Source organism: Streptomyces sp. NPDC003943, from assembly GCF_053605265.1.
This window is the reverse complement of record NZ_JBSGIW010000078.1, coordinates 1-41,559: the sequence shown is the minus strand read 5'-3', so window position 1 is coordinate 41,559 and position 41,559 is coordinate 1. Positions and strand designations below refer to the sequence as shown.

The window sequence follows — 41,559 nt, the reverse complement described above, 5'->3', positions numbered from 1 at the left end:
GGCGACACCACCAAGGACGTCACGGTCTTCAAGGACACCCTGACCGAGGCGCTGAACGCGGTGTCGCCCGGCCCCTCGCCCGGTGTCCGAACGGTTCAGGACACCGGCCTCAAGCCCAGGTGCTCGCGCAGCGTCGTCCCCGTGTACGCCGTCCGGTATGCCCCCCGCTCCTGGAGCTCCGGCACGAGCAGCTCGACGATGTCGTCGAGGCCGTCCGGGATCAGATACGGCGTGATGTTGAAGCCGTCGACGGCGCCGTGCCGGGCGAAGTGGGTGAACTTGTCGGCGAGTCCGGACGGGGTGCCGACGTGCCCGCGCTGCGGACCCAGCTCGATCACCGTCTCCCGCAGCGACCAGCCGTTCGCCTCCGCCCTGGCCCGCCACTCGGCGACCACGGCCCGCGGGTCGCGGACCCGCGCCGAGCCGAACGCGCCGGTGTTCTCCACGATCACCGGATCCTCGGCGGGCAGCGGCCCGTCGGCGTCCCGCCCCGACAGGTCCAGGTTCCACAGCCGGCCCGCGATGGCGAGCGCGGTGGCGGGCGTGACCTGTTCGAGGCGGATCCAGCGGGCCTTCTCCTCGGCCTCCTTCTCCGTCGCGCCGATGATGATCTCCGTGCCCGGCAGGATGCGCAGCGCGTCCTCCGGCCGCCCGGCCGCGCGCAGCCGCCGCCGGATGTCCTCGGCGAACGCGAGCGCGTCGTCGAAGTCCTGGCCGTGTGCGGAGAAGATGACGTCCGCGTTGCGCGCCGCGAAGTCCCGGCCCGCGGGCGAGTCGCCCGCCTGGAAGATCACCGGATGCCCCTGCGGGCTGCGCGGCTGCGTCGGCGTCAGCTCCACGTCGAACTGCGGGCCCGCGGCCCGCACCTGACCGATCGTGCCCGGCACGGACCAGGTGCGGGCGTCGGCCGACTCGGCCGTCGCCCCGTCCGCCCAGCCGTCCCAGATCGCCCGGGCCAGCCGGAGGAACTCCTCGGCGCGGGTGTAGCGGTCGGCGTGGTCGAGGAAGCCGCCGCGGCGGAAGTTGGCCCCGGTCCAGGCGTTGTCCGTGGTGACGACGTTCCAGCCGGCCCGGCCGCCGGAGAGCAGATCGAGGCTCGCGAAGCGGCGGGCCAGGTCGCCCGGCTCGTTGAAGGTCGTGTTGGACGTCGAGACGAGGCCGATCCGGTGGGTGACCGCGGCGAGCGCGGACAGCTGCACCAGCGCGTCCGGCCGCCCGGCCACGTCCAGCTCGTGCACCCGGCCGTCCGTCTCGCGCAGCCGCAGCCCGTCACCGAGGAAGAACGCGTCGAACAGCCCGCGCTCGGCGGTCTGCGCGATCCGGCGGAAGGAGGCCGGATCGATCTGCGAGCCGCTCTCCGGGTGCGACCAGACGGTCCAGTGGTTGACGCCCTGGAAGAACACCCCGAAGTGCAGCCGGGCGTCGGGGCGGGGCACGTCCTGCGGGTCGGTGCGCGTCATCGGTTCCCCTCCAGGGAGGCGGTGGCGGTGCCGGCGGCGGTGGCGAAGCGGCTGTCGGGGCGGGGGAGTCCGAGGGCGGTGCGGAGCGTGGCGCCGGGCAGCGGACGCGCCGCCACCCGTCGTACGAACAGCTCGGGCAGCACCAGGCGCGAGAGGACCGCCAGGTCCTCGTCCAGGACCAGCGGACGCAGCCGCACCCCGTCGACCAGGCCGCTCAGCTCCTCGAGGAGCGCGACCAGTCCCCGCGCCGGGCCGGTGTAGCGCAGCCTGCCCGGTGGCCTGCCGGGCGCCGTGTCCCACGAGGCGTACCGCTCCAGGTCCGCGATCCGGTCCGCCGCCGACTCGGCGGGCGTGTCCAGGGCCACCTCGATCTCGGCGAACGCGAGCGGAGCGCCCGAGGCGGCCGCCGCCTCGCCGAGCAGGGCGGGGGAGGCGCCCTCCACCAGGGCGACGTCGACGAGTTCCGGGGGCACGAGCCCGGCGGGCGCGAGCACCACGGGCCTGCCCTGCGGCGGGCGGGGCACGATCGCCGGGCCCTTCACGCTGTACGTCTCGCCCTCGAAGTCCACGTAGTGCAGCCGCTCGCCGTCCAGATAGCGGCTCGTCGCCACGGACCGGATGACGGCGTCGTCCTCCCACGAGTCCCACAGGTCACGCACCACGCGCACGCCGTCGACCGCCTCCCGGCGCAGCGCCGCCTGGCCCTCCACCCGGGGCCGTCCCCAGGCCCGGGCGGCCTCGGCCGTCTCCTCGACGCCCACGACCCAGCCGGCCCGGCCGACCGAGACGTGGTCGAGCGAGGCGAGCCGGGTCGAGACGTGGAACGGTTCGGCGTAGGTGGTCGCCACGACCGGCGCGACGCCGATCACGCTGGTGGACGCGGCGATGTACGCGGCCCGCTCGACGGCCCCGAGCCGCCCCGCCGGGCCGCCCGAGGCGGCGGAGCCGGGCGGCAGGATGTCGTCGTCGAGCGTGACCAGGGTGAAGCCGGAGTTCTCCGCGACGGCCGCGGTCCTCGCGACCCGACGCGGTGTCAGCAGGGCATCGGGCGCGTGCGCGGCACGGCGCCAGGCGGCCGGATGGGCACCGTCGCCGTCGATCTCGACGGCCAGGTGCAGGGGCGGATGAGGCATGGGAGTCCTTCCGAGAGGCTGAGGCGACAGGGCGGGCCGTCACCGGGCCGGTCCGGAGGCACGTCTCCGTGTCGCCACCTCCGCATGCGCAGGGCGACATGAGGGCATGACGGCACGCGGCCATGGCGAGGAGGCGATACGGAGGGAGCTCAGCGGGAGCGCGGCACACGACGGCCCGAGACGGCGGCGCGGCGGCCGAAGGGGAACGGCTCGCGCGGCGGTCGGGCGGTGATCAGCGGTGTGCGGAAGGACAGATGGCGGAGGCGGTGCGGCAGAAGTCCACGTGCCGCCGGCAGCTCAGCAGGGCCCCGGCCCGCACGGCACGACGGCCACGGCGCTGCGCGGCGCTCGGTGCGTGCACGGTGGCCTCCACGGGTCCGGAAGGGAACCGCCCCAGCTTAGGCAGGGGCGGTTCAGCGATGTCAAGGGAGGTCCGAGGAACGGCACGACGAAGTGCACGTGTCCCGGGGCGGGTTGGGGAGCGCGCGCAGTCCCAGACGCCGTCAGGGATGGGTGCGGTGCCGGGCTCCGCCCCCGTCAGGGGCCGTGAGGCGGGTCTCAGCCACCGCCGCAGGCGGGCCGGTACCCGGCTCAGCTCCGGTACGGCGTGTTCGCCTGCGCCCAGTCCGCGAGCGCCCGCGCGCACTCCGCGACCGACTCGCGCCAGCTGCGGCCCGCGCCCTCGCCGGCGTCGTCACTGACGTGCTTGACCATGCGCAGCGGGACCCCGGCGAGCGCGGCAGCCGAGGCGAGCGCGTAGCCCTCCATGTCGACGAGGGCGGCGCGGGCGGCGAGGCGCTCGCGGGACGCCTCGTCGGCGATGAACGCGTCGCCGGTGGCGAGGACGGCCTCGCCGCCGCCGGCCAGGGTGAGCGGCGCGCCGTAGGTCTCGCCGGTGAGGGTGGCGAGGAGCTGCCCGTCGAAGTCGTGCTGGACCACGGTGCCGATCAGATGCGTGCCGGTCCAGCCGGGGCGCAGCGCGCCCGCCGTGCCGAGGTTGACGACCTCGGAGGGCCGCGGCCCGCGGGCGAGGGCGGTCGCGAGCACGGTCGCCGCGTTGACCTTGCCCATGCCGGTGAGCAGCACGGGCAGGTCGGTGTCGAGGTGCTGGGCCTCCTCCTTGACCGCGAGGACGAGGAGCGGGCGGCCGGTCGTTATCTCACCGATGAGTTCCATGCGAGCCACGGTACCCGCTGCCGCTCACACGGGGAGCAGCCGTCCGACCAGGTCGGCGAGCTGGCGGGCGTTCCGGCAGGGGCGCATGTCGACGAGTTCCGCGTAGGCGTGGGCGACGGAGTCGCCGGTGGACCAGAGCGCGGGCTGTTCCGGGTTCAGCCAGTACACCCGGCGGGCCCCGTCCGCGATCCGCTTCAGGGCCGGCAGGTTCGGGTCGCTGCGGTTGGTACGGGCGTCGCCGAGGACGAAGACGACGGTGCGGGGGCCCAGCGCGTCCGCGTACCGCTCGGCGAACTCGCCGAGGGCCGTCCCGTAGTCGCTCTGCCCGTGCCAGCCGGTCAGCTCCGCCTCCGCGAGGATCCGCTCGCCGAGCCCGGCCGGGTCCGCGCGGCCCCGGGCCACCAGGTCCGTCACCTCGTCGACCCGGTTGACGAAGGCGAACACCCGCACCCGGCTGAACTGGTCGTGCAGCGCCTGCACGAGCAGCATCGTGAAGTGCGCGAAGCCCGCCACCGAGCCCGACACGTCGCACAGCAGCACCAGCTCGGGCCGCCCGGGACGCCGCTGCCTCAGTACCGGCCGCATCGGCACGCCGCCGGTCGACAGGGAACGCCGCAGGGTGCGCCGCAGATCGATCTCGCCGCGCGCGGCCCGGCGGCGGCGCGCGGCGAGCCGGGTCGCGAGCCGCCGCGCCAGCGGCCGTACCGTACGCCGCAGCTCGTCCAGCTGGGCCCGGCCGGCGAGCAGGAAGTCGACCCGGTCCGGGGTCGCCTCCACGGCCCGCCGCGCCACCCGGTCGCGGCCCTGCCGCTGGGCGACCCGGCGGCGCGCCTCGGTCCGCACCCGTTCCCGGAAGTCCTCGATGCGCCGCCGGATCTCGTCGTCCGCGAGCCGGTCGGCGAACTCCGCCTCGCCCACGTCCTGACCCGTCTCCTGCCGCAGCGCCGTCCGGATCCGGGCGAGCAGGGTCTCGGGGCGCAGCCGGGACAGCGTCTGGTACGAGGACCAGCCGTCCGAGCCGGGCGTCGCGCCGTAGCCGCCGAGCATCCCCACGGCCTCGCCGGCCAGCCGGGTGAGCCCGGTGTCGTCGCCCGCGGCGAGCGCGGCGGCGAGCCGGTCCCGCAGCTCCCCGAGCTCCGCCGCCGGGTCGCCCGCCCCGGGGCCGGGCTCCTGCTCGCGCCCCTCGACGAGCGGAAAGTACAGGTCGAAGACCCGGTCGAACACCTTCCGCTGGCCCTCGCCGTGCAGCAGCGTCGCCGCGAGCGCCTCCCGCATCCGCTCCCGGTCCTCGAAGCCCACCGCCGTGAGCGCGAGCCCGGCGTCGACGGTCTCGCCGGTGCCGATGCCGAAGCCGTGCGCCCGCAGGGCCTGGACGAGGCCGGTGACCCGGTCGGTGATCCTTTCGGGATGCGGTTCCCGGCCGGCGGTCACACCGCGTCCAGGTCGAGCTTGGCGGCCGCCTTCTGGATGTCCTCCTGGTGCTTCAGGATCACGCCGAGGCTCCGCCGCACGACCTCCTCCGAGAGCGCGCCGGCGCCGAGCGCGAGGAGGGTGCGGGCCCAGTCGACGGTCTCCGCGACCGAGGGCGCCTTGCGCAGGTCCATGGCCCGCAGCGCGCCCACCACCCGGACCACCGAGGCCGCCAGCGCCTCGTCGATCCCGGGCACCTTGCCGCGTACGATCCGGCGCTCCAGCTCCTCCTCCGGGAAGCCGATGTGCAGGAAGAGACAGCGGCGGCGCAGGGCCTCGGAAAGCTCGCGGCTGGCGTTCGAGGTGAGCACGACGAAGGGGCGGCGGGTCGCCGTGATCGTGCCGAGCTCGGGCACGGTCACCTGGAAGTCGCTCAGGACCTCCAGGAGCAGCCCCTCGACCTCCACGTCGGCCTTGTCCAGCTCGTCGACGAGCAGCACGGTCGGCTCGTCGGAGCGGATGGCGGTCAGCAGCGGCCGCGCGAGCAGGAACTCCTCGCCGAAGATGTCCGTGCGGGTCTCGTCCCAGCTCTCGCCGCGGCCCGCGGTGATCCGCAGCAGCTGCTTGGCGTGGTTCCACTCGTACAGCGCCCGGGACTCGTCGACGCCCTCGTAGCACTGCAGCCGTACGAGGCGGGCCCCGGCGACCCGGGCGACGGCCTTCGCCAGCTCGGTCTTGCCGACCCCGGCGGGTCCCTCGACGAGCAGCGGCTTGCCCAGCCGGTCGGCGAGGAAGACGGCGGTGGCGACGGCGGGCGAGGCCAGATAGCCGGTGGCGGCGAGGCGTGCGGCGACGTCGTCGACGGAGCTGAAGTACCCGGTCGTCATGGCTGTTCCCCCGGAGTGCGAGCAATGGTTACCGGCCAGTAGTCGCAGCGTAGCGTCCGGCGCGTCATCATGCGACGGCCTTGCTCCCGCCGCTGGTCAGGGGGCGCCGCGCGCGGTGCGGGCGGGCCGCTGATGGAATGGGGGAGAGGCGGAACGGTGGTGGAGGTGCGGTGTCGGAACGAGCAGGGGAACGGTTCCTGCCGGCGGGGGAGCCGGCGGGGGAGTACGAGGCCGTCCTCGCCCGGCTCGACGCTCTGGAGCACGCCGCCACCGAGATAGGGACCCGGCTCGACGAGCGGGTCATCTGCGCCGAACTGGCCGGATTCCTGGTCCGCCGAGTCGCCGGGGCCGCCGCCGTCGACCTCCACCCCCAGGACGGCGCGCCGGCCACTCCCGGACCCGCCGCCGTGGCCGGAGACCCGGCCCTGCTGAAGGACACGGCGGATGCGGCCGCCGAGGGCGCGGGCACCGAGGGCGCGGCCGCTGAGGGCGCGGGACCTGAGGGTGCGGGCACTGCGGGCGCGGGTGCTGAAGGCCCGGGCGCCGTCGGCCGCGGCGCCCCGCCCGCCGCCGCCGTCCTCGCCGTGCCGCTCCTCGCCGCCACCGGGGAGGAGCTGGGCCGCGTCCGGGTGGCGCGGGCCGGCGAGGGCTTCTCCGGGCACGACACGGCCGTGGTCGCCCATGCCGCCCGGCTCGCCGCCGTCCACCTCCGCCACGCCCGCCGGCTCGCCGCCACCGAGGCCACCGCCCTGCACCTGCAGCGCGCCCTGGTCGCCGAACCGGGCCGCCCGCACCCCAACCTGGAGATCGCCGGCCGTTATCTGCCGGCCGGGCCGCGCACCCTCGTCGGCGGTGACTGGTTCGAGACCGTACGGCTCCACTTCGGCCGCAGCCTCCTCGTCGTCGGCGACGTCATGGGCCACGGTCTGGACGCCGCCGTCGACATGAACGCCTACCGCGGCGCCCTGCGCGAGGTCGCCGCCACCGACCTGCCGCCGCACCGGGTGCTGCGCCAGCTGGACGCCGTCGTCGCCGAGGACGAGGCCAGGCGCCCCGCCACCTGCCTGCTGATCCAGGTCGACCCGGCCCGCGCCACCGCCACCTTCGCCAGCGCCGGCCACCTCCCGCCCGTCGTCTTCGCCGCCGACGGCTCCGCCGAACTGGTCGACCTCCCCGTCGGTCCGCCGCTCGGCACCGGCCTCGGCGGCTACGAGCCGGCCGTCCGCACCCTCACCCCCGCCGACACCCTGCTGCTCTTCACCGACGGCCTGGTCGAACGGCGCGGCGAGGACATCGACGCCTCCCTCGCCCGGCTCGCCGCGCTCCGCCTGCCGGCCGGCTCCGGCCCGGAAGCGGTCGTCGACGAGGTGCTGCGCCGGCTCGACGCGCACACCGCGGAGGACGACGTCGCCGTGCTCGCCGCCCGGGTCCGCGAACGCCCCGAATCCTGAGGCGAGTAGACGGTTTTCGGCCCCGGCGGATTTCTTTCGGCCGGACGCTTGTGCCGGTCCGCGCGGCGCGGCACTCTCCTCGGTATGAACACAGCCAGGCACGCCAGTGAACGCCTGATGAGCTGGCCCTCGCTGATCGCCGACCGCACGCCGTGCGGCGCCGAGCTCGGACTGCGCACCGCGACGCAGGAGATCGTGCACTTCCACGGCGAGCACGAGGCCGAAGTCCACCTCACCCGTGCCATGATCGCCCGGCTCCGGCCGGCCCTCCTCGGCTCCAGCGCGCTCCGACTGCGCGCCGGCTCCGGCTGGGTGACGGTCCGTCTGGACACCGGATCGGACATCGACCTCCTGGCGACCCTCGTGAGCGCCGCCCTCCAAGCCACCGGGGCCCCGTACCCCGGCGACGACACCGCCCCCGACCACTGCACCCACACCGGGCGCCCGTACGCCCGCTTCTGACACCTCACCCGACACCGGACACCCGGACACCGGACACCCGGACACCCGGACACCGGACACCCGGACACCGGACACCCGGACACCGGACGCCCGGGCACCAGACACCGGAGCCACGGAACCGGCGCCTCGAAACCGGAGCTCCGGAACCGGCGCCTCGAAACCGGAGGTCCGGAACCGGCGCCTCGAAACCGGAGGTCCGGAACCGGCGCCTCGGAGCCGGAGCTCCGGAACCCGGCCTCTTCCGGCCCGGCCCCACCCGTTCGGCGGCACGCCGGACGGGTTCGGCCGGTGAGCGGGGTACCCCACGAGGCATGCCCCCCACTTCCGGTGCGCCGCACGACGATGTCCCCAGCGAGCACGGCCATTGGTTTCCCCGGCAGTACGCCCGCGTCCTCGCCTCACCCGTCGGGCTGGTGTGGAACCGCGGGCGCGAGATGGAGCTCATGCACCGCGCCATGGGGTTCGCCGCGCTCAGCCTGCTCACCCTCATCCCGCTCCTCATCGTCGTCGCCGCCGCCGACCTCGCCAGCGGCCACGGCTTCGCCCGCTGGCTCATCGAGGGCCTCGGCGTCTCCGAGGTCTCCCGGGAAGAGGTCGAACGGCTCTTCGGGCAGCCGGGGGCGGCCCTGGAGCGCACCACCGCGTTCGGTCTCGCCGCGCTCGCCGCCTTCGGCGTGACCTTCGGCTCGGCCGTCCAGACCGGCTACGAACGCGTCTGGGACCTGCCCACCGCGCGCTGGCACACCATGTGGCGCCACGTCGTCTGGCTCGCCGTCCTGGTCGCCGCGCTCCTGCTCTTCGTCGCCGCCCCCACCCCGGAGCAGTCGTCCACCGGCGAAACCGTCCTGGTCGCCGCCGCCGACCTCACCGGCACCTTCGTCTTCTTCTGGTGGTCGCAGCGCTTCCTGCTGTGCGGCCGGATCCGCTGGCGGGCCCTGCTCCCCGGCGCCGTCCTCACCTCGCTCGGCCTGCTCGGCCTGCGGGTCTTCTCGCAGTACGTCTTCTCCCCGCTCATCGCCTCCAACGCGGTGACATACGGACAGTTCGGCACCGTCCTCGTGCTCCAGTCCTGGCTCGTCGGCGTCGGCTTCGTCGTCTACGGCAGCGCCCTCGTCGGCCGTCTGGTCCACGAAATCCTCCTGCTGCGCCGCCTCAACCGCGAGCCGCCCGGCTCGGAACAGCCCTGAGCCCCCATGGGTCCAGAGGCGATGCCCGTGATCACACGATCCGGTGATGACCGGGCTCAGGGCCCGGCCGGGGCGCTCCGACCGCTTGGATGGGCGGTGATCCATTCGCCTGCCGAGAGAGAGCCGCCCATGGCGAACACCTGGCTGCCGCCCGCCGAGTTCATCGCGACGCTGCCGAGAGCGACCGCGTACGCCTGCCTCTACTTCACCGACACCCACGGCCGCCCCCTCCAGCTGCGCGCGGCCTTCGAGCCCGGGGTGTGGCAGTGGCCCGGCGGGAACATGGACCCGGGGGAGACGCCCTGGGAGACGGCCGTCCGGGAGTGCCGGGAGGAGACCGGCCTGGTGTACGAGGGCGAACCGCGGCTGCTCGCGGCCCACTTCGTCACCGACCGTGGCGAGCAGTGGCCGGCCAACCACATCGGGTTCATCTTCGACGGCGGCGAACTGTCCGACGAGCAGATCGCCGCCGTGGTCCTCGACCCGGCCGAACACACCGAGTACCGGCTGCGGACCCTTGCCGAGTGGGAGGCGGAGATGAAGCCGCGCTCCTTCCGCCGCCTCGCCGAGGTCGACCGGGCCCGCAGGACCGGAGCCACCCTGTACCTGGAGTCCGGCCACGACTGGTGAGCCGGGTCCGGCCGGGGATACGGCGAGGGGCGGTGACCGTCGCCGGACGGTCGCCGCCCCGGGGCGGGGCCCCCGCGGAATCACCGCTGGCAGTGGGGCATCGGGTGGACCGGGTGGGCGATGTCGAGCACGAAGCGCTCGGGGGAGTGCAGCACGAAGGACTTGTAGACGGGCTTGGTGTGGAAGGCCGCTCCAAAGGTGACCACGCCCTCGAAGTCGCCGGTGAGGGCGACGCCCCTGAGCGCGGGCAGATGGATCCTGACCAGCCGGGGTCCCTGGTAGACGGACTGGCCGGCGGCGTTGTGGGCGGTGGCGGGCGAGAGCTTGATCTCCAGGAAGAACCTCCCGGGGAGCGGGACCCGGTTGCCCGAGCCGTCGTAACGCAGCACCTTCACGGGCTTGACGGTGACCGGGGGCATCTTGCCCCGGACGTCGACGACGAGCCGGTCGAAGGTGGGGTGACCGCCCCAGCGGACGTCGACGACCTGGGCCGTGGCCGGCGGGGTCGTCGTACGGGGCGGTGCGGCGGTGGCGCCGGTGGGGACGGTGGCCCCGATCCCGGCGGCGAGGAGGATGCCGGCGGCCGTGGCCGCGAGGCTCTGACGGTGGAGCATGACGTCCCCCGGCTTTCTTCTGCGACGGGGACAGTGGTGTCACTGGGAGAGACATCCGCCTCAACTATACGGTTCCTCCCGTTCTGTGTTTTTCTTCCGATTCGTTCGTGTACGGGTGTATGGCCGCGGGCGGACGAGGTGGGGCGTACGGGAAAGGGCGCGGGCGCCCCCGTAACCTCGGCGCTCCTCGGCAGTTGACCAGGCCATGAAGAAGCGCAGCATGCTCGCCATCGCCTCCCTCGCCGCCGGTGTCGTCACCGCCCTCGTCAGCCCCACTCCGCACGCCTCCGCCGCGGAGAGCAGCAGCCCGGTCGACGGGATCACCGGCCTGCTCCAGGAGGACCAGGGCGCCGGCGCCCTTCTGCACGGGACCGTCGAGAAGGCCGGTGACACCGTCCAGACCCTGCACACCGGCGGCCTGATCTGACCGCTCACGCGGCGTGCTTCCGCGCCCCCCACCGTCCGGCCTGAAGGGCGGCGCGGGGCGCGTTCACGCCGCCGCCACCCGAGAGGCGGTGGCCCGTGCGCGCGCAGTACCTGGGAAATGACAGGATGTCCCCATGAGCGAGAACGTTTACTTCGACATCACCATCGACAAGCAGCCCGCGGGCCGGATCGTCTTCAAGCTGTACGACGACGTCGTCCCGCAGACCGCCCGCAACTTCCGCGAGCTGTGCACCGGCCAGAACGGCTTCGGTTACGCCGGCTCCCCGTTCCACCGTGTCATCCCCCAGTTCATGCTGCAGGGCGGTGACTTCACCAACGAGAACGGCACCGGCGGCAAGAGCATCTACGGCGAGAAGTTCGCCGACGAGAACTTCGAGCGGAAGCACGACCGTCCGGGTCTGCTCTCGATGGCGAACGCGGGCAAGAACACCAACGGCTCCCAGTTCTTCATCACGACCGTCGTGACCCCGTGGCTCGACGGCAAGCACGTCGTCTTCGGCGAGGTCGTCGAGGGCATGGACGTCGTCACGAAGATCGAGGGCCTCGGCACCCCGTCCGGCCGCACCAAGGGTGACATCCGCGTCGCCAAGTCCGGCATCGTCGAGGGCTGACCCACTCGACCACCCGCCCCCGTGCCGCACCGGCCCGGGGGCGGTCGCACGCCGTCAGGCGAGCGCCTCGGCCAGCGCCCGGGCGAAGCCGTCCGGGTTGTCGATCGTCAGGTTGTGACCGGCAGCCGGGACCACGAGCACGGGTATGCCCTCCGCCGCCACCTTCTCGGCATCGGCGTCCGGCAGACTCGCCTCGCCCACCAGGAACGCCCGTGGCCGCTGCAGCGCCGTGAACAGGTCACCCGCCGCCGGCACCGAACCCTGCACCAGCGCCACGGCGCTGCGGTGCACGGCCAGCGGATCCGCGAGCCGCAGCCGCGCCGCGTAGTCCGCCCGCCGCTGCGAGGCGAGCATCGCCGCGAAGCCCTCGCGCACGAAGGACTGCTCGTCCTGCGCGGCGACCGGGGAGGAGAACATCCCCCCGCCCGGATACAGGTTGGGCTCGGCCACCACCAGCCGGTCCACCAGATCCGGGCGCGCGGCGGCGAGATGGACCGCGACGGCCCCGCCCATCGAGTGCCCCACCAGCTCCACCCCGCTCAGGCCCTCGTGGTCGAGGATCCGGGCCACGACCGCCGCCTGGGACTCCATCCGGTAGTCGAAGCCGCCCGGCCGGTCGCTCAGCCCGAAACCCAGCAGATCGACCAGGATCGAGCGCCGCCGGGCCAGCGCCGGGTGCACCGCGATGTGCGCGAAGTCCGATGTGCCGGTGCAGCCCAGACCGTGCACGAACACCCGCGCCGGCCCCTCGTCGGCGCCCTGGGTGCCCGGCAGATCGAGCCATCGCACGCAGGCCCCCACCTCCGCCAGATACAGCTCCCGCATGATCCCGCCTCCCGTCGTCACCCCGCAGGGCCGGCTCCCCACCGGCACCGACCACCGTACGAGCCACCACTGACAACGCCCCGGAACAGGCCGGACAGGCCGGACAGGACTCAGGCGAAGGCGGCCGCGTTGCGCTCCGCCCACGCCGCGAACGGCCGCCCGGCGCGGCCGAGCACCCGGGCCACGTCCGGGCTCACCCGCTGCTCCTCCGCGCTCGGCTCGCCCAGGACCGACAGCATCCCGTCCACGGCCGGCTCCGGCAGGAACCGCACCAGATGGGCGCGCGCCTCCGCCCGGGTCTGCGCCACGAACCGCACCGGCGCGTCCACCGCCCGCGCGAGCGCCGCCGCCTGCTCACGGGGGCTCACCGCCGCCGGGCCGGTCAGCACGTACGTACGCCCCTGATGCCCGTCCTCGCGGAGCGCGGCGGCGGCCACGTCCGCGATGTCCGCCGGGTCGACGACCGGCAGCGCCACATCGGCGAAGGGCGCGGCGACCGTCCGGGCGGCGCGCACCGACTCGGACCAGAGGAAGGCGTTGGAGGCGAAACCGGACGGCCGCAGAATCGTCCACTCCAGGCCCGACTCCCGTACCGCCGTCTCGAAAGCGCGCAGCGGGGCGTGCGACGGCGAGTCCGGGCGGGTGGCGATGAGTTGCGAGGACTGCAGGACGATCCGGCGCACCCCTGCCGTCACGGCGGCGGCGACGATCGCGCGCGGATCCAGCTCCGCACCGACCCCGGCGACCAGCAGGTACACGGCGTCGGCACCCGCGAACGCGGCGGCCGCCTCCGACGGCCGGGCCAGGTCGGCGGCCCGGTGCCGTACGCCCTCGGGCAGCGGCGCCGTGCCCGCCCGGCGGCTCACCGCCGTCACGTCCTCGCCGGCCTCCGCGAGAGCCGCCACGAGCAGCTGTCCGACGTTCCCGGTCGCTCCGGTGACCACGATCATGATGGGTTCCTTCCAAGAAGATTCAGGAAGTGACCCGGCGGGGCGGAAAGCTCCCGCCGCGGTCACATCACTCATCCTGGAAGGCGAACCGGCCATCTCTTGGCCACTTTTCCGAGCCTGTCCGGAAGCGCTGGGCTCAGCCGTCGTCCTCGCCGTAACGGCGCTCGAACTTCGCGATCCGTCCCTCGGTGTCCACCGTCCGCGCCTTGCCCGTGTAGAAGGGGTGGCTCTCCGACGAGATCTCGACGTCCACGACCGGGTACGTCTCGCCGTCGTCCCACTCGATCGTCTGCTCGCTCGTCGCCGTGGACCGGGTCAGAAAGGCGAACCCGGCCGACCGGTCACGGAACACCACGGGCCGGTACTCCGGCTGCTTGTCCTGCTGCACATCTCCTCCTCGAACGGCCTGCCGGCGATCCCCCGGTGCTGCCAGCCTCCCCGCGCACCGTCCGAGCGACCACGCCGCACATCCGACCGGGTGACGGCGACGGCCCGCCGGACGTCACGGTCGGTGGCCGCGCTGTTCCCAGCGCGCCGCGAGCAGCAGTGCGATGTCGTCCGGGCGGTCCGGGGCCTGCCGGGCCTCGCGCATCAGCCGGTCGGCGGTCTCCGCGAGGGCGGCCGTGCCGGTCGCGGCGAAGCTGCGGCGCAGCCGCTCGATGCCCTCGTCGATGTCGGTGCCGGGCCGTTCCACCAGGCCGTCCGTGAACAGCGCGAGGACCTCGCCCGGCCCGAGCCGCAGCCGGGTCACCGGATAGGTGGCGGTGTCGTCGACCCCGAGGACCACGCCGCCCGCCAGTTCCACCACCTCCGCCGTGCCGTCCGACCGGCGCAGCAGCGGCTGTGGATGCCCGGCCCTGGCCGCCTGCGCCTCGCCGGTCGCCGGGTCGAGGGCGATGTAGCAGCAGCTCGCGAACTGGCCCGGGTCCAGGTCGATGAGCAGCCGGTTGGTGCCCCGCACCACGTCCTCCGGCGGGTGCCCGCCGAGGGCGAACGCCCGCACGGCGCTGCGCAACTGACCCATGGTCGCCGCCGCGGCCACCCCATGGCCCTGGACGTCGCCGATGACCAGGGCCAGGTGCCCGGGGAACGTCTCGATCACGTCGTACCAGTCACCGCCCACGTCCATGCCCTGCGTGCCCGGCAGATAGCGGCCGACGGTCTCGACGCCCTCGTACACCGGCAGCCGGTGCGGGAGCAGCGCGTCCTGCAGCCCGCGGGCGAGCGCGGACTCGGAGTCGTACCGCTGTGCCCGCTCCAGGGCCTGGGCGATCAGGCCCGCGAGCGCGGTGAGCACCGTTCGCTCCTCGGCGGTGAAGCCGCGCGGTTCGTCGAAACCGAGGATGCAGGTGCCCACCGGCCGGCCCGAGGCGATCAGCGGCAGGAACGCCCGGGCGCCCGACTGCGCGTCGAGGGGCATCCCCGGATAGGCCGTGCCGAGCTGCTCCATCGACTCGAAGAACAGCGGCCGTCCGGTCGTCAGCGTCTCCACGCCGGGTACGTGCGCGTCCAGGCCGACACCGTCGAACGGCTCCAGGAAGCCCTTCGGGAAACCGGTCTCCCACGCCATGTAGAGGTGCCGCTCGCTCAGGAGATAGATCGCCAGCTGTCGGCCGCCGAAGGCCGGCAGGAGCTCATCGGTGACCACCGCGGACACCTGGCGGGCCGTCACCGCCTCGGAGAGGGCGATCGCCAGCGCCACCGGACGGTAGATCGCCGCCGCCCGGCCCTCCGGGGAGGAGAGCCCGTCGCCCTCACCGATCGGCGTGACCCGGAGCGGCCCGGCCGGGTCGCTCTCCGGCTCCATGACCAGCGTCACCCCGTCGTGCCCCGGATAGAGCGAGAGCGACAGCCACTCGCCGCGCCCCGGGTGGGCCAGGAAATGGATGGGCTGGTCCGAGAGCAGCGCCCCGCGCAGCTGCTCCTCGTGGTACGGGTGGGCGAACCACGGCAGGGCCTCCCACAGCGGCAGCCCGGCCAGCGCCCCGCGCGGCCGCCCGAGCAGCGCCTCGGTGCGCTCGTTGACGTACGTGATCCGGCCCAGCCGGTCGATGGCGAGGATCGCCCGCGGCAGCCGGTCGGTGGCGTCCGAGCCGACGAGCCCGCTGCCGAGGTCGACGAGCGAACCGGTGATCACGTTCTCGTCCCGGCCGCTGCGCAGCGGGCGCGCCGTGACCTCCAGGAGGTGCAGCCCGCCGTCCGGCCCCTTCAAGCGGATCCGGCGCGCCGCCGGGCCGCCCGAGTCGGCGGCCTGCCGGGCGAGCGCCCACAGGGCGTACGCGTCCTCCGGCACGAGCCGGGCGGTCAGCGCCTCCACGGTCCACGGGAACGGCGTGGGCTCGCCGAGGATCTCCCGCAGCCCCGCGTCCGCGTTGACCGTGCCGGTGGCCAGGTTCCAGTCGAAGTAGCCGATCCGCACGGGCGGGGCGATACGGGCCGGGAGCTGTACGGAGACCGGCTCGCCCGGCCACTCCACCAGCGTGCCGTGTCCGGCCAGTCCACCGAGGGTGACTCCGAGCCGCCGCGCCTCCTGCGTCATCCGGGCCCGGTCCCGCGCGTCGACCGGTACTCCGGGCGTCGGGGCGCGCAGCACCACGAGGACCCCGAACCGCTCGCGGCCGCCGACGACCGGCGTGTAGAGGGAGGCGAAGGGGAACGGCAGGCTCGCCACGAGCTGCGGAAACAGCCGCATGGCCTCCTCGACGTCCCCCAGGTGCACCGGCTGCCCCGAGCGGTGGGCCTCCGCCACCGGGAACGGGCGGTTGACGTGCATCCGCCACCACGGGCGGAACAGCGGCGCCGGCAGCCCCGCGAGCACCGCGAGGCGCAGCAGCCCCGGTGTCCCGGACTGCAGGTAGACCCCGCCCGCGTAGCCGCCGGCCGCCTCGACCGCGCGCAGCACCGACTCCGCGAGCACCACCGTCAGGGCGTCCGCCGCGGGCCCGTCGGCACCACCGCCCCGGGGCGGCGGCCCGGGCCCGGCCGACGGGGCGGGGCCTGCCGCGCCGTACGACGTCACACAGCCAGGATGCGCCCGCCCGGAAGCCTCACGCATCCGGAAACGGCGGCTCCCGAACCACTCTCCGGGGGCATTGACCCCGGCCGCCGCCGCTCGCGAGACTCGGGCCCTACGGATCTCACGACCAGGGGGCACGATGACCGGCCGGGTTCTTCCCTACGACGTGGAGGGCAGCGGTCCGAGCCGCGCCCTGGTGCTGCACAACTGGTTCGGCGACCGCACGAGCTTCGCGCCGCTGCGCGAACACCTTGACGGGTCCGCCGGGACCTACGCCTTCCTGGACTGCCGCGGTTACGGCGAGGCGATCGACGCCGACGGCGCGTACACCATGGAGGAGGTCGCCGCCGACGCCCTCGCCGTCGCCGACGACCTCGGCTGGGACACCTTCTCCGTCGTCGGCCACTCCATGGGCGGCAAGGCCGCCCAGCTGATGCTGCTCGACGCGCCCGAGCGGGTGCGCTCGGTCGTCGGGATCTCCCCGGTCTCCGCCGCCGGCTTCCCCCTCGACGCCGACACCTGGGAGCTGTTCGCGGGCGCCGCCGAGAACCACGGCAACCGCCGCGCCATCATCGACAACACCACCGGCGGCCGCTACGACGACGCCTGGCTCTCCGCCCTGGTGGACCGCTCGGTGACCCGCTCCTCCGCCACCGCCTTCCGCGCCTACCTCGACTCCTGGTCGCGCACCGACTTCCACGAGCGCGTCCGCGACAACCCGGCCCCCGTCCTGCTCGTCGTCGGCGCACACGACCCGGCCCTCGGCGCGGACGCCATGGAGTCCACCTGGCTGCGCTGGTACCCCAACGCCCGCCTCACGGTCCTCCCGGACGCGGGCCACTACGCCCCGGAGGAGACCCCGAAGGCACTGGCGGACGCGATCGAGGGCTTCCTGGCGGCCTGAAGGGCGAGCGCCGCACGCGCGTACAGGAGGACGGAACCCGGCCGAAGTTACCCGTCGGTTTCTCGTGACTTCCCAAGAACCCGCCAGTAGAACATGTTCCCATTCACTCCAGAGTGAGGAACATCACGTGAGTGACAGATCCTTTCCGGCCTCGGCATCCAGAGGTCTGACACGTCGTCGGTTCGTCACGGGAACCGGTTCTCTGCTGGGCGGTCTCGCGCTCGCCGGCCACGCCGGCACGGCGAGCGCGGACACCACCGCCACCACCCCCGCCGGGCTCTGCGCGCCCATTCCGGACGGGGCGCGGGTGCCCGCGCTCGTCGTCGGGACCGGGTACGGCGGGTCCGTGGCGGCGCTGCGGCTCGCGCAGGCCGGGGTGGACGTGCACATGATCGAGATGGGGATGGCCTGGGACACGGCCGGGTCCGACGGGAAGATCTTCGCCAACACCACCAGGCCCGACTACCGCTCGTTCTGGCTGCGCACCCGCACCAAGCAGCCGATCAGCCAGTTCCTCGGCTATCCGCTCGACAAGGACGTGCCCCTCTACACCGGCATCCTCGACGCCGAGGACTTCGCCGGCATCACCGTCTACCAGGGCCGGGGCGTCGGCGGCGGATCGCTCGTCAACGGCGGCATGGCCGTCACCCCGCGCCAGGAGGTGTTCCCGAGCCTGCTGCCGACCGTGGATCCCGGCGAGATGTACCGGGTCTACTATCCGCGCGCCAACGCGGGCCTCGGTGTCACCTCCGTCGACCGGACGTGGTGGGAGAACGCCGACTGCTACCAGTACGCGCGGGTCGGCCGCAAGCACGCCGAGCGCTCCGGCTTCCCCTTCGTCTTCGTGCCCAACGTCTACGACTGGGACTACATGAAGCAGGAGGCCCTCGGGGCCGTGCCGAAGTCCGCCCTGGACGCCGAGGTCATCTACGGCAACAACCACGGCAAGAAGAGCCTGCAGAAGACCTATCTCGCGCGGTGCGCCGAGACCGGCCGGGTCGCCGTCTCGCCGCTGCACAAGGTCACCGGCGTCACGCCGGCGGCCGGCGGCGGCTACACCGTCACCATCGACCGCCTCGACACCACCGGGACCGTCGCCGAGACGAAGAGCGTCACCGCCGACCGGGTGTTCTTCGCCGCCGGCAGCGTCGGCACCAGCAAGCTGCTCACCCGGCTCAGGGCCACCGGCGCGCTGCCCGCGCTCAACGACCGGGTCGGCAAGAACTGGGGCGACAACGGCAACGTCATGTGCGGCCGGGCCAACCACATGTGGGACCCCACCGGCACGCTCCAGTCCTCGATGCCCACCGCGGGCATCGACAACTGGGACCGCGGCGGCGCCTTCGCCGAGGTCGCCCCGCTGCCCACCGGCATCGAGACCTACGCGTCCTTCTACCTCTCCATCACCCGCACCCCGCACCGCGCAGAGTTCAGCTGGAACCCGACCACCGGACGCGTGGACCTCGGCTGGGACCGGGCCTGGAAGCAGACCTCCATCGACGCGGCGAAGACCATCTTCGACACCATCAACGCCAAGGAGGGGACGATCTACCGGACCGACCTCTTCGGGGCCTACAAGATCTGGGGCGACCATCTCACGTACCACCCGCTCGGCGGCGCCGTCCTCGGCGAGGCCACCGACAACTACGGCCGGCTGTACGGATACGACGGGCTGTACGTCATCGACGGCGCTCTCATCCCGGGCAGCACCAGCGTCAACCCGTTCGTCACGATCACGGCGCTCGCCGAACGCAACATCGAGCAGATCATCGCCACCGACCTCTGAGGGCGGACGGACGGGGTACGACGGGGGCCGGCCGGGAGATCCCGGCCGGCCCCTCTGTCGGTACGGTTCAGTGCGTCGGCAGCACGCACACCGTGTCGAGCCCGAGCACCCGGTTGAGCCGGCCGAACGCCAGCCACGAGCCCAGGCTCATCGTCAGCTCCACGATCTCCACCTGGCTGTACGCGGCCGTCATCCGCGCCCAGAACTCCTCGTCCAGGTTGTGGTGGTCCAGCGCGTACCGCTCCGCGTACTCCGCCGCCAGCCGGGTCCGCTCGTCGAAGACCTCCGTCGTACGCCACTGGAGGACCGCGTCCGCGAACGCCGCCTCGACCTTCTCGCCGTCCCGGTCCGTGCGCCAGTCCAGACAGAACCGGCATCCGTTGATCTGCGCGATCCGCAGCCGCGCCGCCTCGAACTCGCGCAGCCCGAGCGTCGTATGGGCGTACACGGACAGCGAGAAGTTCGCCGCCGCCATCCCGATCCCGGGCACCATGTCGCCCCACACGTACCCGATCGGCTCCTGCCCCTCGGGAATGTCGATGATCACCGCGGTCTCCTTCCCAGCTTCCCCACCGCCGGGCGCAACGGCACGTCCAGCGCGTCGTACAGCCCCGGCTCCGCCTCCACCAGCCAGTCGACGGCCCCCACGAGACGGCCCACGGCGGTCGCGTTCCCGCCCGCGGACCGGTTCTCGCCCTCGTCCGACGCCTCGACCGTGACCTCGATCCGCGGCCGGCCCTCGACGATCACCCGGTGCGCCCCCGAACCGTCCGGCGGCACCGGCCAGTCCGGGGCGCAGTCCGGATGGATCCGGGTGACGTGCTCGATCACCAGGCGCGGCTCGCCGTCGACGATCCCCTGCACCTCGAAGCGCACCGCGCCCTGGGTCCCCGCCGCGAACTCGCCCATCGTCCGGGTCCGCACGGTCGCCGCCAGCGGCCGCCGCTCGAGCGTCTCGCGGATCTCGTCGAGCTCGACGCCGAGCGCCCGGGCCATCAGCCGCAGCTGGCCGCCCCACACCATGGTCGGCACGGAGGGCAGCAGCATCGGCGGCTCGTACTCCATGGGCTGCCCCATGCCGACCAGGAGGCGCACCGACTCCTCCTGCTCGTACGTCGAGTAGTCGAAGATCTCCTGGCAGCGGATGGCCTCCACGGTGGAGCCCAGCCCACTGACCAGGAGCGGCAGCACGTCGTTGCCCCAGCCCGGGTCCACGCCCGAGGCGAACAGCGAGCCGCCGCCTTCCTTGACCGCCGCCAGGACGGGCTCGCGGAACTCGGGCGGCGCGCTCCGGTGGTCGTACAGCGGATAGAGCGCGGGCGTCACCACGACGGCCCCGGCCCGTACCGCCCGTACGACGTCGGCCAGCGCCTCGTCGGGGCGCAGGTCGCCGGACGCCGCGTACACCACGGCCCGCGGCGCCCGGGCCAGGACGGTGGCCACGTCGTCCTCGGCGACGACGCCGAGCCGGCGCCCGAGCCCGGCGAGCTCGCCCGCGTCCCGGCCGACCTTGGCGGGGTTCGCGACGAGGACGGCCGAGAGTTCGAGCGCCGGATGGGCGTCGACGGCCCGGATGGCCGCGCGCCCGACATTTCCGGTTCCCCACACCACGGTCGGAATCATGCGCGGAGGGTAGCGCCGGGGCGGTGAGGTTCCCAGAGGTGTGACGCGGCAGATCTGACGGATCGTCAGTCACGTGGTCCGTCATGCAGACAGGCAGGGTCGGGCCGGCCGTCGTCTCACGGTGGCCCGGCGTACCCCCTCGGGTCCTCCTGCTCGAGCCGCCGCAGTGCCGACGCCGCCCGCTCGGCCGGGGGAGCCCCGTCCTCGGGCAGCCGCCAGACGAACTGCGACCCCGGCTCGTCCGACCCGGCCGAACCCGCGCCCGCGCCCGTGTCCCTGAACCACACGCCCGTCGCGTCCGGGTCCCGGTAGTCGGCACCCGCCCAGTCGAACCGCACCCCCCAGCGGGCGAGCAGCTCCGGGCGCTCCCGCAGCGCCGCGGCGATCAGCCGGCCGGTCGTGCGGGCCGGCCACGACCAGCGGTCGTCGCCGGCTGCCCGGGCGACCTCGGCGTCGTAGGCGGCGGCGTCGAAGCGGTACGCGGGAAGCCCGGGTGCCGGCGCGCCGGACGGGAGCCGGCCGGGGTGACGCCAGTCGCGCCACACCACCTCATCGCCCTCCCGGGCCACCGTCACCCACAGCGCGCCGCAGCAGCCCTCGGTGCACCACGCCTCCGCGAGCTGCACCTCTCGCGGCTCCTCGGAGGCGCGCAACGCGCCCCTGTCGAGGAAGTACTCGGGCGGATTGCCCGAGCCGCGCCCGAAGACCGCCGGCACCAGCGGACGGCCGTCGACGAGGAAACGGGTCTCGACGCTTTCCGTGACGTCGGCCGGGTCGCGCGAGAGGATCTCGATCCGGAGCCGGGTGGGCGGCTCCGGTGCCCGGAAGACCCGCTCGGTGGTGTAGCGCAGCCAGGCCGCGCGACGCCGCACGGCCGGCGGCGCGTCCGCGGCGGGTTCCGCCAGGGCGTGGGCCCAGGCGGGGGCGGCGAGCAGTGACCCGAGCGCGTCCAGGAGCTGTTCGCGCTGCCCGTCCCGCCAGGGCAGCAGATGCGTCGGCCCGCTGTGCAGGTCCACGGCGAGCGAGAGCAGCACGGCGGCGTGTCCGACGGTCGGCGGGAGCGCCGAGGCGCGCCGGACCAGGGCGTCACAGGCCGCCACCGCCTCGCCGTAACCGAGGATCTCGGCCTCGTAGTCCTGCTGACTCGCCATCCGGACGAGCAGCCGTGCCGCCTGGGCGAGGAGGCGCGGATCCACCGGGTCCCGGTCGAGGAGGCCGGCGAGGCCGGTGGCCTCGGCGATCCGCCGGGCCGGTGCGGGCCCGACGGTCCGGGCGTCCAGGGGCTGCGCGATCAGCAGCTCACGGACGTCCGGCACCGGGCGGGACAGCAGCGCGTCCACCATCGGGCGCAGCTCGGGACCACGGACCCGGGTGTCCAGCCAGCGCAGCGCGGCGGTCCGCGGATCCAGCCGCTCCAGGGCCGTCACCGCCAGGCCGGAAAGCCTGCGCAGCCGGGACAGCACCTCCAGATACGGCACGTCCTCGGGTTCGCCGAGCCGCCGCAGGAGCGCCAGGCCGAGACTCACCGATCGGCGCGCCGTGCCCGTACGGACCAGTCGGCGGCCGATCGCACGGGCCGCGGCCTCGTCGTCGAGCGGCAGGGACAGGGCGGCTGCGACCAGCGGGCCGGTGCGGACGGGGAGTTCGGCGAGCCGGCGGTGGAGCTCGTCGAGCGCCGCCGGGGTGTCGGGCCCGGCGAGGAGCGGACCGAGGGATGCCCTTACGGCAGCGGTGGCCTTCCGGCCGCGCAGCCCCGGGGCTTCCGGCTCGGGTGGTTCGTCGGGGAGGGCGTCCTCCGGGGCGCGGAGGGCGCATTCGTACAAGGGGGGCCGGGAGTTGAGCGCCGTGCGCTCTTCCTGGGCGCTCACCGGGCGGAGGGGTGCTCGATTCTGTCGATCATGGGCCGATGATGCCGCACCCCGGGCGACCGGTCCAGTGAATTCACGGCCGCGGCCGCTCTGGTGCGGTCCCGTTCGCGGTGCTGTCCGCGGACTCGCCCGCCGGATCGTCCGTGGTCCCGTCCGCCGTCTCGTCCGCCGTCTCGTCGAGACGCAGCGTCACGAACGGCACCGTGTCGCCCGGCAGCAGATACCGCTCCGTCTCCACGAAGCCGCGTGCCAGCGCGAACCGCAGTCCCTCCGCATTGCTCGCGAGCACCACCGTCTCCACGCCCGCCCCGCTCAGCGTCCGGGCCTGCGTCAGGCCCTGCTCGTACAGCGCCGTCCCGTACCCCCGTCCCCGGTGCTCGGGCAGGATCCGGGAGATGACCGTGGCAGCGGGCGTCTCCCCGTCCGGCGGGCGGACGGTGGAGCAGCCGACCGGTACGCCGTCCGCGTAGGCGACGGCCAGGCGGTTGCGGCCCGCGCGCTCGCGCACCTCGGCCGTGGAGAGCGGCGCCGTGGGGATGACGGCGTTGTGGATCAGCCGCCAGTCCGCGAGCAGCGTGGGTGCCGCCGCGGCGTCGGCCGGGTCGACGGGAATGATGCGCAGGTCGGTCATGGCGGGAGGTAACCCGTGCACGTGTCACCCCGTCAACTGCTTTACCCGGGTCGCTCGGATGAGTGAGGGCGTACGGGCGGGGCGACACGCCCGCGTACGGACCGGGTACGCATGGCGGCACTGCCCGCTGTCACGGAGGTCGCCGATCCATGCCCGTCCGCAAGGGCACCGCCACGGTGCTGACCTGCGCCCTGACCGCGACCCTGGCTCTGACCGGCTGCGCCGCGGCGCAGCGACCACCGGCCGCCCCGCCGGCCAAGGGTCCGGCGAGGCCGCCGGCACAGGCCGGTCCCCATGCCACCCACCGTGCCCCTGCCCCAGCCGCTGCCCCTGACCGTGCCCCTGCTCCTGCCCGTGCCCCCGCCCCTGACCGCGCCCGTGCCCCTGCCCGCATCCCGGGCGTCGGCCCGGTCACCCAGGCCCGGATCCCCGACGACGCAGGCCAGGTCCTCGTGGTGCGCGGGGACAGTGCCGACGGCAACGCGGCCACCGCCGTCCTCTACGACCGGGAGCCGGCCGGCCGATGGCGCAGGGCCGCCGGACCCTGGACCGGCCACAACGCCCTGAACGGCTGGACCGACGACCACGTGGCGGGTGATCTGCGCTCGCCGACCGGAGTCTTCCGGCTCGGCGACGCGGGCGGCCGGCTTCCCGACCCCGGCTCCCGCCTCCCGTACGACCAGGACGAGGAGTTCGCCGTGTCGGGCACCGGCTTCCTCGGCGAGGACCTGGAAGGGTCCTTCGACTACGTCGTCGCCATCGACTACAACCGCGTCCCCGGCACGACGCCATTGAACAAGGAGCGTCCGCTCGGCCCGGAGAAGGGCGGCGGCGTCTGGATCCACGTCGACCACGGCGGCCCCACCCAGGCATGCGTCTCGCTGCCCCGCGAGAACATGGAGGAGCTGCTGCGCGTCCTCGACCCGACGCGCAGGCCGGTCGTGGTCATGGGCCCGGCGCCGGTCATCGCCGGCTGAGAACGCCGGAGTCGCGGAGTTGTTCCGCCCAGTGGAACGCGCGTAGAAGAGCGGCGGGCGGGCGCGGCAGAGTGTGGGTGTGCCGAGGGGAAACGGCACGAGCGGCCCCGCCGGACACGGCGGGACGTACGCACACGACACCACAACGACAGACGTGACGCCGGACAGCGGCGTCACGAAGGGGGACATCCACATGCGCACCAACCGCATCGCCCGCACCGCCGCCGTCGCGCTCTTCGGTCTCGGCAGCCTCGGCGTCTTCGCCGGCACCGCCCAGGCGGAACCGATCGACTACGTGAAGATCGAGTTGCTCCAGCTCACCTGCTACCAGCAGAGCGAGGGCGACCACGACGAGGCGTACCTCAACATCACCGACGCCAACGGCAACCAGATCAAGGTGTGGCCCGGCAACGGCATCTCGTACCAGACCATGGGCCCCGGCTACGTCCGCGACATGACCGACGGCAACGGCAGCACGGCCCTCGTCCTCGGCCGCGAGCAGGCCCGCACCCTCACCCTCTGGGACAAGGACACCTTCGGCGGCGACGACAAGCTGGGCGCGACCCTCGTCACCGGCAGCGAGGTCGGCGCCGAGACCCAGTACCGCTCCCTGGAGGGCTCCGGCGGCGTGTACACGATCGCCTACCGCGTGATCGACATCTGACCGGCCGATCCGGCTGACCCGGCCGATCCGGCCGTCCGGGGGACGGCCGGATCAGGCCCGGGTCCTGGTCCGGCCTCAGGACTTCCCGGCGCGCAGTGATGCCGTGTGGGCGCGGACCTGGTCCGGGGTGAGATAGGCGTCCGTGTACTCGAAGTCCTTCAGGGTGCCGGACTTCGAGGCCAGGAAGCCGGTGCGGACGAAGTCGTCGCCGGCCACCGCGTTGAGCAGCCAGTTCGTCATCACCCGGGCCTTCGCCACGTTGGTGCGCAGCGCCGCCCAGTGGTAGCCGCGGGCCACCGCCTGGGCCGGCATGCCGTGGAGCTCGACGCCCATCGGCTTCGAGACGCCGTCGAGCCCACCGAGGTCCACCACCAGGCCCAGGTCCTTGTGGTGGTACGGACTGGTCTGCTCGCCCCGCATGACGGCGACCAGGTTGTCCGCGAGCGCCTTGCCCTGACGCATGGCGTGCTGGGCGGTCGGCGGGCAGATCGCGCCCTCCTCGTCCTTGGCCAGGTCCGGCACGGCGGCCGCGTCGCCCATGGCGTACACGCCGTCGAGACCGGGCACCTTCAGGTCCGCGTCGACCACGAGCCGCCCGCGCATCGTCTCCGCGCCGAGCGTCCCGATCAGCGGGCTGGCCGCGACGCCCGCCGTCCAGATGAGCGTCCGGCAGGGCAGCACACGGCCGTCGGTGAGCATCACGTTCTCGTCGTCGACGGACGCCACCGACACGCCGAGCGAGACCTCGATCCCGCGCCGCCGCAGGATGCCGAGGGCGGCCCCGCCCAGCTTGGGCCCGAGCTCGGGCATCAGGGTGGGCGCGATGTCCACCAGGTGCCACTTGATGAGCGCCGGGTCGAGCCGCGGATAGCGCCTGACCGCGTTGCGGGTGAGCAGCTGCAGACAGGCCGCCGTCTCGGTCCCCGCGTAACCGCCGCCCACCACCACGAACTGCAGCCGCGCCGCCCGCTCGGCCTCGTCCTCGCTCGCGTCGGCGAGGTCGAGCTGGGCGATCACGTGGTCGCGGATGTAGACGGCCTCGGCGAGGGTCTTCATGCCGCGCGCGTGCTCGGCGAGCCCCGGGATGTCGAAGGTGCGGGTGACGCTGCCGGGGGACAGGACCAGATGGTCGTACGGCTCGGTCGTCAGCTCGCCGGTGATGGTGCGCACCACGCACACCTTGGCGTCGGTGTCGATGCCGACCGCGCCGCCGGGGATGATCCGGGTCCGGTGCCGCTCGCTGCGCCGCAGGGACAGCGCCACCGACTGCGGGGTGAGCACGCCGGAGGCGACCTGGGGAAGCAGTGGCAGATAGAGCTGGTACGAGAAGGGGGACAGCAGGGAGATCGCCGCCTCCCGTCCGGTCAGCCGTCGTTCGAGGCGCCGTACGCACCCGACCCCGGCGAAACCGGCGCCCACCACGAGGATTCTGGGTCGAGCCACGGGTAAGACCGCCTTTCCACGCCTTGTCCACCCTCACTGAACGAACCCATCATCCGAAAGCTGAGCATATCCGGCAAAAGGGGAGAAGAGGTGAAGGGGTGGGAGAGGGGCCGCAAGACGGGGAACCGCCTCGGTCGCAGGGGCCTCCCGACCGGGTTACCTTCGCCGGGAACCCCCTTCGACGAAGGACGGCAACCGCATGACCACGTACAAGGTCGGCTATTTCGTCGGCAGTCTGTCGGCCAAGTCCATCAACCGGATCCTCTCCAGGGCGCTGATCCGGGTCGCGCCGCCGGGCCTGGAGTTCCGTGAGATCCCCATCAAGGACCTGCCGCTCTACAACCACGACTTCGACACCGACTATCCGCCCGAGGGCAGGGCGCTCAAGGACGCGATCGCCGCCGCCGACGCGGTCCTGTTCGTCACGCCCGAGTACAACCGCTCCATCCCGGGCGGCCTGAAGAACGCCATCGACTGGGCGAGCCGGCCCTGGGGCACCAACTCCTTCACCCACAAGCCCTCGGCGGTGATCGGCACCTCGCCCGGGAAGATCGGCACCGCGGTGGCCCAGCAGAGCCTCCGCTCCGTGCTGAGCTTCTGCAACTCCCCGCAGATGAACGCCCCGGAGGCGTACATCCAGTTCACGCCGGGGCTCTTCGGCGAGGACGGCGAGGTCACCGACCCCACCACCCAGCAGTTCCTCTCCGACTTCATGAACGACTTCAAGGGCTTCATCGAGCGGGTCCTGACGGTCCTGCCGCCGCGCTGACGGCGGCAGGACACACGGGTCGTCGCGGGGGCGCTCAGCCGGAGACGCTGGGCGCGCCCGTCTCGATGTGGCCGGTGTAGCGGCGCGACCAGGTGCCGTCGATGTCGGCCAGGACGGTGAAGTCGTACCAGCCGTCGGTGTAGGCGACCGCGTTGAAGTAGTCCTCGCGGGACGACTTCGCCGGCACGGTGTACGTCCAGGGGCCGTCCGACCGGTAGGCGTCGGAGCGGATGGTGAAGGTCACCGCGGTGGACGCGTTGTTGGTCATCCTGAACCAGATCGCCGTCTTCCCGGTGCCCGGCTCCGTCGCGTACCGCGCCGCGACCTCGATGTCCTTGCCCGCCTTGGAGGCGTCGCCGATGAAGCGGCGCAGGAAGCGGTTGGGGCCCATCATCGAGATGTCGTACTTGCCGGAGCCGGAACCGAGCCCGATGTTGAAGTAGTCGGTGGCGGTGCTGCCCGGGTCGACCGTGTACTGCCAGGCGGCCGTGTCCCGGTACTGGTGCGGGTGGATCGAGAAGTGCGCGGTGCGGCGCGCCTCGGTGCCCTGGTTGGTCATGGAGAACCAGGCGAGGATCTTGCCGGCGGCGCCGAACTCGAAGCGGTCCAGATTGCCGTTGACCTGGTACGGGACGGCGCGGGCCGGCCGCGTGCCCGTCTCCTGCGACGGCAGGGCGTTGTCCTGCGGGGCCGGGTTGGGCAGCGGGCCGCAGGTGGCCTGGCCGATGACCTTGGCGGTGGACGGCAGGCCCGCCGGGACGCCGTAGACCGGACGGGTGAAGTCGAAGACCCCGGTCAGGTCGCCGCTGACCCGGCGGCGCCAGTCGCTGATGTTGGGGCAGGTGGCGGGGGTGCCGAGGGCGGCCGTCCAGACCTCCATGAAGCGCAGCACGGAGGTGTGGTCGAAGACCTCGGAGCTGACCCAGCCACCCCGGGTCCACGGGGACATGACAATCATCGGAACCCGGAAGCCGAGGCCGATCGGCACGCCGTCGATGTACTCGCCCGGGGTCCCGGGCGGCGCGACCGGCGGCGGCACGTGGTCGAAGAAGCCGTCGTTCTCGTCGTAGTTGAGGAAGAGCACGGTCGAGTCGAAGACCTCGGGGTTCGCGGCGAGGGCCTGGTATACCAGGTTCACGAAGTGCGCGCCGTCGCCCGGCGGGGCGTACGGGTGCTCCGAGAACGCCTCGCTCGCCACCACCCACGACACCTGCGGCAGGGTGCCGGCGACGGCGTCGGCGCGGATCGCGGCGGCGATGTCGTCCGGGGTCGAGCCGGCCACCTTCGGCACCGAGGCCATGCCCCGGTCGTACAGCGGGTCGCCCGGCCTGGCGTCGGTGAACTTCTTGAAGTACGCGAGGCCGTTGTCGCCGAAGTTGTCCTGGGCGTTCTGGTAGACCTTCCAGCTCACCCCGGCCCGCTGCAGCGCCTCCGCGTACGTCTCCCAGGTCAGCCCGGACTCGTCGCCGCCGTCCTTGCTGCCGGAATCGACCTTCCCGCTCCACAGGAAGGTGCGGTTCGGGCCGGTCGCGCTCAGCGTCGAGCAGAAGTAGGCGTCGCAGACGGTGTAGTTGTCCGCGAGGGCGTAGTGGAACGGTATGTCGCCGCGGTCCAGGTAGCCCAGGGTGCGGACGTTGCCCACGCCCGCGACCCAGTTGTCCATCCGCCCCTTGTCCCAGGCGGCGTGCTGGGAGGTCCAGCTGTGCGGCAGGTCGCCGTTGCACTGCGCGAGCGTCTCGCCGTCCACCCCGCCCGCCGGCGGAGTGGAGCTCAGCTTCCACGGGTACTGCCGGCCGCCCCAGTTCGGCTGGTTGAACGTGCCCCAGCCGCCCGGGATGTTGCCCGCGGCCCGGTCGCCGAAGCCCCGCACACCGCGCAGCCGGCCGAAGTAGTGGTCGAAGCTCCGGTTCTCCTGCATGAGGATCACCACGTGCTTCACGTCCGTGATCGCCCCGGTGGCCGCCGCCGCGACCGCCGACGTCGCCTCGCCCGCCTCCCCGGCCCCGGCCGCCCGCGCCGTCCCGCCGGACAGCGCCGCACCCGCGACGATCCCCGCCCCGATCCCTACGAAGCCTCTGCGGCTGATGGGAATCATGCCCCGCCTCTCCAGTCCCGCTGTGCCCCGGTGGCACGCCGAGGACAGGATGAGGGAACGAGGCGCAAAGGTATACGGCCGTGCAGTAATCGATTGGTTAACTTACGAAGGCCGGTGAGGTGTTGGGGTGGGGGCGGGGTCCGGATTGGTTGCCAGGCGAACCAATGATGTCCGGGTGAGGGCGGTCGGGCGCGTTGTCAGTGGCATGGTCCACCATGGTCGACACGAGGGGATTCGAGCGGGAGGAGGACCGGGCGTGAGTGATGACCCGTATCTGTGGCTTGAGGAGGTCGAGGGCGAGCGGGCCCTCGACTGGGTGCGGAAGCGCAATGCCGAGACGGAGGCGGAGCTCGCGGGCGGGGCGGAGTTCGCCGGGCTGGTCGGTGAGCTGCGGGAGGTGCTCGACGCGCCGGACCGGATTCCGTACACCCGGCGCCGGGGCGAGCACCTCTACAACTTCTGGCAGGGCGCCGGGCACACCCGCGGTGTGTGGCGCCGCACCACGCTGGAGGAGTACCGCAGCGACGCGCCCGACTGGGACGTGCTGCTCGACCTCGACGCGCTGGCCGAGGCCGAGGGCGAGGACTGGACCTGGGCGGGGGCGCAGGTGCTGCGGCCCGCGTTCCGCCGGGCGCTGCTCAGTCTCGCGCGGGGCGGCGGCGACGCCGTGGTGGTGCGCGAGTACGACCTCGTGGAGCGGGCCTTCGTCGCGGACGGCTTCCGGCTGCCCGAGGCCAAGACCGACATCGGCTGGATCGACGAGGACCACGTCTTCGTCGGCACCGACCAGGGCCCCGGCTCCCTGACCGCCTCCGGATACCCCCGCACCGTCCGCCGCTGGCGCCGCGGCACCCCCCTCGACGAGGCGGAACTCGTCCACGAGGGCGCCGAGTCCGACCTCGTCGTCTCCGCCTGGCACGACCCGACCGAGGGCTTCGAGCGCGACTTCGTCTCCCGCTACCGGGACTTCTGGCACCACGAGACCCACCTCCTGGACCAGGACGGCGAGCTGCGCCGCATCGACGTCCCCGACGACGCCGACAGCTCCGTCCACCGCGACTGGCTCCTCGTCACCCCCAAGGCGCCCTGGCTCGGGCAGCCCGCGGGCTCCCTGCTCGCCTTCCGCTTCGACCACTTCCTCGCCGGACGGCGCGAGCCCGAGGTCCTGTTCACGCCCGACGAGCGCACCGCCCTCGCCGGGCACTCCTGGACCCGCAACCACCTCGTCGTCGAGACCCTCCAGGACGTCGCCAGCCGGATGCACGTCCTCACCCCGCCGACCGGTCCCGGCGACTGGAAGCGCCAGGAGCTGGCCGACATCCCGCCGCTGGCCTCCGCCGCCCTCACCGACACCGACCCCGACACCGGCGACGAGTACTTCCTCTCCATCACCGGCCACCTCATCCCGCCCTCCCTGCACCGCGGCGAGATCGGCGCACCCGGCGAGCTGATCAAGCAGGCCCCCGCCCGCTTCGACGCGACCGGCCTCGACGCCCGGCAGTACTTCGCGACCTCCGCCGACGGCACCCGCGTCCCGTACACCGTCGTCGGCCGCCACGGCGCGCTCCCCGGCCCCACCCTCCTCACCGGCTACGGCGGCTTCGAGGTCTCCCTCACCCCCTCGTACGACACCGTGCGCGGCCGCGCCTGGCTCGCCCGCGGCGGTACGTACGTGGTCGCCGGCATCCGCGGCGGCGGCGAGTACGGCCCCCAGTGGCACCGCAGCGCCCTCAAGGCCGACCGGCCGCGCGCCTACGAGGACTTCGAGGCCGTCGCCCGCGACCTGGTCGCCCGGGGCATCACCACCCCCGACCGGCTCGGCATCACCGGCGGCAGCAACGGCGGCCTGCTGATGGGCGCGATGCTGGTGCGCAGCCCCGAACTGTTCGGCGCGATCGTCGGCCACGTCCCGCTGCTCGACATGCTGCGCTTCCACACGCTGCTCGCCGGCGCCAGCTGGACCGCGGAGTACGGCGACCCGGACGACCCGGCCGACCGGCCGCACCTGGCCGCGCTCTCCCCGTACCACCACCTCGAAGCCGGCCGGCCCTACCCTCCCGTGCTGCTGACCACCTCGACCCGCGACGACCGCGTCCACCCCGGACATGCCCGCAAGGCCGCCGCCCGGCTGCGGGAGCTCGGCCATCGGGTGCTGCTGCACGAGACGCTGTCGGGCGGTCACGCCGGGGCCAGCGACCACGAACAGACCGCCTACAACAGCGCGCTGGAGCACACCTTCCTGTGGCGGACCCTCACCGCCTGACCGGTACGGGGCGGGGCGGGACGACGGGACGGCGGCTCAGACCAGGGCGCCGTCCCGGGCGACCACCCGGCCCGCCCGCACCACCAGGTCGCGGCGCGGCACATCGACCACGGCCTGCGGCACGCACTCGCCCTCGACGAGCATGAAGTCGGCGGGAGCGCCGGGCCGCAGGTCCGCCCGGGGCAGCCCCAGCAGCTCGGCGCCGCCGTGCGCGGCGAGCTCGAAGCAGGCGGTCAGCTCCTCGTCGAGGCGCGCGTCGAGGGCCCAGCCGGCCAGCCACGCCCGGTGCAGCATGTCGGCGTTGCCGAACGGGCTCCAGTTGTCCCGCACCCCGTCCGAGCCGAGCCCGACCCGCACCCCGCGCTCGGCGAGCCGGCGGAACGGCAGGACGGTCACCTCGGACAGCGCGACCGTGGTCAGCGCGACCCCGGCGTCCGCGAGCAGGTCCGCCGTCTCGTCAAGCTCCCTGCCCGACAGCTGCGCGACGGCGAAGGCGTGGGCGACGCTCACCCGGCCCTGCAGACCCAGCGCCCTGGTGCGGGCGGCGATGTCCCGCAGCGGTACGAGACCGGTCTCACCCCGGTCGTGCAGATGGATGTCGAGCCCGAGGCCGTGCCGCTCGGCCAGCCCGAACACGGTGCCCAGCTGGTCGCCGTCCGCGGCTCCCGGCCGGCCCGTCGCGTCGAACCCGGCCGGGTCGATCCCGCCCACGTGCGAGATCAGCCCGCTCGCCGCGGCCTCCTCCAGGAGCTCCACCACGCCCGGCACCCGCACGACGCCGTGCTGCGGGAACGCGACCAGCTCCACGTCCACGATCCCGCGCAGCCGCTCCCGCGCCTCGGCGATCCCCTCCAGCCCGGCGAGCCCGAACGCCGGAGCCACGTCCGCGTGCGCCCGCATCGCGCGCGTGCCCTGCGCGGCCGCGTGCGCCATCAGCCGGTACGCGCGCTCGCCCACCGGCGTGGGCAGCGCGCGAGCCAGCTCCACGTCGCCCGCCACGTAGTCGGCGATGCCCCGCGCCGCCCTACGGCTCTGCCAGGACTCGCCCCACGCCGTCTTGTCCGGGTGGATGTGCGCGTCCACCAGCGTCGGCAGCGCCATCCGTCCGCCGCCGTCGACGACCTCGGCCGGCGCGCCGTCCGGCACGGAGTCCACCAGCACCCCGTCCACGGCGACGAGATCGACGGCGGCCCCGCCGAACGGGCGGACGTCGCGGAACACGGTGACGGAAGGGCCGGAGGCGGGCTGCGATGCCACGGGGGTCTCCTCGGGTCGCGGGACGGGAAGGAGCGGCCGCCGACTGGTCCGTACAGCTTGGTATACAAAACGGCGACGCCTGCCTGATATACCACGCAGGCGTGCGGTCGTCCGCGTAGACCCCGGCGATCCCGCCCGCTCGACGGCGCCCGCTCAGTCCTCCCGACGGGCCAGCAGATACGCGCGCCGCGTCGCGGCCTCATGGGGGTAGGGCGCCCGCTCCAGCTCGGCCTCGATCCGGAAGCCGGCCTCCCGCAGCGCGCCGGTGACGGCGGTGGGCTCCAGGTAGTGGAAGTCGACGTCCACCGCGTGCCCCCACCACTCGGTGAGGTTCCTCACCTCGGTGCCGATGTGGAAGGCGACCAGGAGCGGGGCGCCGGGGCGAAGCACCCGGCGGATCTCGGTGAGCGCGGGGGAGAGTTCGCCAGGACCGAGGTGGATGAGGGAGTAGAGCGCGACGGCCGCGTCGAACTCGCCGTCCCGGGCCGGCAGTCCCAGCAGGTCCCCCTCGCGGAACTCGGCCTCCGGATGCCGGTCGCGGCCGATCGCGACCATGGCGGGGGAGAGGTCGATCCCGACCACGCGCCGCTGCCGCCCGGCCAGCCAGGCGGCGATGTGCCCGGGCCCGCAGCCCAGATCGGCGATCACCGCCCCGTCGCCGGCCTCCTCGACGAGCGCGCCGAGCAGCGCCCGGTCGAGCGGCTTGCCGGCGAGCTCGTCGCCGATGCGGGCGCGGTACTCCTCCGCGACGGCGTCATAGCTGCGCCGTACCCGCTCGTGCCCGGCGGCTGCCCGCCCCGTCCCGCTGTCCGTACCCGTCATGCCCACAACCCCCCGGTCGTCTCGTCGCCTTCGTGTCGAAGCGCCGACTGCGGCTACTGCAATTACCGTTGTTACTGCATCGGGTGCATGGGCTGCATCGGTGCCAACGACTGGCCAGGCTGCATGGACTGCATCGAGGGGGCCATCGGCGCCAGCTGAGCGCCGGCCGGTACCATCTGCGCGCCGGTCGGAGCCCCGGCCGGCGCGCCGGTCGGAGCGAGCCCGGCCGGCGGCATCTGGATCACCCGGCTGAGGTCACGCAGCACCTCCTCGGCGGTCCGACGGACCTCGCCGGGGACGTCCCCCTGCTCGCGTATGAGCTCGGCGTAGATGGGGGCGGTGGTGTCCGCGTAGTTCATGGGCTCGCTTCCTCGGCTTCCGCAAAGTCTTCTCGGGCGGCGAGTCTACGGGGCCGGACGTCCCCCCATGGGCACGGGCCCGCAATCCCGCACCCGCTCGTGGCCGCCGGCTCGTGCCGCCGCGCGGCCCACGGTTCGCGGCCCGCCCGCTAAATCGCTGGTCAGCTCACCGACCGTCACAGAAGAATGGGCCTTCACGAAAAACGGGAGGGGAACCCATGAGCCAGGCGTACCAGACGCACCTGACTCTCGACGCGCTGCTGCCGCGCGACCAGCTGGCCGCCGCCGTCGCCGCCGGGCATGTGACGCGCAAGACACATCCCGAGCTGCCGCTGTCGATCTACACCTACACCCGGGTCTGCCAGTACGAGGGCGTCTGGAACCAGGTCACCACCCGCTGCCGCGGCCTCGTGGCCGACGACCGCACCGGCCGGATCGTCGCCCTGCCGCTGCCCAAGTTCTTCAACGTCTCCGAGCACGAGACCGGTCGCTCCTACGCGCCCGCGCTGCCCGACGAGCCGTTCGAGGTGTACGAGAAGGTCGACGGCAGCCTCGGCGTGGTCTTCCACTACGACGGACGCTGGCACGTCGCCTCCAAGGGCTCCTTCAGCAGCACCCAGGCCACCTGGGCGCAGCGCCGCCTCGACGCCGCGGACACCTCGCGGCTCGCGCCGGGTGTGACGTATCTCGCGGAGATCGTCTACCCGCAGAACCGGATCGTCGTCGACTACGGCGACCGCCGCGACCTCGTGCTGCTCGCCGCCTTCGGCCCCGACGACACGGAGGTACCGCTCGCCGTGGCCGCCGCCGACTGGCAGGGCATCGGCTCGGTCGTCACCGTGCACCCGGCCATGCCGCTGGACGAACTCGTCAAGCTCACCGACTCCAGCACCATGCCCGACGGCAGCCCGGCCACCGGCACCGACGCCGAGGGCTTCGTCCTGCGCTTCGCCTCCGGCGTCCGCGCCAAGGCGAAGATCGCCGAGTACGTGCGCCTCCACAAGGTCGTCACCGGCGTCACCGAGCGCGACATCTGGCGCGGCCACGGCATCCAGCGCTTCGCCGGCACCTCGGCCAAGATCCTGGCGCAGGGCCTCGGCCTGTCCATGGCCGAGCTCGGCGGCATCCGCTCCGAAGGCGGACGCCCGCTCGACGCGCTCCTGGAGCAGGTGCCCGACGAGTTCGACGCCTGGGTGCGATCCGTGATCGCCCGCCTGGAGGAGGAGTTCGCCGCCCGCGAGCGCGCCATCGACGAGGCGTACGCGACGGTGGCTCACCTCGCCGGAGACCGGGGCGCGTTCGCCCGCGCCGTCCGGGCGCTGCCCGACCGCGACGTGCGCTCAGCGCTCTTCATGCGCCTCGACGGGCGCCCCACCGACCTGCTGGTCTGGCGCTCGCTGCGCCCCGAGACCGCCGACCCCTTCACCACCGACGAGGAGAACCGAACGTGACCGTGCCCGTGGTCCACGTCATGACAGGACTGCCGGCCTCCGGCAAGACCACCGCCGCCCGTGCCCTGCAGGAGCAGGCCGAGGGCCGGATGCGCCGCGTCAACCTCGACGACCTGCGCACCATGCTCGACCTGCCGGGCGACGGGCGCCGCTCGCACGTCCACGAGCAGACCGTGCTCGGCATCCAGGACACGGCGGTCCGCGCGGCCGTCGACGACGGCTTCGACGTCGTCGTCGACAACACCCATCTCACCCCGCACATCCCGAAGCGCCTCAAGGCCGCCGTCGCCGGCCGCGAGGCCGTCTTCGTCGTGCACGACTTCACCCATGTGCCGGTGGAGGAGTGCGTCCGCCGCGACGCCGAGCGCGCCCGCCCGGTCGGCGAGGAGATCATCCGCATCCTCGCCGACAAGCACGCCAAGGCCACGCGCGGCGGCTGGCGCCTCACCGGCGAATGGCTCAACGACCGCCCGGCCGTCACCCCGTACGTCCCCGACCCCGCCCTGCCCTCCGCCGTCCTCTGCGACATCGACGGCACCCTCGCGCTGCGCGGCGACCGCGGTCCGTACGACTTCACCCGCTGCGACCTCGACCTGCTCAACGTGTCGGTGCGCGACGCCCTGCGCGCCTTCCAGGGCTCCCACCGCGACCGCATCGTGCTGCTCTCCGGCCGCAGCGAGGACCACCGGGAGCTGACGGAGGCGTGGCTCGCCCGCCACGAGGTCCCGTACGACGAGCTGTGGATGCGCGCGTCCGGCGACGGCCGCTCCGACGACCTGGTCAAGGCCGAGTTGTTCGACACCCACGTCCGTCACCGCTACGCGGTCCGGGTCTCGCTCGACGACCGGGACCGGGTGGTCGCGGTCTGGCGCCGGATGGGCCTGCCGACCTGGCAGGTCAACTACGGCAACTTCTGAGCGCACGAGCGGGCCGGTGTGCGGACGGACGGGCGGGCAGGCGGCCTCGGTCGCAGGGCGTAGGCCGCTCTGCGACCGGGGCCGGATGCCGCGCCCCCCGGCGCCGTCCTAGGGTAGGTCGGTGGTCCCACCACGCACGGCTCGCGACCGCACGACCGAGGAGATGTATCCAGGCATGATCCGCCGCACCGACGAGGTCGAAGACCTCATGCACCGCTTCCCGCACGTCCCGAAGGAGGCGGTGATCAAGGAGGACCTGCTGCGCGGTGGCATCGCGTTCGACGACTCGGCGCTCACCGACTCGGGCGACGAGGCGTCCGGTGAGGTCAAGCCGAAGTCGTACTTCATCTTCTCCTTCGACCACCGCACCCTGCCCGAGCTGGGCGAGGCCGCGCTGCGCCGCCCGCCGGAGGAGATCGTGCTCACCGGCGGCCCGTACGAGCTGCGCCGCACGGTGGTCTCCGTCCGGGTGAACCCGGCGTCGCCGTACCGGGTCGCCGCGGGCGAGGACGGGATGCTGGGGCTCTACCTCGACGGCCGCCGGATCGCGGACGTCGGCCTGCCGCCGATGCCCGAGTACTACCGGCACACGCTCTCCAACGGGAAGTCCGTGATGGAGGTGGCCCCCACCATCCAGTGGGGTTACCTCGTCTATCTGACGGTCTTCCGGGTGTGCCAGTACTTCGGCGCCAAGGAGGAGTGCCAGTACTGCGACATCAACCACAACTGGCGCCAGCACAAGGCGGCCGGACGCCCCTACACCGGTGTGAAGCCGGTCGAGGAGGTCCTGGAGGCGCTGGAGATCATCGACAGGTACGACACGGCCGGCGCCTCGACCGCGTACACGCTCACCGGCGGCGCCGTCACCTCGCACATCGGCGGCAAGGACGAGGCCGACTTCTACGGCCAGTACGCCGAGGCCATCGAGGAGCGCTTCCCCGGCCGCTGGATCGGCAAGGTCGTCGCCCAGGCGCTGCCCAAGGCCGACGTGCAGCGCTTCAAGGACTACGGCATCCAGATCTACCACCCCAACTACGAGGTGTGGGACAAGCGCCTGTTCGAGCTGTACTGCCCGGGCAAGGAGCGCTACGTGGGCCGCGACGAGTGGCACCGCCGCATCCTCGACTCCGCGGAGGTCTTCGGCCCGCGCAACGTCATCCCCAACTTCGTGGCGGGCGTGGAGATGGCCGAGCCCTTCGGTTTCACGACGGTCGACGAGGCCATCGCGTCGACGACGGAGGGCCTGGAGTACTTCATGTCCCGGGGCATCACGCCCCGCTTCACCACCTGGTGCCCCGAGCCCACCACCCCGCTCGGCAAGGCCAACCCGGCGGGCGCGCCGCTGGAGTACCACATCCGGCTTCTGGACGCGTACCGCGCGACCATGGAGTCCCACGGCCTCAGCTCGCCGCCCGGCTACGGCCCGGCGGGCCCCGGCCGCGCGGTCTTCTCGGTGTCCTCCTTCATGGACAGCCTCCCGGCGGTCGACTGACCGTCAGGAGGCGGCCCTCGGGAGCGGAGTCCAAGGCCGCGGCTGTCGCTGTCGTCGCGGAAGGAGCATCCGGGAATGCGTACGCTGCTGGTGCAGGCGGCCCGCACACTGGTCCCTCCGAAGGGGGACCGGCACGGGCCGCTCCCGCCGGTCCTGCTGGCCCTGGCGGTCGTGACGGGGCTGGTGGACGCGGTGAGCTTCCTCGGGCTCGGGCACGTCTTCGTCGCCAACATGACCGGCAACGTGGTGTTCCTCGGCTTCGCGCTGGCCGGCGGCGAGGAGCTGTCCGCGCCCGCGTCCGCCGCCGCGCTGGCGTCGTTCCTGGCGGGCGCGGCGATCGGCGGTCGCTTCGGGCTGCGGTTCGGCGGGCGGCTGCGGTTCGGGGCGCACCGCGGCAGGCTGCTCGCCTCGGCCATGGCCGTACAGGCGGTGCTGGTCGCGGTGGCGCTCGGCATCGCCGGCGCGGCGCACGGCGTGCGTGACGGCACGTACGAGCGGGTGGGCACCAGCGTCGAGTACACCCTGATCGTGCTGCTCGCCCTCGCCATGGGCCTGCAGAACGCGGTGGCCCGGCGACTCAGGGTGCCCCACCTCGTCACGACCGTGCTGACCATGACCCTGACCGGCATCGCCGCGGACTCCGCCCCGGGCGGCCGGCGCGTCCTCAACGTCCTGGCGATGTTCCTCGGCGCCCTGATGGGCGCCGCGCTCCTCAAGGCCGGGATCTCCGTGGCCCTGGGCGTGACGCTGGCCCTGCTCCTCTCCGGCGCGGCGGTGTTGTGGCGCCTCTCCGTGCCGGCCGCGGGCTGGGCCGCCGCACCCTAGGTGGGTGCCCCGGGGCTCAGCGCAGGGCCGTCGCGGTCTCGCGGACCGGGTGCTTGCTGAGGATCGAGACCCGGTTGAACGCGTTGATGGTGATGGCGACCCAGAGCACCGCGGAGAGCTCGTCGTCGTCCAGGACCTCGCGGGCGTCGGCGTACGCCCGCTCCTGGGCGAGGGCGTCCGCCGGGTGCGTCGTGGCCTCCGCCAGGGCGAGGGCCGCGCGCTCGCGCGGGGTGAACAGCTCGGTGTCCCGCCAGGCGGCGAGCACGCCGAGGCGCCGGGTGGTCTCGCCGGCCCGCAGCGCGGCCCTGGTGTGCACGTCGAGGCAGGAGGCGCAGCCGTTGAGCTGCGACACGCGCAGGTTGACCAGCTCCACCAGGATGCGGTCGAGGCCCGCCTCGGCGGCGGTGGTGCGGACGGTCTCGGCCGTCTTCACCAGCGCCTGGTACGCGGCGGGGCTCTGCTTGTCGAGGTAGACCCGCCCGGTGCGCGTGGCCACCGGGGCCAGGGTGCTGTCGTCGCTCACCTGTTGCTCCTTCGCTCGTCTTCGCGGCTATCATCACCCATGATTGTTGAAAATGAAACTAGGCGGCTGGGCAACTGGCCGAGAAGTGAGAGGGGTCGGGAAATGGGCGACGCGGAGGTCGAGATCCTCACCGCCCGGGACGTCCCGCTGGGCGGACCGCGAGCGATGACCGTACGGCGCACACTGCCACAGCGGTCCCGGACACTCATCGGAGCCTGGTGCTTCGCCGACCACTACGGCCCCGACCGGGTCGCCGACTCCGGCGGCATGGACGTGGCCCCCCATCCGCACACCGGCCTGCAGACGGTCAGCTGGCTGTTCAGCGGCGAGATCGAGCACCGCGACAGCCTCGGCACCCACGCCTTCGTGCGGCCCGGCGAACTCAACCTCATGACCGGCGGCCACGGCATCGCCCACACCGAGGTCTCCACCCCCGACACCACCGTCCTGCACGGCGTCCAGCTGTGGGTGGCCCTCCCCGGCGAACACCGCCACGCCCCGCGCGACTTCCAGCACCACGCCCCGAAGCCGCTCCGCGTCGACGGCGCCGACATCAGGGTCTTCCTCGGCACGCTCGCCGGCGACACCTCTCCCGTGCGCACCTTCACCCCGCTGCTCGGCGCCGAACTCCTCCTCGACCCCGGCGCGTCCGTCACCCTCGCCGTCGACCCGGAGTTCGAGCACGGCCTGCTCGTCGACGAGGGCGACGTACGCCTCGACGGCACCCTGCTGCGCCCTGCCGAACTGGGCTACGCCGGCACCGGACGCACCACGCTGACCGTCACCAACGAGTCCGCGGAGCGCGCGCGGGTGGTGCTGCTCGGCGGCACGCCGTTCGAGGAGGAGATCATCATGTGGTGGAACTTCATCGCCCGCACGGACGAGGAGATCCGGCAGGCGCGGGAGGACTGGATGTCCGGCGACCGCTTCGGCGAGGTGAAGGGCTACCCCGGCGCCCCGCTGCCCGCCCCGGAACTCCCGACGACCCCGCTGAAGGCGCGGGGCAACCCACGCTGACCGGCACCCGGTTCCGGACCCGGCATCCGGTTCCGGAACCGGCATCCGGTGCCGATTCCCGCCAGCACGCGCACAGCGCCACCCCCGCAACGGATCCGTAGCGGTGCGCCTGTGCCGCGTAAGGCTTCTGGCTGCTAACCGTGGGGGAGGAGGGGCGAAACCCGTAACGTTCCGGATGCCTCACGCCGTGCGCCCCTGGCTACCTTGCGGGTCGCCGACGGCGGACCACGCCGCCGCGTACTCGACTCGGTACGAGGGAGAGGTCCCGTGCGCAGAAAGCGAAGCGAACCGGAGCTGGTCGTGACCATGGAGGACCGAGAGATGACGAACCCGTCCCAGCCCGGCCACGTGCCCAGCAGACGGACCGCGCTGAGGGCCGGCATGGGCCTCGCGGTGGGCGCGGGACTGGCCGTGGCCGCGCCGGGGGCCGCGTCCGCCGTGCCGCGCGGAACCCGGGGCGTCGCCCTGGCGGGGCAGGTCGGCACCCCGCTGTGCGAACAGCCCGGGGACTCGGCGAGCGCGCAGGGGCTGGTCTCGGGCGACCTCGGCATTCCGTACTTCCGGGAGCACGACGGCACGTGGGGCTACGTCTTCGGGGACAGCTGGACGGGGCCACGGCAGACCGGTGACTGGATCGGTTCCCCGGTGATGCTGAACCAGGCGAACTTCGACAGCTCGGGCGCCACACCGATCTCCTTCACCTGGGCGATGCCCACGGGCGGCGCGGCGGGCCAGCTCTTCGACTACCGGCACAACGAGGACAACGGCTACGGCGACACCGAGGTCTCCCGCATCCCCAACGACTGCATCGAGTTCGGCGGCCGCACCTACATCCAGTACACCTCGGTGTTCACCTGGGACCCGCCCGCCGGGTGGGACGGGTCGCTGATGTCCGGCGTGGCCTACTCCGACGACCACGGCGTGACCTGGCACGACTACCCCTACCACTGGCCCGGTGACCGCCTCGGCGCCAACCAGAGCATGTACGGCATGTGGTCGTTCGCGGGCATCGACAACGGCTACCTGTACATCTTCTCCAAGCGCTGGAACGGCGGACACAAGAACACGGCGGACGGCGGCGCGATCCAGCTGTTCCGGATCACGCCGGACGAGTTCCGGGCGGGCAACTTCGGCGCGCAGGAGAACTGGGCCTACCTGGACGGCCGCTGGCAGTGGACCAGGGACGTCGGCCCGTCGGTCATCCTCTCCGGCAACAACATCGGCGAGTTCTCCGTGAAGCGCATCGGCGGCAGGTACTGCATGAGCTACCTCGACGTGGCGGACTACTCGATCTGCACCCGCACCGCCGCCCGGCCCGACGCCGTCTGGTCGGCACCCAAGGTGCAGATCGTCGGGAACGCCTCCTGGCCGATCAGCCACTGGGGCAAGCCCCAACTGCCGTTCCTGTACGGCGGATACATCCACCCGGGAAGTGCGAGTGCGACCTCGCTGACCCTGATCGTGTCGCAGTGGTCCTCGGACGCGAACAAGCAGACCACCGCCTACCGGGTCCTCCAGTACGACGGCATCAACCCGTGACCCCCTGAGCGAAGCCCGGAATCAAGCAGATCGTCGAGGAGGAGGGCGGCGAGCAGCGGCGCGAGGACACGAACG

General features: G+C 73.2%; 37 protein-coding genes and 1 pseudogene. 18 read left to right on the top strand and 20 right to left on the bottom strand.

The genetic code is table 11. The features are described from left to right. Positions 1-95 precede the first annotated feature (95 nt). The 5 genes from ACWEV0_RS27365 to ACWEV0_RS27345 all read right to left on the bottom strand — a co-directional run bounded on the left by ACWEV0_RS27365 (position 96) and on the right by ACWEV0_RS27345 (position 6,066). On the bottom strand, positions 96-1,460 hold the full coding sequence (locus tag ACWEV0_RS27365) for an NtaA/DmoA family FMN-dependent monooxygenase (RefSeq protein WP_453152178.1): 1,365 nt from the start codon (positions 1,458-1,460) through the stop codon (positions 96-98). Next, entirely contained in the window at positions 1,457-2,593 is a 1,137-nt protein-coding gene (locus ACWEV0_RS27360) for an LLM class flavin-dependent oxidoreductase (protein WP_453152176.1), read from the bottom strand. Before ACWEV0_RS27360 ends, ACWEV0_RS27365 begins: the two co-directional genes overlap by 4 nt. A gap of 591 nt (positions 2,594-3,184) precedes the next feature. Continuing rightward, positions 3,185-3,769, bottom strand: coding sequence for a nucleosidase (locus ACWEV0_RS27355; RefSeq protein ID WP_453152175.1), 585 nt, complete (start codon positions 3,767-3,769; stop codon positions 3,185-3,187). A gap of 24 nt (positions 3,770-3,793) precedes the next feature. Beyond that, the gene (locus tag ACWEV0_RS27350; protein WP_453152174.1) at positions 3,794-5,200 is read right to left on the bottom strand and encodes a vWA domain-containing protein; all 1,407 of its coding nucleotides are present in this window, start codon (positions 5,198-5,200) and stop codon (positions 3,794-3,796) included. After that, positions 5,197-6,066 carry an AAA family ATPase gene (locus ACWEV0_RS27345; RefSeq protein ID WP_453152173.1) on the bottom strand — a complete coding sequence of 290 codons (870 nt, stop codon included), beginning with the start codon at positions 6,064-6,066 and terminating at the stop codon, positions 5,197-5,199. The genes ACWEV0_RS27350 and ACWEV0_RS27345 overlap by 4 nt, the downstream gene beginning before the upstream one ends. Positions 6,067-6,236: 170 nt before the next feature. Between ACWEV0_RS27345 and ACWEV0_RS27340 the strand changes: the two genes are divergently transcribed. The 4 genes from ACWEV0_RS27340 to ACWEV0_RS27325 all read left to right on the top strand — a co-directional run bounded on the left by ACWEV0_RS27340 (position 6,237) and on the right by ACWEV0_RS27325 (position 9,796). Continuing rightward, positions 6,237-7,517 (top strand): PP2C family protein-serine/threonine phosphatase, encoded by a 1,281-nt coding sequence (locus ACWEV0_RS27340; RefSeq protein WP_453152171.1) that lies wholly within the window; start codon positions 6,237-6,239, stop codon positions 7,515-7,517. Between the two features lie 84 nt (positions 7,518-7,601). Then, positions 7,602-7,979, top strand: coding sequence for a luciferase domain-containing protein (locus tag ACWEV0_RS27335; protein WP_453152169.1), 378 nt, complete (start codon positions 7,602-7,604; stop codon positions 7,977-7,979). A gap of 311 nt (positions 7,980-8,290) precedes the next feature. Beyond that, positions 8,291-9,166, top strand: a complete 876-nt coding sequence (locus ACWEV0_RS27330; RefSeq protein ID WP_453152168.1) for a YhjD/YihY/BrkB family envelope integrity protein — start codon at positions 8,291-8,293, stop codon at positions 9,164-9,166. Between the two features lie 129 nt (positions 9,167-9,295). Then, a complete protein-coding gene (locus ACWEV0_RS27325; protein WP_453152167.1) occupies positions 9,296-9,796 on the top strand; it encodes an NUDIX domain-containing protein in 501 nt (166 codons plus the stop codon). A gap of 80 nt (positions 9,797-9,876) precedes the next feature. Here ACWEV0_RS27325 and ACWEV0_RS27320 read toward each other — a convergent pair whose 3' ends face one another. Continuing rightward, the gene (locus tag ACWEV0_RS27320) at positions 9,877-10,410 is read right to left on the bottom strand and encodes an AMIN-like domain-containing (lipo)protein (protein ID WP_453152166.1); all 534 of its coding nucleotides are present in this window, start codon (positions 10,408-10,410) and stop codon (positions 9,877-9,879) included. 205 nt (positions 10,411-10,615) lie between these two features. Here ACWEV0_RS27320 and ACWEV0_RS27315 point away from each other — a divergent pair, with 205 nt between their 5' ends. Both ACWEV0_RS27315 and ACWEV0_RS27310 read left to right on the top strand, forming a co-directional pair. Beyond that, a complete protein-coding gene (locus ACWEV0_RS27315) occupies positions 10,616-10,837 on the top strand; it encodes a hypothetical protein (protein WP_453152165.1) in 222 nt (73 codons plus the stop codon). A gap of 133 nt (positions 10,838-10,970) precedes the next feature. Beyond that, positions 10,971-11,468, top strand: a complete 498-nt coding sequence (locus ACWEV0_RS27310; RefSeq protein WP_453152164.1) for a peptidylprolyl isomerase — start codon at positions 10,971-10,973, stop codon at positions 11,466-11,468. Between the two features lie 54 nt (positions 11,469-11,522). Here ACWEV0_RS27310 and ACWEV0_RS27305 read toward each other — a convergent pair whose 3' ends face one another. The 4 genes from ACWEV0_RS27305 to ACWEV0_RS27290 form a co-directional block, all read right to left on the bottom strand. Further along, entirely contained in the window at positions 11,523-12,293 is a 771-nt protein-coding gene (locus ACWEV0_RS27305; RefSeq protein ID WP_453152163.1) for an alpha/beta fold hydrolase, read from the bottom strand. A gap of 110 nt (positions 12,294-12,403) precedes the next feature. Next, positions 12,404-13,243, bottom strand: coding sequence for an NAD(P)H-binding protein (locus ACWEV0_RS27300; RefSeq protein WP_453152162.1), 840 nt, complete (start codon positions 13,241-13,243; stop codon positions 12,404-12,406). 136 nt (positions 13,244-13,379) lie between these two features. Then, positions 13,380-13,631: a type B 50S ribosomal protein L31 gene (locus ACWEV0_RS27295; RefSeq protein WP_453152161.1), complete on the bottom strand. Its 252-nt coding sequence runs from the start codon at positions 13,629-13,631 to the stop codon at positions 13,380-13,382. Positions 13,632-13,745: 114 nt separating this feature from the next. Continuing rightward, positions 13,746-16,262, bottom strand: a complete 2,517-nt coding sequence (locus ACWEV0_RS27290; RefSeq protein ID WP_453152159.1) for a SpoIIE family protein phosphatase — start codon at positions 16,260-16,262, stop codon at positions 13,746-13,748. A 136-nt stretch (positions 16,263-16,398) separates the two neighbouring features. Here ACWEV0_RS27290 and ACWEV0_RS27285 point away from each other — a divergent pair, with 136 nt between their 5' ends. Both ACWEV0_RS27285 and ACWEV0_RS27280 read left to right on the top strand, forming a co-directional pair. Next, positions 16,399-17,163 carry an alpha/beta fold hydrolase gene (locus tag ACWEV0_RS27285; RefSeq protein WP_453152157.1) on the top strand — a complete coding sequence of 255 codons (765 nt, stop codon included), beginning with the start codon at positions 16,399-16,401 and terminating at the stop codon, positions 17,161-17,163. A gap of 127 nt (positions 17,164-17,290) precedes the next feature. Beyond that, positions 17,291-18,949 carry a GMC oxidoreductase gene (locus ACWEV0_RS27280; protein WP_453152156.1) on the top strand — a complete coding sequence of 553 codons (1,659 nt, stop codon included), beginning with the start codon at positions 17,291-17,293 and terminating at the stop codon, positions 18,947-18,949. Between the two features lie 67 nt (positions 18,950-19,016). On the opposite strand, the gene ACWEV0_RS27275 is transcribed toward ACWEV0_RS27280, so the two are convergent. From ACWEV0_RS27275 to ACWEV0_RS27260, 4 genes and pseudogenes are all read right to left on the bottom strand, one after another. Further along, on the bottom strand, positions 19,017-19,496 hold the full coding sequence (locus ACWEV0_RS27275; protein WP_453152155.1) for a carboxymuconolactone decarboxylase family protein: 480 nt from the start codon (positions 19,494-19,496) through the stop codon (positions 19,017-19,019). Further along, positions 19,493-20,572 (bottom strand): NAD(P)H-dependent amine dehydrogenase family protein, encoded by a 1,080-nt coding sequence (locus tag ACWEV0_RS27270; RefSeq protein ID WP_453152154.1) that lies wholly within the window; start codon positions 20,570-20,572, stop codon positions 19,493-19,495. The genes ACWEV0_RS27275 and ACWEV0_RS27270 overlap by 4 nt, the downstream gene beginning before the upstream one ends. A 116-nt stretch (positions 20,573-20,688) precedes the next feature. Further along, the gene (locus tag ACWEV0_RS27265; RefSeq protein ID WP_453152153.1) at positions 20,689-22,440 is read right to left on the bottom strand and encodes a hypothetical protein; all 1,752 of its coding nucleotides are present in this window, start codon (positions 22,438-22,440) and stop codon (positions 20,689-20,691) included. Between the two features lie 178 nt (positions 22,441-22,618). Continuing rightward, positions 22,619-23,071 (bottom strand): annotated as a pseudogene (locus ACWEV0_RS27260) (GNAT family N-acetyltransferase); the annotation flags it as partial. A gap of 455 nt (positions 23,072-23,526) precedes the next feature. Here ACWEV0_RS27260 and ACWEV0_RS27255 point away from each other — a divergent pair. Both ACWEV0_RS27255 and ACWEV0_RS27250 read left to right on the top strand, forming a co-directional pair. Continuing rightward, positions 23,527-24,048, top strand: a complete 522-nt coding sequence (locus tag ACWEV0_RS27255) for a L,D-transpeptidase family protein (RefSeq protein WP_453152152.1) — start codon at positions 23,527-23,529, stop codon at positions 24,046-24,048. A 193-nt stretch (positions 24,049-24,241) separates the two neighbouring features. Next, positions 24,242-24,712, top strand: coding sequence for a hypothetical protein (locus ACWEV0_RS27250; RefSeq protein WP_453152151.1), 471 nt, complete (start codon positions 24,242-24,244; stop codon positions 24,710-24,712). A gap of 75 nt (positions 24,713-24,787) precedes the next feature. On the opposite strand, the gene ACWEV0_RS27245 is transcribed toward ACWEV0_RS27250, so the two are convergent. Next, a complete protein-coding gene (locus ACWEV0_RS27245; RefSeq protein WP_453152150.1) occupies positions 24,788-26,155 on the bottom strand; it encodes an NAD(P)/FAD-dependent oxidoreductase in 1,368 nt (455 codons plus the stop codon). A gap of 199 nt (positions 26,156-26,354) precedes the next feature. Between ACWEV0_RS27245 and ACWEV0_RS27240 the strand changes: the two genes are divergently transcribed. After that, the gene (locus tag ACWEV0_RS27240; RefSeq protein WP_453152149.1) at positions 26,355-26,924 is read left to right on the top strand and encodes an NADPH-dependent FMN reductase; all 570 of its coding nucleotides are present in this window, start codon (positions 26,355-26,357) and stop codon (positions 26,922-26,924) included. A gap of 34 nt (positions 26,925-26,958) precedes the next feature. Here ACWEV0_RS27240 and ACWEV0_RS27235 read toward each other — a convergent pair whose 3' ends face one another. Then, positions 26,959-29,019 carry a phosphocholine-specific phospholipase C gene (locus tag ACWEV0_RS27235; RefSeq protein WP_453152148.1) on the bottom strand — a complete coding sequence of 687 codons (2,061 nt, stop codon included), beginning with the start codon at positions 29,017-29,019 and terminating at the stop codon, positions 26,959-26,961. 205 nt (positions 29,020-29,224) lie between these two features. On the opposite strand from ACWEV0_RS27235, the gene ACWEV0_RS27230 reads away from it, so the two are divergent. Beyond that, a complete protein-coding gene (locus ACWEV0_RS27230; RefSeq protein WP_453152147.1) occupies positions 29,225-31,282 on the top strand; it encodes a prolyl oligopeptidase family serine peptidase in 2,058 nt (685 codons plus the stop codon). 36 nt (positions 31,283-31,318) lie between these two features. Here ACWEV0_RS27230 and ACWEV0_RS27225 read toward each other — a convergent pair whose 3' ends face one another. From ACWEV0_RS27225 to ACWEV0_RS27215, 3 genes are all read right to left on the bottom strand, one after another. After that, positions 31,319-32,539: an amidohydrolase gene (locus tag ACWEV0_RS27225; protein WP_453152145.1), complete on the bottom strand. Its 1,221-nt coding sequence runs from the start codon at positions 32,537-32,539 to the stop codon at positions 31,319-31,321. A gap of 153 nt (positions 32,540-32,692) precedes the next feature. Then, positions 32,693-33,361 carry a class I SAM-dependent methyltransferase gene (locus ACWEV0_RS27220; RefSeq protein WP_453152144.1) on the bottom strand — a complete coding sequence of 223 codons (669 nt, stop codon included), beginning with the start codon at positions 33,359-33,361 and terminating at the stop codon, positions 32,693-32,695. 71 nt (positions 33,362-33,432) lie between these two features. Next, on the bottom strand, positions 33,433-33,720 hold the full coding sequence (locus ACWEV0_RS27215; protein ID WP_453152143.1) for a hypothetical protein: 288 nt from the start codon (positions 33,718-33,720) through the stop codon (positions 33,433-33,435). 218 nt (positions 33,721-33,938) lie between these two features. On the opposite strand from ACWEV0_RS27215, the gene ACWEV0_RS27210 reads away from it, so the two are divergent. The 4 genes from ACWEV0_RS27210 to ACWEV0_RS27195 all read left to right on the top strand — a co-directional run bounded on the left by ACWEV0_RS27210 (position 33,939) and on the right by ACWEV0_RS27195 (position 38,405). After that, complete coding sequence (locus ACWEV0_RS27210; protein ID WP_453152142.1) at positions 33,939-35,171, top strand: T4 RnlA family RNA ligase; 1,233 nt, start codon at positions 33,939-33,941, stop codon at positions 35,169-35,171. Next, a complete protein-coding gene (locus ACWEV0_RS27205) occupies positions 35,168-36,088 on the top strand; it encodes a phosphatase domain-containing protein (RefSeq protein WP_453152141.1) in 921 nt (306 codons plus the stop codon). The genes ACWEV0_RS27210 and ACWEV0_RS27205 overlap by 4 nt, the downstream gene beginning before the upstream one ends. Before the next feature lie 175 nt (positions 36,089-36,263). Continuing rightward, a complete protein-coding gene (locus tag ACWEV0_RS27200; RefSeq protein ID WP_453152140.1) occupies positions 36,264-37,580 on the top strand; it encodes a radical SAM protein in 1,317 nt (438 codons plus the stop codon). Positions 37,581-37,655: 75 nt separating this feature from the next. Continuing rightward, the gene (locus ACWEV0_RS27195) at positions 37,656-38,405 is read left to right on the top strand and encodes a YoaK family protein (protein WP_453152139.1); all 750 of its coding nucleotides are present in this window, start codon (positions 37,656-37,658) and stop codon (positions 38,403-38,405) included. 16 nt (positions 38,406-38,421) lie between these two features. On the opposite strand, the gene ACWEV0_RS27190 is transcribed toward ACWEV0_RS27195, so the two are convergent. After that, on the bottom strand, positions 38,422-38,928 hold the full coding sequence (locus tag ACWEV0_RS27190) for a carboxymuconolactone decarboxylase family protein (protein ID WP_453152138.1): 507 nt from the start codon (positions 38,926-38,928) through the stop codon (positions 38,422-38,424). Positions 38,929-39,030: 102 nt separating this feature from the next. Between ACWEV0_RS27190 and ACWEV0_RS27185 the strand changes: the two genes are divergently transcribed. Next, positions 39,031-39,945: a pirin family protein gene (locus ACWEV0_RS27185; RefSeq protein WP_453152136.1), complete on the top strand. Its 915-nt coding sequence runs from the start codon at positions 39,031-39,033 to the stop codon at positions 39,943-39,945. Positions 39,946-40,266: 321 nt separating this feature from the next. Next, the gene (locus ACWEV0_RS27180; protein ID WP_453152179.1) at positions 40,267-41,484 is read left to right on the top strand and encodes a DUF4185 domain-containing protein; all 1,218 of its coding nucleotides are present in this window, start codon (positions 40,267-40,269) and stop codon (positions 41,482-41,484) included. The last annotated feature ends 75 nt before the right edge of the window (positions 41,485-41,559 follow it).

Bases quoted from the DNA above. Each gene is read 5' to 3' on its own strand.
- ACWEV0_RS27365 (WP_453152178.1), bottom strand. From the start codon at position 1,460: ATGACGCGCACCGACCCGCAGGACGTGCCCCGCCCCGACGCCCGGCTG.
- ACWEV0_RS27360 (WP_453152176.1), bottom strand. From the start codon at position 2,593: ATGCCTCATCCGCCCCTGCACCTGGCCGTCGAGATCGACGGCGACGGT.
- ACWEV0_RS27355 (WP_453152175.1), bottom strand. From the start codon at position 3,769: ATGGAACTCATCGGTGAGATAACGACCGGCCGCCCGCTCCTCGTCCTC.
- ACWEV0_RS27345 (WP_453152173.1), bottom strand. From the start codon at position 6,066: ATGACGACCGGGTACTTCAGCTCCGTCGACGACGTCGCCGCACGCCTC.
- ACWEV0_RS27335 (WP_453152169.1), top strand. From the start codon at position 7,602: ATGAACACAGCCAGGCACGCCAGTGAACGCCTGATGAGCTGGCCCTCG.
- ACWEV0_RS27330 (WP_453152168.1), top strand. From the start codon at position 8,291: ATGCCCCCCACTTCCGGTGCGCCGCACGACGATGTCCCCAGCGAGCAC.
- ACWEV0_RS27325 (WP_453152167.1), top strand. From the start codon at position 9,296: ATGGCGAACACCTGGCTGCCGCCCGCCGAGTTCATCGCGACGCTGCCG.
- ACWEV0_RS27320 (WP_453152166.1), bottom strand. From the start codon at position 10,410: ATGCTCCACCGTCAGAGCCTCGCGGCCACGGCCGCCGGCATCCTCCTC.
- ACWEV0_RS27315 (WP_453152165.1), top strand. From the start codon at position 10,616: ATGAAGAAGCGCAGCATGCTCGCCATCGCCTCCCTCGCCGCCGGTGTC.
- ACWEV0_RS27310 (WP_453152164.1), top strand. From the start codon at position 10,971: ATGAGCGAGAACGTTTACTTCGACATCACCATCGACAAGCAGCCCGCG.
- ACWEV0_RS27305 (WP_453152163.1), bottom strand. From the start codon at position 12,293: ATGCGGGAGCTGTATCTGGCGGAGGTGGGGGCCTGCGTGCGATGGCTC.
- ACWEV0_RS27300 (WP_453152162.1), bottom strand. From the start codon at position 13,243: ATGATCGTGGTCACCGGAGCGACCGGGAACGTCGGACAGCTGCTCGTG.
- ACWEV0_RS27285 (WP_453152157.1), top strand. From the start codon at position 16,399: ATGACCGGCCGGGTTCTTCCCTACGACGTGGAGGGCAGCGGTCCGAGC.
- ACWEV0_RS27270 (WP_453152154.1), bottom strand. From the start codon at position 20,572: ATGATTCCGACCGTGGTGTGGGGAACCGGAAATGTCGGGCGCGCGGCC.
- ACWEV0_RS27250 (WP_453152151.1), top strand. From the start codon at position 24,242: ATGCGCACCAACCGCATCGCCCGCACCGCCGCCGTCGCGCTCTTCGGT.
- ACWEV0_RS27240 (WP_453152149.1), top strand. From the start codon at position 26,355: ATGACCACGTACAAGGTCGGCTATTTCGTCGGCAGTCTGTCGGCCAAG.
- ACWEV0_RS27235 (WP_453152148.1), bottom strand. From the start codon at position 29,019: ATGATTCCCATCAGCCGCAGAGGCTTCGTAGGGATCGGGGCGGGGATC.
- ACWEV0_RS27230 (WP_453152147.1), top strand. From the start codon at position 29,225: ATGGTCCACCATGGTCGACACGAGGGGATTCGAGCGGGAGGAGGACCG.
- ACWEV0_RS27220 (WP_453152144.1), bottom strand. From the start codon at position 33,361: ATGACGGGTACGGACAGCGGGACGGGGCGGGCAGCCGCCGGGCACGAG.
- ACWEV0_RS27215 (WP_453152143.1), bottom strand. From the start codon at position 33,720: ATGAACTACGCGGACACCACCGCCCCCATCTACGCCGAGCTCATACGC.
- ACWEV0_RS27210 (WP_453152142.1), top strand. From the start codon at position 33,939: ATGAGCCAGGCGTACCAGACGCACCTGACTCTCGACGCGCTGCTGCCG.
- ACWEV0_RS27200 (WP_453152140.1), top strand. From the start codon at position 36,264: ATGATCCGCCGCACCGACGAGGTCGAAGACCTCATGCACCGCTTCCCG.
- ACWEV0_RS27195 (WP_453152139.1), top strand. From the start codon at position 37,656: ATGCGTACGCTGCTGGTGCAGGCGGCCCGCACACTGGTCCCTCCGAAG.
- ACWEV0_RS27185 (WP_453152136.1), top strand. From the start codon at position 39,031: ATGGGCGACGCGGAGGTCGAGATCCTCACCGCCCGGGACGTCCCGCTG.
- ACWEV0_RS27180 (WP_453152179.1), top strand. From the start codon at position 40,267: ATGACGAACCCGTCCCAGCCCGGCCACGTGCCCAGCAGACGGACCGCG.